This is a genomic window from Gluconobacter sp. ESL1110 (assembly GCF_058107395.1).
The window spans coordinates 587,501-645,171 of record NZ_JBYLUK010000008.1; the positions used below are offsets into that span (position 1 = coordinate 587,501).

Genomic DNA, 57,671 nt, shown 5'->3' on the forward strand with positions numbered 1-57,671 from the left:
CGCGTGATACACATCACCTCCAGCCAGATCAGCAACCCAATATGTCGTTTCGTCTGCTGTAATGGTTGAAGACAATTGATTGGCCTCTGCGCGGGCTTTGGTAAAATCAATCGTGTAATGTGGCCCTACAACCAGCGAAGCCTGACGATCCAGCACGCCCTCATCCCAAAGAGCATGAAGATTCATATGCCCGTTCTCTGTTTCTCCATAATAGGAAAGACGAATGGCATTTCCGCCTTTGTCATGATCGCGTTCAGCCGCGTGCAAGGGTTGATGCAAATCACCTACAAGATGCACAACCCATTTGAGAGCATCCAGCCTCTGCTGCGGTGTGGCTGAACGATCTGCCAGTTGCTTTTCAAACTCTGGAAGTTTTTCAACAACGCAATTGCCGTCCGCACAATCACGCTCACGTTCGTAGGCCGGATGGGCAACATCTGTGTCGACATAATGCCACACCAATGTTTGCGGGAGACCGCCCTTCTTTTTGGGAACATGTCCGATCGTATCGGGCCAGGATGCAACCTGATCTAATGTTTGATGCCCCTCCAAAGCAAGAAGAGCTTGCACGACCTTTGCAGCTTCCGGTGTCAGACGGTCCTGAGCAATGTCAGCAACAATCGCATGGCCATATGGTCCCCATGCGTGAGCCTGCGGAGTACTGAGAATTACGGAAACGCAAGCTAAAGCAGCAGGGAATATCCATGAGCGCATAGAGAAAATCTCAAATTAAAGATGAAAGCTGATTTCGTTCTCTCATTCTTGTGGAATGCTCACAAGAAAAACCGGCAGGGTTGCCGGTGCTAACAGGGCTGTTTTTTATTCACCCTAAAATGACCGAACGGTTCAGTAATGCCTTTTCAGTAAGCGCGTCTGCCCTTACACAGGAACAAGAACAAGCTGACCCAAACATCGAGGTACACTTGCAACAGTCGGACCCACAAACAAAAGGTGCCTCTGCTCCAAGCTGGAAGCTGTCAAGCGGAGAGAACGGTCCGGTTCTGTCTCTGCAAGGTTCCTGGACAGCCCGCAGCGGCAGCATTCCCTCTTTTCCGAAGAATGGTCTCGACGATGCTCCGGCCGGAAGTGTGCTTGCATTTGATACACGTGAAACAGCGCGCTGGGACACAGGGCTTATTGCTTTCCTGTGGGATGTCAAACGCATAGGTCATGACAGGCACATCACTCTGGAGACACAGAGTCTTCCGGCACCGATGCGGCAATTACTTGATCTTCTGCCAGATGTTCCGGCGGCCAAACCTGCTCCCAGTCCGAAACGTCTTCCCTTTCTGGAAGCCATCGGCGGGCGCACGCTGAGTGGCCTGACGGAAATCGGAACCGTTGCCAGCCTTGGCGCCATGACGGTGAAGGGCGGCTTTCTGGCGTTAAGCGGTCGCAGCCGAATGCGGTTTATCGATCTTCTGACCGATACGACGAATGCCGGCCCCTACGCTTTGCTAATTGTAGGCATCGTCAATTTTCTCGTTGGGGCCATTCTCGCTTTCGTTGGTGCTGTGGAACTCCAGAAATTTGCAGCCGGGATCTATGTTGCGAGCCTGGTTGGGATTGCAATGGTGCGTGAAATGGCGGCTGTCATGACGGCCATCATTATGGCTGGCAGAACAGGCGGATCTTACGCTGCCCGCATCTCGACCATGCAGGGTAATGAAGAAATCGACGCGCTGAATGTTTTCGGTATCCCGACATCTACTTATCTGATTTTGCCTGCCGTTCTGTCGCTCGTCATCACCATGCCGTTTCTGTATCTCTATGGTTGCCTGGTCGGGATGCTCGGCGGCTTCGTCGTGGCTATTTCAATGCTCGATATTACGGCTGCCGGATATTTCCATCAGACCGTAACGTCCTTCGGGATTGGCCAGTTCATCTTCGCATTCGTGAAAAGCATTGTCTTTGGGGCATTCATCGGCCTCACCAGTTGCCGCATCGGACTAAAGGCCGGACGATCAGCCGCAGACGTCGGCATTGCCGCAACACGCGCCGTGGTTGTTGGAATTGTTGGCGTCATCGCCATCGACGCCATCTTTGCCGTTATCGCCGATGTGGTGGGGATCTGATCCATGAGCGACACCAGACCAACCGTTCTTTCCATGAAAGACGTCACACTCGCTTTCGGCCCCAAGGTCATTCAGAAGAACATTACTCTGGACGTCAAAAAGGGCAGTATTTTTGCGGTCATGGGTGGATCAGGGTGCGGTAAAAGCACGCTTCTGAAAAGCATGATTGGGCTGCTTCGCCCGACCACCGGGGAATATTTTGTCGATGATGTTCCATATTGGGATGGGTCTGAAGCAGAGAGAACCGAGCTTAATCATCGGTTCGGTGTTCTGTTTCAGAGTGGTGCGCTCTGGAGCTCCATGACAATCGGGGAAAATGTCGCTCTTCCCCTTCAGATGTTTACGGATCTGAAGCCCGATGTCATCCGAAGACTAGTTGAACTGAAGCTTGGTTTTGTTGGGATGTTACAAGCCATCGACCTTCAGCCTTCCGAAATCAGTGGCGGTATGCGCAAACGTGCAGGTCTGGCGCGCGCCATCGCGCTTGATCCGGACGTTCTGTTTTTCGACGAGCCGTCTGCCGGTCTGGACCCTATTACATCAGCCCGTCTGGATGATCTGATCCTTAATCTCCGGGATGGGCTGGGGGCGACGATTGTGATCGTCAGCCATGAACTCTCCAGCCTTTTCCATATCGCTGACGATGGCATCTTCCTGGATGCCAAAACCAAAATACCCATCGCTCATGGCTCTCCACGAGACCTGCGCGATCACTGTGATGAACCTCAGGTCCATGCTTTCATGCATCGGGAACGTGACGAAGAAGGACGCAATTGATGAACAGGCAAGCTCTTGTCGGTGCCTTTGTCGTAGGCGGTATCGGGCTGGCCGTTGGGGCGTTTGTGCTTTTCGGTAACTTTCATCCCTTCACCCGCATGGAAAAGGCTGTCCTGATTTTCCACGGTGCGTCCTCCGGGCTTTCCGTCGGCGCTCCCGTCACGTTTCGTGGCGTACAGGTTGGCGCGGTGGACAAGGTTGTCATCGAATACAACCCGGAGACAAAAGACGCTTACATTCCCGTGTATGTGACCATGCGTCCCGATAATATCGCCCTGACAGGCAATTCAGCGCATCACCTTCCAACGATCAGGGATCTGGTCTCCCAAGGTCTACGGGGGGAAATGAACCTTAAAAGCTTCGTTACAGGTTCGTCCGAGATTGATCTGGATTTCGCTCCGGAAGTTCCAGCTGTTCTGCATCCCGCAATTGCAACGATGACGGAAATTCCTACCAAACAGTCTTCCATTCAGGCCATGTCCCAAACCCTGCAGAATCTTCCCCTCAAAGAGCTGGGGGATAATGCCAATGCGTCCCTTGCGGCAGTGCGGGAACTTTCTGACAGGCTGGACCGCGATCTTCCTATATTGATCGAAAGTATTCGTTCCACGTCCGATCATAGTCGGGACATGGTTGATGCCAGTCGAGATCTGATCACTCATCTTCAGCCGCAACTTGAACAGACACTTAAAAGCCTGAACAGGCTGGCCGATGCCGGATCAGAGCAACTCAACGCGCGCGGCAAGGATCTCCATCAACTTCTGGAAAACAGCAATGCCATGATCCAGAGAGCGGATCAAAGCCTGAGCAATGTTCAGAGCATGACCTCCCCCCGCTCTTCTGAGAGAGCCAATCTGGAGGCAAGTCTGCGGGACCTGGCCTCTGCTGCTTCTGCACTTCGCGGCTTTGCCAATGATGTCGAACGCAATCCGCAACTTCTGCTGACGGGACGCCGCCCATGAAACTCTCTTTTGCTTCTTTAGCCGTTACAGGATTGCTACTGAGCGGATGCGCCTCCGCACCTATCCAGTTCTACACTCTGGGCGCCCCCGCCATTGCAAGCACAACTACCGCGCTTGGCCCCACCACGCCGGTTGTTACTGTCGATCCGGTGCAAGTACCTGATTACCTGGATAGTCAGGATATGCTTGTCAGACACGGAGACGTTCTGGACCGTAGCCCGCATGGCCGATGGGCAAGCCGCCTGTCACGCGGGGTGACGGATCTCGTCACCGCCAGACTCTCGCAGATTTGGCCATCCGTTTTCGTAACGTCGCAGAGTTCAGCATCAACGCCTGGGACGCGACTGAACATCACGGTCACACGACTGGATATTGCCGCAGACGGTCAGGGCACACTGGAAGCGGACTGGTCTTTCATTCCCTCAAACGAGAAGAAACCTGTCATGCATCATCGGGCAAGTTTCACAGCCCGCGGCTCGATTGTCACGGATGCAGGGAACGTTGCTTTGACACGCGATTTGGTTGAGCAACTTTCCGCGGCAATCGGAGCCTCAACTCCACAGCTCTAAAAATATATCGCAGGGATAACGAACTGCCCTGCGATATGCCCCTGCTCACTCCGCGGGTTGAGTGGCCATCAAAGTCACGACATCGCTCCATTCTGGCGCTGCGTCCGCCGCGCCATGCCGCGTTGTCGCAAGAGCTCCACATGCTGACGCGATACGTACCGCGTGTTCGAGGGTATGTCCCTGCGCCAAGGCAAACGCCAACCCGGCATTGAAGCAGTCTCCTGCCGCAACCGTATCGACAGATTGAATCCGAAACGGCGCGCTATATCCGCTCTGCGTACCATCATGCCAGAACACGCCGCGACTCCCCATTTTCACAAGAGCTGCTTTTACTCCTTTGGTAAGCAGAGCCTCCGCTGCGCGTGCCGCATCCTCAACAGTGTCAGGGCGGATACCCGTCAATTGAAATGTTTCGCTCTCATTGGGCGTCAGAATATCGATTTCCTGCCAAAGACCTTCCAGAAGTCCGTGTTCCGGTGCGGGAGCTGGATCAAGTACTACAATAGCCCCAGCGCTACGCGCACGCCGTGCCGCAGCAAGAACCGCAGGCTGCGGAATTTCCAATTGCAGCAGAAGAACTTTGGCGCGCCTTAACCACGCGTCGGCGGACGAGACATCCGTTTCATCAACAGCCATATTTGCGCCACCAACAACAGTGATGCAGTTTTCGCTGCTTCCATCAATTCCAATCAAGGCAATACCGGTTGGATTGGCCGTATCTTTACGCAGAGGAGAAAGGTCCACACCAAAGCGCTCCAGTTCCTGACGCGCCTGTATACCAAAGCCGTCCTGACCAATCCGACCTGCGAGAGCAACTTGCACTCCGGATCCGGCCGCAAGCCGTCCTGCCGCCGCAGCCTGATTGCTGCCTTTGCCACCCAGCATGACGGCGTAGCTTTCCCCATGAACTGTCTCTCCTGGCCGCGGCAGACGGGCAGCCCGAGCCGTAACGTCAATATTAATGCTTCCAAAAGACAGGATCAGAGGGGTGTTGTCGGACATGGCTTCATCTCAATAAAAAGAAGCCCCTCTTTAACACTTCACATGACTTTCCGTCAGCATCACGTGCATCATTCGGGGGTAATGTGATCAGGAAACGCCTGCATGACACCTTTGATCTGCAGACGGCCATTATAAAAAACATCCGAAAACAGCGCTTCTCATGCCATTTCCACGAGTGACACATTTCACCTCATCCGCCCCTCAAAAACTTCTGAATTTTTCCATTTCTCTTCCAATATTATTTTCTATCAGAAGAGTATTATTTTGATTTTAATGCCCTCATTGTTAAGCTATCCTTCACACATTCACTTGTTTTGCACTGAGGTCTGGACGGACCTGCCGTGCGTCCTGCTCGAAACAGATATAGCTCAAAAGGTTCTGTCCGTTATGTCTTCTAACAGCCGCCAGACCACCTCCCGTTCCACGACAAAAAAACCCGCAACCTCCGCCCGTACAAAAAAAGCCGAGCCAGTTGTTGAAGCTGCGCAGGAGCCGAAAGCAAAAGTTGAAGTAATAGAGACGGAAGTCGTTTCAGTACCCGTCGTAAACCCTTTCCTTACCGACATGGTCTGTGCTTTTGACAGCGCTTGGTATGTCCGCGAATACCCTGATGTTGCAGCCGCTGGATTTGATGCCGCAACACATTATAGAGAATCTGGATATCGCGAGGGTCGGCAGCCAAACCGTTTTTTCAGCCCGCACGATTATCGCGCAGCCAATCCCGATCTTGCAGAATATGAAGGGGATCTTTTCCTGCACTTCATTTTCTATGGCATCAAGGAAGGCAGACGTCTGCGCTAGTTCTGGAGCAAAGCCTTGGCCTGACAGCCTTTTGTCCTGCAAACAGAGCAAAGCCACATTGATCTGAGACCCTGAACGGGAGAAACTTCTTTTATGAAGCCCGTTCAGGAGTCTGGAACCATGGGAAACCGCCGCTTACGTATTGCCATCGACATGGACGAAGTGATCGCGGATGCTTTTGCTGCGCAACGTCTCTGGTATCAGGTTACCCATGGATACACTTGGACTGATGACGAATTAAAAGGTCGACATCTGGGAGATCTGGCCGCGCCGGAACATGCTGAGGACATGCAGAAACTCCTCCATGCCGGAGAGTTCTTTGCTGATCTGACGGTCATGCCCGGTGCCAAAGAAGCACTGAAACATCTTAGTCAGAATTTTGATATTTTCATTACGACTGCTGCGATGGAATATCCTGCATCCTGTGCGCCCAAATTTCGGTGGCTTCAGAAGAATTTTCCTTTTATTTCCCCACTCAATATCGTTTTTTGCGGCCATAAAAACATTCTCGCTGCAGACTATCTGATCGACGACAATGTGCGGCATTTCCGTAATTTTCAGGGTCAGGGCGTTCTTTTCTCCGCCCTTCATAACCAGAACGTAGCGTGGTCTCCCCGCGTCAATAACTGGCACGAGGCTGTTTCTTATCTGAGTGGCCAACTGCACTCTCAAAAAGAGTGAGTTCTCAGGCTGACCATGCGGCGAAACGCGGATAATAATATTACAATATTGTAAGCTGCTTTGGTTTTTTTGCTTTTGGCTTTGTGCCTCAGTTTACGATACAGCTTTGCTCCCGTTTTCAGCTTCTGGTCTGTGAGCACGCTTCTTTTATGTCCACCCCGTTCCGCTCTGGCGCATTCCGCCTTTCCCCTTCCGATTACAGTGCTCTTACAGACGCAGCACAGCAGAACCCGGAAGCTTACTGGCAGAACCAGAGCACACGACTGGACTGGATCAGATCTCCCTCCTCCGCGCAGGATACCGGAAACGGCTGGTTTGCAGACGGAACGCTGAATGCCAGCGTGAATTGTCTGGACCGTCATCTTGAGAGCAGAGGAGAACAGATTGGCCTGATCTGGCAGGCGGAAGAAGCCGATCATGTTGTTCGCCTGACTTACCGTGATCTGCATGCGCGTGTTTGCCAGATGGCCAATGTCCTGCGCGACCACGGGATCTCTCGTGGCGACAGGGTTGCGATTCACCTTCCGACTGTTATCGAAGGTGTGGTTGGCATGTTGGCCTGTGCCCGACTGGGGGCCATTCATGTTGTGCTTTTTGGCGGTTTTTCGCCGGAAGCCATTGCGGATCGACTGGCCGATAGCGGTGCAACACTGGTTATCACGGCAAATGTTGGACGCCGTGGGGCAAAACGCATTCCTTTCAAAACCACCATGGACTCTGCCCTGAGCCTGCGGCCTGAGACACTGTCCGTTCGGAGTGTTCTGGTGGTCAGTGTGACGGATGAGCCGGTTCCGATGCAGGCCGGTCGCGATGAACTGCTGACCCCGCTTCTAGAAAAAGCCGAGACCTCCTGCCTTGCCGAAACGATGGCCTCTACGGACCCGCTGTTTCTGCTTTATACGTCAGGCAGCACCGGAAAGCCCAAAGGTATTGTTCACGGAACTGGTGGTTACCTGACATGGGCCTCCTACACGCATGAACTGGTCTTTGATCATCAGAAGGGCGATGTTTTCTGGTGCACGGCAGATATTGGCTGGATTACAGGCCACAGCTACGTCGTTTACGGCCCACTTTCGAACGGTGGAACCATCCTTCTGTTTGAAGGTATGCCATCTCATCCGACCCCCGGTCGCTGGTGGGAGGTTATTCAGTCCCACAAGGTTACAACATTCTACACCTCCCCAACGGCCATTCGTGCCCTGATGCGGGAAGGCAACGATCTGCCACGTCAATATGACCTGACGTCTTTGCGCGTTCTGGGAACTGTTGGAGAGCCGATCAGTCAGGAAGCATGGTCCTGGTTTGATGACGTGATCGGTGGTGGTCGATGCGCATTCGTCGATACATGGTGGCAGACAGAGAGTGGCGGCATCATGATTTCGCCTGTGCCCGGTGCGGTCAAAGAAAAGCCTGCTTCTGCCACTCTCCCTCTTCCGGGCGTTCATCCTGTGCTGTTGGATGACAAAGGGCAGGTTCTGGACGGGGCGACCGAAGGGGTTTTGTGTCTGGATGGGTCCTGGCCGGGTCGCGCTTTGACCATCTGGAACGACGACGCACTTTTTCAGACGACTTACCTGCGCCCTTATCCCGGTCATTACTTCACGGGTGATGGTGCGCGCCGTGATGAAGACGGATATTACTGGATCACGGGGCGGGTTGATGACGTCATCAATGTCTCCGGTCATCGGATCGGGTCCGCCGAGATTGAAGACGCACTGGCTGCCGAGCATGCTATTGTCGAAAGCGCTGCCATTGGCATTCCGCATGACCTGAAGGGTCAAGGGATCATCGTCTATGCTGTTGCACGCGATCCGTCTCATCCGGAACTGGAAATGCTTGCGGTTCGCGCCATTACGGCCAAGGTCGGGCGCTATGCGGTGCCGGAGAAAGTCTACATCGTCCCGGATCTACCGAAAACGCGTTCTGGAAAGAACGTACGACGCCTGATGCGTAAGATCGCCTGTGGGGAAACAGACGGGTTGGGCGATCTTTCGACACTCGCCGATCCGGAAATCGTGGACGTTCTGATCCGTATTGTGCAGGGCTGACTGATGCCTCTGGTCGGATCCTTGATAAGGGTCCAGCCAAGCCATCCGAAAGGCAGAATATTATGGGGCTATTCCGGCGCATCGTAATCCCCGCTACGTGGCGGAGCGACATTCTCGCCGGAATGTCTCTTGCTTTCACCAATATTCCGCAAGTTCTGGGGTATGCCCGGATAGCGGCCATGCCTGCCGTTACAGGGCTTTATACCGTCCTGCTTCCTTTGGCAGGGTTTGCGCTCTTCGGGTCTTCCCGGCACCTTGTCGTGGCTGCAGATTCCGCTACAGCGGCTATTCTTTCCGGCTCTCTGAGCGCTTTAGCGCCGATCGGAAGTGCCCACTACATCACACTTGTGAATGCGACAGCCCTTACTGCAGCGGGACTGCTTCTTATCGCACGCCTGTTTCGGCTTGGTTTTCTGGCTGATTTTCTTTCCCGCACCGTCCTAGTGGGCTTCATGACAGGCGTGGGAGCTCAAATCATGATCTCCATGCTGCATGAACTGATGGGTGTTCAGAGCGATGCGCACACGCCCCTTCGTCAACTTGTCCAAACCTTTGACAATCTGCATCAGGCCAATGGCCTTTCAATGTGTCTGGCTGCTGCGACAATTGGTGTCATTCTCCTTCTCAACCGTTTTTCACCGCGCTTTCCGGCCGCATTATGTGTGGTCATCGGAAGCATAGCGCTGAGCAAATATGCCAGGCTTTCATATCTTGGCGTTTCGACGCTCGGGTCCGTCAGTGGCGGCCTTCCTCATTTTGGGGTGCCGCTTATTGCCTGGAGCGAGTTTGTATCGCTTCTTCCGATCGCAGCGTCCTGCGTCTTCGTGATCATCACACAGAGCGCCGCAACCTCCCGGTCTTTTGCGACCTTGTTTAACGAACCCCTTGATGAGAACAAGGATCTGGAAGGGTTATGGATTGCCAATACGGCCGCAGCATTATCCGGGACATTCACCGTTAATGGCAGTCCAACACAAACGGCTATGGCGGTACGGTCCGGTGCACATAGCCAGATAGCCCAACTCACCTTTTCAATTCTTACCCTGCTTGTTCTCCTGTTCTTTACGGGTCCCTTGCAGTATCTCCCCCAATGCGTTCTGGCCGCTATTGTGTTCACGGTAGCAATCGGGATGATCGAAATCCACTCGCTACTCGCCATCCGCCGTGAAAGCCCCGGTGAATTCTGGCTCGCTTTGACAACTGCAATCGTTGTTCTGGTTTCAGGCGTTGAGCAGGGTATTCTTCTGGCGATCGCCCTGTCACTTTTTCGGCACGTCCGGCACAGCTATGCGCCTCATACGGCCGTGCTTCAGCCCTTTGGAACGAACGGTGCGCTTGAGTCCGTTCCTGCCAAAGGCGGCCTTGAAACTCAGCCTGGCCTGATCGTCTTCCGCTTCTGTGCAGACCTGTTCTATGCGAACTCGGCCCGGTTCAGCCGAGACATTCTAACCCTTGTGAATGATGCCCCTCATCCTGTGCGATGTATTGTGGTAGAGTGTAGCCCGGTTACGGATATTGATTATTCGGCTGCGGAGGATTTGCGATCTCTCCTTCAAAATCTGAACCTGCGGGGAGTGAGGATGTTTTTCGGACGCGTCAGTCCTGACTTAAAAGCAGACATGAACCGTCATCGCCTCATTGGTGTGATTGGCATTGAGAACCTGTTTGAGGAACTCCACACCGCTCTGGCCTCTGCCCGGCAGTGGCTCTCCCAATCAGAGCAAAGTGCTGCAGCGCCATGATGGACGGTCAGCAGGACGATAAAAAAGACCTTACGCGCCGACAAAGTAAAAAAGATCGGACGGCCACAGCCTTGGCATGGGAAGCTCTGCGACTGTTCTCGAAGCAGGGCTACGAGGAGACATCGGTAGAGCAGATTGCAGAAGCGGCCAATGTCTCGCGTCGAACCCTGTTCCGTTATTTCTCGGGCAAAGGGGACATCATCCTCGCCTGGACCAGCGAAATGACTGAGGCGCTGAAGAATGCAATTGCATCCGCCAGCCCGGATGCTTCTTTGCAGGATATGGTTCTGTTGGCACTTCTGCCTGTTGTCCATCGCATTACGGCAAACAGGGAATATGCTTATGCTCTGGTTCAGCTTCTGGAGCATGAACCAGCGTTGCGTAGCGTCAGTTTGCAGAAATACGAAGAGTGGGAAGAAGCACTGGCTAAAGCGCTGATGGCACGCCTTCCTCCCACCGATATGCCCTCTCTTGCCGCACGATTGATTGCTCGCACAGCTATTGCGACATATCGAACTGCTGTTGATGAATGGATGAAGACGGAAGGCGAAGCCGATCTTGAAGATCTGCTTCGCCGCGCTTTTACTTTTCATCCACTTCTGTGGATGGAGGACAGTCCTCTCAGTTTAGGCTGAGAGGACTTTTATCTCTTAAAGATCCAGTTCGATGGAGAAGTGGTAAGTTCTTGGTAGGCCTGCAACGGCAGAATTAGTCGCCGTTCCACCCCCATTGATGCTGGAAGGATAAACGGACGCCCAGTAAGCCTGGTTCGTCACGTTATTTACCCCGAAGCGGAAAACCAGCGGTTGCTGATAAACATGTGTTGCGTAGCGGGCGCCAAGATCAAGCGTCACGTAAGACGGTGCAAAGGTTGTATTGTAAACATTTGCCGCACGACGGCCCATGTAATGAACATTTGCATTCACCGCCCCGCCCTTCAGGAACGGCAGGCGATAATCCAGCAGAACATTCGCCATAAGAGGCGGCACACCAACGACCTGCTTGTAAGACGTCTTGGCAACGCCCGTATTGAGAAGCTGTGCATCAAGCCACGTCATGCCGCCGAGAACGCTCAGGTTTTCCGTAATATTTCCGGATGCCTGAAACTCGACACCATAATTCCGCTGAATACCGTAATTGGAATACACATACGTCACAGGGTCTGTGTAGCCAAACGGCCGTGACATCCGGAACCCTGCAACATTCAACTGAAGCCGTTTGGCGACAAGGATTTTGTATCCGACCTCATATTCCTCAGAACGCAGAGGGGCCGTCACTTCATTGACGTTCACCGCACCGACCGGAGCCGTCGTCCCTGCCTGTAGGGAACGACCCCATGTGAAATAAACGGTTTGATTGGATGCCGGCTTGTAAATCAGGCTTGTCATAGGACTGAAAGCCGCAGACTTGCTGTAGGTTGAAGTCTTTACAGCCGCTTTCGAATAGTTATTCGTGCTCAGCCAGCTCCAGGCAAGCGTCCCCATGATAGACCAGTGCTTACCAAGGGAAATTGTATCCCCTGCCAGCAAAGACTGCGTCATGGTATCGGCAGACTTGTAACGACCGGAATAATAAGGCTGCACACTGGAGATGGTCCGCGGATTGCCAATGGTCGCCTGCCCCAGCGTAATATTTCCTGTGGATGACGTCGGGTTATAATTCCCCATGACGTAGCCGTTTGTTCCGACTTCGATCTGGTGCTTTAACGGCCCCGTGTGGAACAGGCCGTTCAGGTAGGCCATGTTGCTGCCTGCGACGAAATCATTGGCTGTTGTTGCTGCGGAAATCGTCTGGTTGTAGCGACCGGATGAATTGAGCAGCTGATTGCCAACGCTGAAGACGTTTCGACCAGCGTTTTCCCACATACCGCCCAGTTTCAGGCTCCAGTTATCATTGAAGTGATGAATAATCTTCATCAGGGCGGTGTCGGTTTCCATATTATAACCCGCCTGCTTCTGGCCGTAGCCCTTCTGGCTCAGGTCAGGTGCAGTGGGAAGCTGAATGGCTGTGCTATAGGAAAAGCCACCCGGATAGCCACGTTGCGCATAAGTGTACTGGCTGGCGTCAATCTGAATAACGGTTTGAGGGGAGATATGAATATCAAAGTCCCCACTCACCAGATTTCGGCGCATATGGGAATCCGCGACGTATCCTTCCCCGTTCTGATTCAGCAGGTTAAGGCGATATCCAAACCACTTGTTATGTCCCACACGTCCTGAGAGATCGACGCTCTCCATCGGAGCGCCGTTTGAATCCACCCCGACAACGAAACGCTCGGTTTTCCGGTCAGTTGGCCGTTTCAGGGTAAAGTCAAAAGTCCCGGCAGGGTTTTGTGGACCATAGACGGCCCCGGCAAGGCCATTCAGAACCTGCAAGCTTTCAAACTGTTCAGCCGCATAAGGTGTCGTGATGACCATATTGAGGCCATCCATCCGGGAGTTGGAAATTACATCTCCCTCAAACCCGCGGGACTGCGGACGGCTGGTGTTCGGATCGCCACGCATCTCAAGCTGCGCGGAAGGTACGAACGCGATGAGATCATTGATATTTCTGGACTGCTGATTCACAAGAACATCATGTGGAACCACCATCACAGACAGTGGAGTATCCAGGATAGACCGGGTGCCCAGCGGCCCAAGCGACGCTTCCTTGGTACGATAATCTGCGACCGTTCCGGTACCGCTCCGACGATGGACGGTAATCTGTTCAGATTTGGATGAGTCCACGGCTTTTTTAGCAGACGAGTTTTCCGGTACGTTCGTCTGGGTCTCCGCAGCGCGAGCCGAAACGCTGCTCATGACCGAACCTGCGAGAAGACACATCGCAAATCGCGAGATTTTCATGCCATTATCCTGTACGCTGTCTCTTAGAGTCTCTGGACCTTCTACATTTTGGCACTGAGTGCCACAATTTATATAAATCCCAATTTTTACGAGATGGCCGTTTTTTTGTGCAGGGTGTTTCAAATCTGGTACAGTCTGACACGAGCCTTGGTTACAATCGGAAATCATTGATAAAGGCATACGCCATATTACTGCCACGCTACCCACGCGATATCTTCTTCATAGGCATGTTCGGAAAACGGCTCTGTCGCCCCGAACCATGTTGAGAAAGGCAGTTCTATGCGTAAAAAGATTATCGCTGGCGTTCTCGTGAGCGGGATGCTGGCCATTTCGGTCAATGTAGCGTCGGCTGATCCGTACCGTGGTGGCGGAGATCCAGGCAGATCGGGTGGCTTTCGCAATGATGGCGGCCGTTACGACAGGCAGGATTCATTTGATCGAAACCACGTATGGCGCAAAGGAGAACGCTATACAGGTCCGAGAAATAATGGAGGGATCATTAACGACTGGCGCGGTCGCCAAGGCTTATGGCAGCCTCCACGTGGTTATTACTGGATGCAGTACGGAAACCAGTACCTTTTGACCGCCATTGCAACTGGCCTGATTGCCGGTGTGGTGGGAGGTGCAGTCGCTAATCCGCCACCGCCACCTCCAGGATATCAACCACCGCCCCCACCTCCTGGACCTTACTGACAGACAGAAAGGCTTGGGGAAAATCTCCCGGGCCTTTGCACGCATCGAACCATTGCCCTGATAAAAGAATATTTTAGATGCACCTGAAGAGTGATCTGGATATGTGCATCTGATATTTTCAGGAAGGTTCTTCTATGCCTCTTTCCCCTAACGCCAAGGACTGGCTAGGCCTCTGCTCGGCCCTCACCCTTGTCGTGGCTTTAAGCGTATTTGGTTTTCTAGGTTGGGGAAAAGTCTCAGGTGATGATTCGATCACGCATGTCGCTATTGCAAAAGTCATCAGCGTAGAAAAAATCACCGGGGACAGTGATGATCCAGTCTCTTACAAAGTGACCTATGACCTCCACGGCCACCCCTTAAGCAATTATTTTTCCCAAGAATGGTATGAGAGCCATAAGACCAGAAAGCACTTTCTGATTACTTATCGTATGGCCAACGGCTATCACGTCGATAGCGTTCGATAGAAAAAGGTTGCTTCGTCTAGAAAGCCAGGGATTTTGCGCCCCAGCTTTCTGTGACCTGACTTATAGCGTTTTCGCTCAGGCCAGGACTTCTTCCTGAAACGCACGTTTGGCGGATGGACGTGCCATCACTTTCTCTCTCAGGGCCCAGGCTTTACGATGATGGGAAATATCAAGTTTCTTGAAAACCGCCCATGTCATGATCACAGCCGCATAGGCATCAGCCTGTGTGAAATCATCACCCAGCCAATACGCTTTCCCATCTGACAGCATGTCTTCAAACTGTGTCATCCGGCGATGAATCTGTTCGTGGACTGATTTTTCAGCATCCTGTGTCAGGCCCGGCGCAAACAACCCACCAAAAGCGGTGTGCAGGTCTCCACAGAAGCCCAATGCTTCCTGAAGTCTGGCGCGCTCCAGAGACCCGGACGCAGGCTTGAATGCCGTGATATCGGAGTGGTCTCCAATATACTGAAGAATGGCTGAATTCTGTGTCAGCACAACGCCAGGCTCGATTTCGATTGCGGGAACTGCACCACGAGGATTGATCAGCAGGTAATCAGCACCGGTTTCCGTCTTTTTGGTGGCTGTATCCACTTTTTCAAGACTGTAAGGCTTTCCGATTTCATTCAGAATGATATGGGCAGCCAGTGAACAGGCTCCTGGCTTGTAATAAAGCTTCATGGTGTTCTCCTCATACACGAGCCATGCGATGGATCGTGCCCATTAAAAAAAGCCAAAGACGGGAGGCCGTAGCCTCACGCCATTTCTTCCTCCAACGCTTACGGTTGCTTTTCGAATGCACCGGCGATTGTCAGGTTCACGTCATCGCTGACATAGGGGACGTACTTCTTCACCCCAAAATCACTCCGGTGGATTGTGCCTGTCGCCTGGAAGCCAACTGTATAGGCCTTATCCATCGGGTTCACGCCAGAACCGACAAAATGAACATGCAGCACGACAGGCTTGGTGATGCCGTGAAGTGTAAGGTTTCCGCTGACAACAGCGTCTTCGGCGCCTACTGGCGAGACCTGCGTCGAAACAAACGTCGCATCAGGATACTTCGTGGCATCGAACCATTCCGGATTTTTCAGTTCATCCGTCAGAACGCTGCTCGATGTTGCAACGCTGGCAACAGGAATAGTCACGGAGAGTTTGGAGGATGAAGGATGAGCGGCGTCAAGTTTCAGGGTGCCGCTCACGTTCGAAAACTGCCCCGAATAATAGGTAAAGCCAAAGTGCAGGACAGAGAAATTGACCTGTGTATGGCCAGATTCAACCTTGTATGTGCCGGATTTGATATCCGCCGGCGGAGCCGCAAGAGCGCTGCCGGCAGCAAGAGTGATCGAAAGTGCGGCGATTACGCCGGAGAGTTCTGCCTTCATGACAGGATCCTTTCTGAAAGTATGAAGAAGAAAAATGTCAGCCGAAACGGAAGCCGGACAATGCCTTTCCCATAACGGTATCATTGTAATCGCGATGACCGCACTCCGTTCCGGCGGCACCTGCGACAAACATTAACGGCAAGAGATGCTCTGCCTCAGGGTGACAGTCTTTCGCAAAAGGGGCATCTTCCCACGAAGCCAGCGCAGAAGCCCTCTGTGGTGGGAAAGAAGTCACAGCCTGATGCAGCCAGGTGTTAAACTGTCTGGAGTGTTCATCCGCTTCCTTATCGGGACGGAGAAAACGACGCAGATTGTGATACGACATGCCCGTTCCAACCAGCAGGATATTCTCATTCCGCAGTGGTCCAAGCGCCTCCCCGATTGCCATGACATCAACGGCTGATGCGTGACGCGGGAGAGACAGTTCCACAACTGGAATTTCGGCTTCCGGAAAGGCAAGCAGAAAGGGGATGAATACCCCGTGGTCAAAGCCACGTTGATCGTCCTCATCGCTCGCAATTCCGGCGTCTTCCAGAAGACGCCTCACATGATGCGCCACTTCTGGTGATCCAGGAGCAGGATATTGCAGGGCGTAAGTATGCTCCGGGAAGCCGTAGTAGTCGTAGATCAATGGTGGCGCTTTGCCTGTTGTGACGGTCGGACGGTCAGTCTCCCAATGTCCGGACACGACAACGATTGCTGAGGGGCGTCGCGGGAGTGTCTTACCGATGTCGCGAAGGTGCACGCCCATGCGGTCCCAGACGTGAGGCCAATCCATAAAAAAGCATGGTCCGCCGCCATGAGGTATGAAAAGCACAGGTTGGCGCTTCACCTCGACTGTCTGCTCTGAAATGTCGACCATGAAACGCTCCTCCTTCTCGTAAGTTGATGAGGAGGTTGTCATCAAACTTATAGGACGATAATCCTGACTTCAGGAAAGTTATCTAATACCCGGAGTATGAGATGCTGGATCGACTTACCAGTATGCAGGTTTTCGTTCGGGTGGTCGGACAAGGCAGTTTTGCAGCAGCGGCCCGTTCTCTGAATCTGTCACAGACGATGGTCACCAAACATGTCTCTGCTCTGGAAAACCATCTTGGCATTGCGCTGTTTCATCGCAGTACGCGGCGTCTGTCCCTGACGGAACCGGGACGCCTCTATCTGGATCGATGCCAGATACTGCTCTCAAACCTCGAAGACATGGAGCAGGAAGTATCAGCCGAAGCGCTGGAGCCTCGAGGTCTACTACGGCTGAATACACCGGTTTCCTTTGCAATCCGTCATGTGGCGCCACTTTTGCCGGAGTTCAGCCGGAGATACCCGCTCGTAACGGTTGAACTTGGTGTAGATGACCGTCGGGTTGATCCCATTACGGAAGGCTGGGATCTGACCTTGCGCATTGGCCATCTCCCTCCCAGCAGCCTCAAGGCCCGGCGCCTGGCCCACATCAGTTTCACACTCTGCGCGGCCCCATCTTATCTGGAGCAGCATGGCACCCCGAAAACCGTCCGTGACCTGCAGCAGCACAATTGTCTGGGCTATACATTAAGTGATGCCGTAGGCTCGGCGCGATGGAGTTTCGGCCGGAATGGCGAGCGCACCATCCCCATTCACAGTACTCTGCGCGCTAATAACGGGGACGTTCTGAGAACGGCGGCACTTGCAGGTCAAGGTATACTGTATCAGCCCACATTTATCGTGGCGGATGAGCTCCGTTCCGGCCGTCTACGCCCCCTTACCCTTGATATGCCTGTTCTGGATGGACCGGACCTGCATGCCGTCTATGTCCCCTCGACCCATGTTCCCCCGAAAGTCAGAGCCATGATCGACTTTCTGGCAGAACACTATGCGCCAGTTCCCCCTTGGGAGCAGACTTTTACTCAGTCCTGAAGGCGATAACGGGCGCGCACGAGGACGTCCTGCTCCAGCATCGAAAGAACCTCTGAACGCTCGTCAGTCTTTACGAGAACAACAACCTGACTGAACGACTGACCAATACCCAGAACATGGTCCTGAAACAGTTGAGCCATGATGACGGAAAGCTCGTCACGGGAACAGCAGGAACACCCTGCCCCATGAGTTTTGCGAAACGGGGATGGAGGGGGGAGCGAAATTTGCCTTGCCCAGCCCTCTTCTTCCTGATCTGAAATCAGCACAGCGTCAGACCTTCGGGCCACCGGCCAATCCACGAGATCTGTCACAACACAAACAGAAAGCTGCATTTGTTATCCCGCAGTGCGTCCGGCTTTGGCAATGACAGGGCGCCTGCCCCATGTGTTGGTCAGAACTACGCCCGCCATGACGATGGCCCCTCCCAGAAGGGTTCGGGCCGTCGGAATTTCATTGGTCAGAATATAAGCCAGAAGCATTGTCACGGGGGGCAGGAGATAAAGCAGGGCAGCACCGCGTGTTGCCCCCAGATGACCGATGACGAAGGCCCATGCCGCGTATCCGATGGCCGCAGGAAAGATGCCAAGCTCAAGAACAGAAACCTGACTGGCAAAAGATCCATGGACGAAGCTGCTGATACCAGCAGGCAGCCACGGGCTAAGAAACAGAGCGCCACTGATCAGAACATAAGCAATGGTTGTCAGGGCTCCATAACGATGAATGAGGCCCTTTTGCAAATTGGTGTAAAGCGCCCCGCAAACGGCCGCCCCAAAAACGAGGGTTGCCCCTGAACCAAAGGACAGGCCACCGGATTGCCCTTCGGCAATCAGAACAACGCCTGTGAAACTCAGGATGGACCCTGCCCAGCCCCAAAGAGACATCCGCTCTCCAAGAAAGGCCATGGCCATCAGACCCGCCATCAGGGGAGCCGCACTGATGAGAAGGCTTGCGGCCCCGGCAGAAACCGTCATTTCTCCACAGTTGAAGAAAATATTGTACAGCGTGATACCAACCACCCCACAGGCCAGAACCTGAGGAACGTCAGAGAGGCGCAGAAGAGCGGGTCGTTTCCAGAGAAGCCATCCTGCCGCCATGACAGCCGCAATCGCGTAGCGCAACGCAGCCAGAGGGATAGGGGCAAAATCATGCAGCGCGATCCGCACAACCGGGTAGGCACTGGCCCACGACAGAATGGCGACAGCTACAAACAGGAAAAGGAAGCGACCAACTGAATTTGTCATTGCCATGCCGTAGCAAATATGAACCCCATCGGGGAAGTCATCCTCATTATGACAGGACGCCCGAAAGAAGGACAAGAGAGATCCGGTTTGCCAGCTGCTTCCGGGAACCGTTATACAGGCGAACCTCCGACGCAGACTATGCCCGCGTCATGGTCTGTCCTGTTCCGTTTCCTTCCTGAAGAGCGCCTCAATGTCCTCACGTCCCCATCTTCTTGATGCCCTGTCAGACCAGGTTCTGCTCTGTGATGGTGGTATGGGATCGCGTGTGCAGATGCTCGATCTGGAAGTTGAAAAAGACTACTGGGGACAGGAAAACTGTACGGAAATCCTGAACCTTTCCCGCCCGGAACTGGTCCGTGAAATTCATCGCGGCTATTTCGAAGCTGGCGCGGATATGGTGGAGACCAACACCTTCGGCGGGTCCATCGTCACTCTGGCCGAGTTCGGTCTTCAGGATCGTGCGCGTGAGATCAATCGCGTCGCCGCCACTTTGGCGAGGGAAGCCGCAGACACATTTTCGGACGATCGCCACCGTTACGTCATGGGGTCTATCGGACCGGGCACGAAGCTCCCAACGCTTGGCAACATCGACTACGACACGCTTGAAGCAGGTCTGCTTGAACAGTGCCGCGGCCTGATTGACGGCGGGGTAGATGGCTTCCTGATCGAAACCTGTCAGGACACGCTCCAGATCAAGGCTGCGGTTAACGCCGCAAAAATCGCCCGGATCGAGCTTGGGTCAGACGCACCAATCTTTGTGCAGGTGACGGTTGAGACAACTGGCACACTTCTCGTGGGTCCGGATATTGCTGCCGCTGCAACGACCGTAAACGCGCTTGATGTTCCCTCCCTCGGTCTGAACTGTGCAACCGGTCCGCAGGAGATGGCCGAGCACGTCCGCTGGCTGTCCGAGAACTGGCCAGGCCTGATCTCCATGCAGCCCAATGCCGGTCTGCCGGAACTAGTTGATGGCAAGACGGTCTATCCGCTCAGCCCGGCGGAAATGGCTGTCTGGATGGAGCGTTTTGTCCGTGAAGACGGGCTGAACCTGATCGGCGGCTGCTGTGGCACATCCACACCACATATTCAGGCCCTCGATGGCATGCTCCGTCGTGTGGATGGTGAGAAATATCGTCCCGCCCCGGTCAAGCGCAGCACGATCTGGATGCCGTCCGTTTCCAGCCTCTACACCCAGACCCCTCTGCGGCAGGAAAACAGCTATTTCTCGATTGGCGAGCGCTGCAATGCCAATGGTTCGAAGAAGTGGCGCGAACTTCAGGAAAGCGGTGACTGGGATGGCTGCGTTGCGGTGGGCCGTGAACAGGCCGCCGAAGGTTCCAACGCGCTCGATATCTGCACGGCCTTCGTAGGCCGTAACGAAACTGCCGAAATGAGCGAAATCATCACGCGCTTCACGTCCTCCGTGAATGCACCGCTGGTGATCGATTCAACGGAAACGCCTGTTATCGAAGCAGCCTTGAAGCTGCATGGTGGCAAGCCGATCATCAACTCCATCAACTTCGAAGATGGTGAAGAACACGCGCATGACCGCATGAAGCTGGCCCGCAAGTTTGGCGCCGCCATGATCGGTCTGACCATTGATGAAGTTGGCATGGCGAAGGAGCCGCAGGACAAGCTGCGCATCGCCGAACGCCTCGTCGATTTCGCCTGCAATCAGTATGGGCTGCCGCAGTCTGACCTGATGATCGACCCCCTCACCTTCACGATTGCCACCGGCGTGGAAGACGATCGGAAGCTGGGTCAGTGGACGCTTGAGGGTATCCGCATGATCCGGGACAAATTCCCGGACATTCAGATCATCCTTGGTCTTTCCAACATTTCCTTCGGTCTGAACCCGGCCGCGCGTGCTGTCCTGAACTCTGTCTTTCTTGACCACGCCGTCAAGGCAGGCATGACAGGCGCTATTGTCCATGTTTCCAAGATCCGTCCGCTGCATCTCATTGCACCGGAAGAGGTCAAGGTTGCAGAAGACCTGATCTTTGATCGTCGAACCGAGGATTATGATCCGCTCCAGAAGCTCCTTGAACTGTTCGCAGGGCGCAAGGCTGCCGATGCCGTCAAAAAGCGTCGTGCCGAAACGCCTGCCGAGCGCCTCAAGGACCGGATCGTCGACGGTGACCGCAAGGGCATTGAGGAAGACCTCGAAGCCGCCATGCAGGAAATGCCTGCGCTGGATATCATCAACAACGTGCTTCTGGACGGCATGAAGGTTGTTGGTGAGTTGTTCGGTTCGGGCAAGATGCAGCTTCCGTTCGTACTGCAATCCGCCGAGACCATGAAGACCGCTGTTGCATGGCTTGAGCCGCATATGGAGCGTGTCGAGGGCCAGCATCGTGGCACGATGGTTCTGGCGACCGTGAAGGGCGACGTCCACGACATCGGCAAGAACCTCGTGGATATTATCCTGACCAATAACGGATATCAGGTCATTAATCTCGGCATCAAGGTTCCGCTGGCAGACATGATCACAGCGGCTAAAGAGCATAAAGCGGATGCCATTGGCATGTCCGGTCTGCTGGTCAAATCCACGGTTATCATGCGCGAAAACCTGGAAGAGATGAGACGTCAGGGCTTTGATGTTCCCGTCATTCTGGGTGGTGCGGCCCTGACACGCAACTACGTCGAGGAAGAATGCGCGCTGTCATATGGCGGTGAAGAGCCTGGCCGCGTAGCCTACGCCCGTGATGCGTTCGACGGCCTTTCTCTCATGGACAAGATTTCCCAGAGGGAATTTGACGGCTATCTGAGTGCCATCCAGACGCGCCGTGCAGGCAAAGCCAGCCGCAAGAACGTCCGAGCACCGGAAGCCGCAGAAACACGTGGCTTCACGGCCGTAGACCCTGCTGCAGCCCGCGAGCGCCGAAACCGCGTTGCTGGCGAGCTTCCCCCGCTTGAGCCGCCGTTCTGGGGAGCCCGTCTGGTGGAAGCCACCCCCAATGCCGTCCTGCCGTTCCTGAATGAGCGCTCGCTCTATCAGTTCCAGTGGGGCTTCCGGAAACAGGGCCGTACCCTTGAAGAATTCATGGACTACGCAAAGACGGAACTGCGCCCGGTCCTGAAGCGGATGCTGGCTCTGAATGCGGAACAAAACATTCTCCGCCCACAGGCCATTTATGGCTACTGGAAAGCTGCCGGTGACGGGAACGACCTGATCCTGTTCGAAGAAGACGGCAAGACAGAAGCCGCCCGCTTCACACTGCCTCGCCAGCCCAAGGACGATGGCGAGTGCATTGCGGACTTCGTGCGGGATATCAATGATGAACAGCGCGATGTCGTTGGTCTTCAGGTCGTGACAGTTGGGCAGAAAGCATCCGATCTGGCGCGTGAATGGTTCGAGGCCAACCGTTATCAGGACTATCTGTACCTGCATGGCCTGTCGGTCGAAATGGCGGAAGCCATGGCCGAGTACACGCACAAGCGCATCCGTGCCGAACTTGGCTTTGCTGCAGAAGATGACCGCGACATGGAGAAAATGCTCTCCCAGTCCTATCGTGGATCACGATATTCCTTCGGTTATCCCGCCTGCCCGCGCCTTGAAGATCAGGAACCAATTCTGCGCCTTCTGGATGCAGAACGGATCGGCATTTCCCTGTCTGACGGCTTCCAGCTTCACCCGGAGCAGTCAACGTCCGCTCTGGTCATTCTAAACCCGCGCGCCAAATACTTCACAGTCTGATCCAACGGAGACCCACTCTCATGGCATCCCAACAAATCGACGGGCTTTTGACCCAGCTTCGGCAAGTCAATGGTGAGCGTGGTTTCTTCGCAAACTTCTTCGGGCTTTTCTGCGTGACGTGCCTTCTCGGGCTCGCCAACATGTTCAGCCGCTCCGTTCTTCACGCCGATATGGGGTGGCTTCTCAAGCCATTGATGGTCGTGATGGCGCTTTATTTCTTTCTGCCCTATCTGTTGCTTCTGTTTCTGGACCGTCGCAAAAACGGGTAGTTCCAGATTTCCTAAAAACGCCCCACAATGGGGCGTTTTTTTTGATCTGGCACAGCGCGGACAAGGAGAGATTGTCTTTCCAAGCTTTGAATTTATAATAATTTTACAAAATTACTCATTTTTCATTCTGGATATTCCATGACGGTTCTCTCCCCTTCTGCTGAAGAACGCCTCCAGACTGTTCTGTGCCGCCTTCGCCCCCAGCTGGAAAACCAGATCAGCACGGCAGCTTCCGTTCTGGAGGAACACAGTCACGGCGAGGCCATGGATGCCGCTCGCCTGCCAGCCGCAGTCATCTTTGCCGAGAGCACCGAGGACGTTTCGGCAGTCCTGAAGGAATGTCATATCGCCCGCGTTCCCGTTGTTGCATTTGGCGCAGGAACCTCTGTTGAAGGGCATGTTACACCGCCGGAGCACGCCATCAGCCTCGACCTGTCCCGCATGACGGCCATTGTGAAATTGAATGCCGAGGATCTGGACTGCCGCGTTCAGGCTGGCCTGACGCGCCAGTCTCTCAATACCCAGATCCGGGATACCGGCCTTTTCTTCCCGGTTGATCCCGGCGGAGAAGCCACGCTTGGCGGCATGTGCGCCACACGGGCCTCGGGCACAGCGGCTGTCCGCTACGGAACGATGAAGGAGAATGTGCTGGGACTGACAGTCGTACTGGCAACGGGCGAGATCATTCGTACAGGAGGTCGCGTCCGCAAATCCTCAACCGGCTATGACCTGACATCCCTTTTCATCGGCTCTGAAGGCACGCTGGGCATCATTACGGAAGTTCAGCTTCGCCTGCATGGCCGCCCCGATACCCTGTCTGCCGCGGTCTGCCAGTTTGAAAATCTGCATGACGCCATCCAGACGGCTATGGAAATCATTCAGTGCGGTATCCCCATCAATCGCGTTGAACTGATGGACAGTGTGCAGATGGATGCTTCCATCCGTTTTTCAAAGCTCGAAGGGCTCCGCCCTCTTACAACTTTGTTCTTTGAGTTTGCAGGGGCACCTGCTGCCGTACAGGAACAGGTCACCGCTACGGAAGAGCTGGCCCTCGCCAACAATGGGCTGGGATTTGCCTGGGCCGAAAGTGCTGAAGACCGCGCGCGGCTCTGGAAAGCACGCCATGATGCTTTCTGGGCTGCTAAAGCGATTGAGCCAACTGCCCGCGTTATTTCAACGGACTGCATTGTTCCAATTTCGCGCCTTGGTGAACTGATCGAAGGCGTATCGCAGGATATTGCGGCGTCCGGCCTGAAGGCTCCGCTTCTTGGCCATGTCGGAGACGGGAATTTTCATACGCTCATCATTACGGAACACTCTCCGGAAGGCTATGAAAGAGCGCTCGAGTTGGACCGGAAAATCGTTGGACGTGCTCTTGCTCTTAATGGCTCATGCAGCGGTGAACATGGTGTCGGCATGGGAAAACTGGAGTTTCTGGCGACTGAACACGGAGAAGGTGCCCTCAGCGTGATGCGGGCCCTCAAGAGCACAATGGACCCTCATCACATTCTCAATCCAGGCAAATTGCTTCCCAACGGGCCCGTTTATAGAGGATAAGACCCCCTCTTCTGTTCTGCTTTTACGGACCCTGCCTGCAATGCCTTCAGCCTCCGCTACGTTTCCTGATGTCGTCCTGATCGGGGGCGGTGTCATGAGTGCGACGTTTGCCGCACTGCTGAAAGACCTGTCTCCAGAACTGTCCATCACAATGTTCGAAACACTGGAACATTGTGGGCAGGAAAGCTCCAGAGCCTGGAACAATGCCGGGACAGGCCATGCAGGCAACTGTGAATTGAATTACACGCCCCAGCGTCCGGATGGCAGTGTAGATATTTCCAAGGCTCTGGCGGTCAATACGGAATTCGATATTTCCCGGCAGCTCTGGTCACACTGGGTCCGCAACGGGCGTCTCGCAGACGCTGGCTCCTTTATCCATGCCTGTCCGCATATCAGTCTGGTGTGGGGTAAGAAAGATGTCGCGTTCCTGAAGGCTCGATATGACGCGATGGCCAGTCATCATTGCTTTGACGGAATGGAATACAGCGAAGATCCTGCTGTGATCGCGGACTGGGCTCCTTTGGCGATGGAAGGGCGCGATCCATCCGTTCCGGTCGCTGCCACGCGCATCCGAAGTGGAACGGATGTTGATTTTGGCGCACTGACACGCAATCTGTTTTCCAGCCTTGAAAAAGAAACAGGCTTCCACAGTTTTTATCGCCACCGTGTCACAGATCTCGTCAAAACGACGGATGGTCGCTGGCGTGTGACAGCGGTCAACCTGCAAACGGGTGCAAGACGCTCCGTTTTGACCCGCTTTGTTTTTGTTGGTGCGGGCGGGGCGGCTCTGCCCCTGCTTCAAAAATCCGGTATCCCGGAAGCGCGCCGATACGCGGGCTTCCCGGTCAGTGGACTATGGCTCCAGTGCACCGACCCGGCCATCACCCAACGTCATCATGCCAAGGTTTACGGGAGAGCGCCGGTTGGGTCTCCACCCATGTCCGTCCCTCACCTGGATACAAGGGTGATTGATGGAAAATCCTGCCTGCTCTTTGGGCCTTATGCCGGATTTTCCACAAAATTCCTTAAGAGCGGTTCATGGATGGATTATTTCCGATCCCTGAATGGTGGGAACATTATTCCCGCCGTTACGGCTGCCAAAGATAATCTGTCTCTGATGAACTACCTTGTCCGGGAAGTAACGCAGAGTGATCACAAACGCTTCCGCTCCCTTCTCAACTTCTATCCTCGCGCCAACGAGAATCAATGGACAAAAGTGGTGGCAGGACAGCGCGTTCAGATCATCAAGCCCGATAACGGAGGGCTACACGGTGTCCTGCGCTTTGGAACAGAGCTGGTCCGCAGTTCCGATCAATCTCTTGCTGCCGTTCTTGGCGCCTCGCCGGGCGCGTCCATCGCTGCGTCAGTCGCGTTGCAGGTCGTTGAGAAATGCTTCCCGCAGAACGTGACCGCTTCGGGGTGGCTACCGCGCCTTCGAGAAATCTTCCCGGGGTATGGCGTGGATCTGAAGACCAGCCCGGAACTCTGCCGTGAGCTTCGCCGAGAGACGGCTCAGACCTTGCAGATCGAAAACTGATTTCTTCGAGACAGCTTTAACAAAAAAAAGGCCGGTTATCGTCCCCCGACGAACTAACCGGCCATATCAGACAGAACCTGGAGAGCGATCAGGCTGCCTGAACTGTATTAACCTTCGGTGCTGATGAACGTGCGGCTACAGCTCTTGCTGCATGTGGTGTCAGCGTGCGCTGAACCGCATTGTGCCAACCGTCGATCATGACGCGACGCTGTGCCGGGTCCATCTTCGGAGAGAACAGACGCTCCTGCGCCCAGGTTGCAGCGACTTCATCAAGATCTTTCCACAGTCCCACATGCAGTCCCGCCAGGAAGGCCGCACCAATCGCTGTCGTTTCGACATTGACCGGGCGCTCGACATCAGCCTTGAGCATGCTGGCCAGGAACTGGGCGAACCAGTCATTGGCAGCCATACCGCCGTCGATCCGCAGCGTCTTGGCCCGCATGGCCCCATCCTGACGCATGGCATGAACAAGGTCATATGTCTGGTAAGCCACGGATTCTAGCATCGCACGGGCAATATGAGCCTGCGTTGAGCCCAGAGTCAGGCCGCAGATCATGCCTCGCGCTTCCGGGTCCCAGTGAGGCGCCCCAAGGCCGACGAAGGCCGGAACCATGTACACGCCGTGGCTGTCAGGAATACGCGTTGCCATGTCATCGGTCTGGGAGGCATGGGTGATGAGTTGCAGACCATCGCGCAGCCATTTGATGCCGGCGCCAGCCACGAAAATGGAGCCTTCAAGGGCATAAGTCGTCTTATCGCCAATCCGATAACCAATCGTCGTCAGAAGACGGTTGTTGGACTGGATCGGCTTTTCTCCGGTGTTGAGCAGCATAAAGCAGCCCGTTCCGTAGGTTGCCTTGGCCATACCCTCCTCAAAACAGGCCTGTCCGATCAGTGCTGCATGCTGGTCGCCAGCCATACCGCCGATGACAACGGACTCACCGAACAGTTCCGGATCGGTCCGACCAAATTCGCCACTGTTGTCCTGCACTTCTGGAAGAAGGGACCGTGGCACGTTGAACAGATCCAGCAGTTCATCGTCCCACTGGAGTGTATGAATATTGAACAGGGACGTGCGGCAGGCATTCGTAATGTCAGTGGCATGCTTCTTGCCACCCGTCAGGCGCCACAGAAGGAAGCTGTCTATTGTGCCAGCAGCAAGTTCACCAGCTTCGGCACGCTGACGCGCTTCCGGAACATGATCTAGCGTCCAGGCAATCTTGCTGGCAGAGAAATACGGGTCCAGCAGAAGACCGGTCTTCTCCCGCACCAGGTCTTCAGAGCCCTGGTCTCGCAGGCGGTTACATTCACTGGCCGTGCGGCGATCCTGCCAGACAAGCGCGTTATGAATGGGCTTGCCCGTCTTGCGGTCCCAGATCACCACCGTCTCGCGTTGGTTCGTAATCCCAATTGCTGCAATCCGCCCAACGCCGCCTGCTGTGGAAATGGCTTCCCGCGCCGTTTCAAGAACATCTTCCCAGATGTCTTCTACATCGTGTTCCACCCAGCCCAGTTCAGGGTAGTGCTGAGGAAACTCGCTGCGGGAGATCGACAGGGCCTTGGCATTGCGATCAAAAACAATGCTGCGGGTTGAGGTTGTGCCCTGATCGATTGCCAGGATGCAGTCTTTCTGTGTCATGGTACTTACTCCGGAAACGGACAGATCAGGAGACCTTGTCGATGACGGGGCCTGTCGAAGCAGGCGCGGAAGGGTTCGAGACAACAAGAACAGGCTCGGACGTGTTTAGCGCTTCAGATACGGACGCAGTTGTTACGAGAGACACCCGTGGCATGAAGGGACGCAGACCGTACTGATAGATCGCAGCACCGATCGGACCACCCACCATAGGTGCAGCAATCGGAACCCACCAGTAGTTGGACGGAGCCGGGATAGCGGCCTGCCCCCAGCCTGCGAAGAAGCAGAACAGACGCGGACCAAAGTCACGAGCCGGGTTGATGGCCCATGCCTCCAGATAACCGGCAGAAGCACCGATAATAGCGACCAGAAGACCAATAATCAGCGCACCGGAATTCGCTTGTGGAGCCTGCGTATTATACTGACATGTTACGGCAAAGATACCGAATACAAGAATACCTGTCAGAACGGCTTCATCCCAGAATGCATGCGATACACTGATGAAGTCACCTGGATGGGTGAAGAACACACCAGCAGAGCCACCATCAAGCGCACGCGTCAGGCCATGAGCAGCATTGTAGTGATCAATGACGGGTACATACATTGAATACACCAGCGCTGCGCCAGCCAGTCCACCCAGCACCTGCGCGCCGATATAGGGCGCGACCTTCTTCCAGGAGAACCCCCGGAAGAGCGCGAGTGACAACGTCACGGCCGGATTGGCGTGCGTCCCGCTGACCGCACCGGTCGCGTAGATCGCAACCGTAACAGCCAGCCCCCAGACGATACAGACGCCCCAGTATGCCGTCTTGTATGGGCTGGGGTCGTAAAGCGAGTACATGGCAGCAACGCCATCTCCGAAGAGGATGATGATGGCGACGGCAAAGAACTCAGCGAGGAGTTCACCAAGGTAGCGTTTATTCTCTGACATGACCGGATATCCGACATGAAAAGTGAAGAGAAGAAGATCAGGCGACGTCCTGCCGCCATGTCTGGGATGCTTCGGAACCTGCCGGACGACCCGCCCCGACACGTTCTTCCATATAAGTCTGAAGCGCAGCTTTCTCAGCATCGGTTATAAACAGACCAAGCTTGGACCGACGCCACAGAATGTCCTCAGCCGAGCGCGCCCATTCGTTGTCGATCAGATAATCGACTTCACGAGCACTCAGCGTCGCACCGAACCACTGCCCCATTTCGGTTTCGGCAGCCGTTGCGATATCGAACGCCCGCAGACCGTAGTTGCGCATCAGACGCCATGCCGTTTTCGGTGTCAGATGAAGTGCGTAAGCCTGAAGCTTTGCGACCTGACGATCAAACTCCGCAGAAGCGAAATCACCACCCGGAAGCGGAGTGTCTGCTGTCCAGGACGGACCACCCAGTATGGGAAGATACGTTACCAGTTTTTCAAGCGCATGCTCTGCCAGCTTACGGAACGTTGTGATCTTTCCACCAAAGACGGACAGGATAGGTGCACCAGATGCGTCGACATCCAGCACATAGTCGCGGGTCACGGCAGACGCATTGCCGGAATTGTCGTCATACAAAGGACGAACGCCAGCATAGGTCCAGACCACATCATCCGGGCTAACGGATTTCTGAAAATAGCGGTTCACGCTCTCGCAGAGATACTGGATCTCGTCCTTCGAAATCTCGACCTTGCCCGGATCCTGCTCCCAGGGAACATCCGTCGTGCCGATCAGCGTAAAGTCCTGCTCATACGGGATCGCAAACACGATGCGCTTGTCTGGATTCTGAAGGATGTAAGCCTGCTTGCTTTCGAACAGGCGCGGCACAACGATGTGGCTGCCTTTGACCAGGCGCACCTTGTTCTTGCTGGCAACGCCAACGCGATCCTGAAGCAGCTCCGCAACCCATGGGCCAGCAGCATTGATGATTGTCTTCGCCTGAACTATCCGCGTCTCGCCGCTTACACGATCAAGAAGAGTAGCTGTCCAGAGTTGCGATCCACGTTCTGCGTTGATCAACTGCGTGCGTGTATTGATCGAAGCACCAAGACGCGCTGCGTCCATCGCATTCAGTACAACCAGACGGCTATCCTGCACCCAGCCATCGGAATACTCGAAGCCACGGACATAGTCGCTCTTGAGCGGACGACCCGTCACATCAGTCCGCAGATCGACCGCGCGTGTCTTGGGAAGCGTCATGGTCGTGCAGAGATGATCGTACAGGAACAGGCCCGTACGCAGCAGCCATGCTGGCCGCAACATTTTGGAGTGCGGCAGAACAAAGCGCATGGGCCAGATGATGTGCGGTGCGATCTTCAGCAATCGCTCACGCTCGATCAGAGCCTCACGAACAAGCCGGAACTCATAATATTCCAGATACCGAAGCCCACCATGGATCAGCTTCGTGCTGGCAGAAGAGGTATGACTCGCCAGATCGTCCTGCTCCACAAGCAGAACACTAGCGCCACGGCCTGCGGCATCACGCGCGATGCCGCAGCCGTTGATGCCTCCACCGACGACAAGCACGTCATAAGGCGCGCTCTCACGATTCGAAGGCGAAACTTCACGAATCGATGACATAACACTCTCCTGTCACCACGCTCCAAAACGAGCATCTGATGTTCGTTTTCGCGCATATTGAACGATAAAGTAAAGAGCCTTATTCGTTTTATAACAGATTAGTGTTCTTTTTTTCGCGCTCTACTGTGATGTTTGGGCAATATGAAGTGTGACGTTCGCCGCATCCAGAAGGGCTTTGAATTCATCAGAAACCGGACGATCCGTAATCAGATCATCAATATCCGCAAGACCACCCACACGCCCCATGGGCAGGCGACTGAACTTTGTATGATCGGCCAGCAGCAGAACGCGCTGGGAATTTCGGAGGATCGTGCGGGCGCACTGGATTTCAGACAGATCGAAATCCAGGAGTGTTCCGTCTTCCGCAATGCCGCTGATCCCAATCACGCCATATTCCGTTCGAAAGGAATCCAGCGTTTCGATGGCCGCAGCTCCAAGGATTGCTCCATCCTTCGGACGCAGCTCCCCTGCACAGATCACAGTCCGGAAGTCGGGCCGCCCAGAGATCAGAGAGGCGACATGCAAGTTATTGGTTACAATCCGGAGATCACGATGCTCCCCAAGCGACCGAGCGAAAGCCTCCGTTGTTGTGCCAATATTGATGAAGAGAGACGAACGATCCGGGATAAGGGCAGCCGCACATCGCCCAATGGCGTCCTTGGCTTTGAGATTCAGGATCTGCCGCTCGTTATAGGCAATATTCTCAATTGTGGAGTTCGGCGTGGCACCCCCGTGATGTCGGGTCAGAAGCCCCTGTTCGGCCAAAAAGCCAATATCGCGCCGAATGGTCTGAACAGCGACATCAAACTGCTGCGCCAGATCTTCATTGGAGACATACCCCTGGCTCCGGACAAGGCGAATGATCTGGTCCTGGCGAGGATTGATCCGAACGGGAAGAGTGTTCATAGGAACTGACCTGACATGATTTTTAAGTCAGTGTGACAATCCGAACAAAAACGCGCAATCACGAACTTTCCTTCCCGTCTTCCGTCGTCACCTCCTCACTGCTCCAAGGTACTTTCTTCCTCTCTCCATCCGATGCCATGGCACATTTTTGACCCTGATTGCTCATGGCCACTCAGAAAAAACCCAGCGTTTCACAACCTGACCCGGCTTTAACTGTCCTAATAGATTTTCGAGTCAGAAGACTGATCTCGGTCAGAGTGCCATCTTCTTCATTCGCAACAATGACTGTTGTTCCATCGGGTCGAAAGGCTGCATCCATAGGCTTTTTACCTACCGTAACAGGGTACTGGTCCCATTGCGGCAGACTGATCAAAGTGACCACGGGCTCGAGACCGCCCACAACAAGAAGCCATTGCCCCCCAGGACTGAGACGCACGACCTGAGCCGGCTTCCGATGATGCTTGAGCGAAATTTCCTGCCGTAATTCTCCGGCTTCGACGTCCATCAGAAACAGAGACGGTCTGAGGGCATTTGTCACGACAACAAACTTCTCATTCGGCAAATGTTCAATTCCCGCAACGGGCGCAGGAAGATTGATCATCCGGCAAGCCGCATCCTCTCCGATACGGATCACGGAAAGCGTCGCATCCTCCTCATTCTCGGTCAGGATCAACTGACGTTGGGGAAGAATAGTCAAACGGTGGGAATTGCTGGAATTCGTAGAGAGAATTGCTGTTACGACTTTGGCTTGCGGGTCAATAACAGCCACCGCCGAGCTGTTTTCACAGCAGACATACAACAACCCGTCAGGTCCGAAGCGCAGGGTATGAGGGGCTTGCAGGGGAGTCAGATCAATATCCGCAACACGCGTCCGACTCTCAAGATCAATAATTGAAACAAAATGATTGGGGTTAGGATTATCCCCATGCACGCCATCCCCGAACGCTGGAATAAACGCCAGCCCGCGCTCATGATCAATTGCCAGTTCATGAGGAAGAACCGGCATATTGCCAATATAAGAAAGCGTTTCCAACGTATCGGGATCAAGGAAAAGAACCTGAGCAGCTTTCTTATCAACGGCAATAAGTCCGTTACTGCGACAGATACTGATCATGGTCGCTATCCTTAAACTCGTTTTCAAAGGGTTTTCTCATTGAAAAACGAGCTATGGAACAGTCAGTTTTTCCGCTTTCCGCAGATCTGAAATCACGAAAAAGCCAAGAGAATTATGCCATGGCCAATTCTGGTGATGCAGTACCGCGTATATCCGCCACGCGAAGGTTGATCCCAGCCCTGATCATACGATCAGTCATATCCTCAGACAGCCCGGAGTCAGTTATTACGGTATCAAAATCTGACAGATTGGCGAGATGGTTTAGTGCACTGATGCCGAATTTACGACTATCAACCATCAAGACACGCCGATCAGCCATATTCATCAATGCACTCTTGGCCTTAATCAGGTCTTCATCCTGATGATACGCTGAAAGGCCATGAATGGCGGAAGTCGACATGAAGAGCGTGTTAATCCGCAAGGACGTAACACTTCTCTCGCACAACACACCAAGAAAAGCATCAAACGTCGGGTTATAATGCCCGCCCAAGGCTATGAGACTGATATCTTTCGCCTGACCTATTCTAGTGCTGATCCCAAGACTATTCGTCACAACGGTCAGTTGCCCGATCGCACTCAGGCGTTCAGACAAAAAACGGGACGTGGTGGAATCATCAAGCGCGATTGTATCGCCTTCTTCAATCAAATCTGCCGCGATGGCCGTAATGCCGAGCTTTTCATGAACGGCCTGTCGCGCCCTGTGCATGATGCTACTGACGGCAACTGCGTTAGACAGCGTCGTAACACTCTCACCAACCTTACGGATCAGCCCCTGCACTGCGAGTGCGTGCAGATCACGATTCATGGCAGCGCGCGTCATGGTGAAATGCGCAAGCATGTCCTGAATGAGGACACACCCCTGCGCCGTCACATAGTCCAGTACAGCCTGCCTGCGCGCTGAAAGACCACGACTTCCGGGAAGACAATCAGGGATCATGCCGGTGCTCTTTCTTCGATAACCCGGTCAATCAACTTTTCAAAATCAGGGACATTCCACCCTGCGCGTCCGACAAACACGCCATCGACATTTGGCTGTTCGACGTAACTGCGTGCATTGTCCTGAGTAACGCTGCCACCGTAAAGCAACGGTACGCGTTCCCCGATCTCCACACCCACAATCTCATTCAGCACCTGTCGCAAACCGGTATGAACACGCGCCACACAGTCCGTATCGGCGGCACGCCCCCCCGCCCCAATGGCCCAGACAGGCTCATAAGCAATGAGGATATTCGGGAGATCCTCAACCGCAACATTATGCAAAGCGATCTTGAGTTGCCGGGCCAGCGTCTCATCCGTGACGCCATAATCATATTCATCAAGGCTTTCGCCAATACAAAGAAGCGGCTTCAGACCGTGGCGCAGAGCCGCAGCCATTTTGCGACTCACCGTCCAATCCGTTTCAGCAAAATGCTGACGGCGCTCGGAATGACCAACGAGCACAATCTCGGCTCCACATTCCTTGACCATACCAGGTGAGATTTCCCCGGTCCATGAACCGCTTTCTTCCCAATGCATGTTCTGTGCACCTACCAGAACGTCTGAAGTCTTCAGTGTTTCTGCAACTACCTGAAGAGACGTAAAAGGTGTGATGATGAAAGGCTTTACACCCTCTGGAGGTTGATAACCCTTCAGAGCCTCTGCGGCCGCAAGCGCCTCTGACGGCCCTTTGTTCATTTTCCAGTTCGTGCCGATCCAGACCGTCTTGCGAGTCACCATTCATCTCCACAGAAAAAGAGCGATCACCGATTCTTTATCGCTCAACATAAGCTAACTTTAGCGATAAACTATAACACTCCAAACACAGGAATGTGCAAAATGAATGATATTTTCCATTCAATTCTCCGCGCCTGACGTTCACAGCCAGACGCGGAAAGCATGAAATAAAGAGCCTGCTTAAAATCAGGCAGCCTGCTCCAGCAGAACACTTTCCGTGACCAAACTATCGGTTTCCACCGGACGAAGCATGGAGATTCCTTTTCTGCTCAGCCCGTCATGATAGAAATGGGTTGCTTCGTTCGGAGACAGATCTCCATCAGTGACACGACGCATTGCTTCGATGAGAAGCAGCGGGTCGTCAGCATCCACAATCTTGCGTCCGAAGAGTGCAGCGCGGGCCCCGCTACTCTGTGCTTGATGCACCAATTCAAGACAATCGCGGGTCGTGCCACTTCCGCCCCCCATGATGCCAACAATAACAGCCGGATCATAATGGCAGAGTTCGCTCAGAGCTTCGCCACCATTAAACGGAACCTTAAGAAAAACAGGTTTTTCTTCCTTGCGCAGCCCGGCAAGCGAACGGGTAATCATGTCGTTGAGGAAAACCCCGTAATCCTTGGATGCAATCCGGCTTTCGTTAGGATTGAACACCTCCAGGAAATACGAGAACCGGTGAACTTGGGCTTCTTCACGAAAGCGCGCAAACTCTTCCAGAGCCAGCGTATCCTGTTCGACGTCTCCATTGAACGTCATGGAATACAGTCCAAGCCCCGTCTGGGCGCGCTCAAGAGATGCGGAACGAAAAGGGACGGATTTCTGGGAGCGATAATCGCTTCCTCGTCCCCGCCACAGATCAGTCGTATCGTTTGCACGAATGGCTGTCTGCACTTTCGTGCCATTGAACGCGTCTTTTTCCAGAAGGTCTTCCAGAATGGAGGCAGACGTCAGCATGATATCCACAATATCCTGACGGATAATGGACTGGATTTCAGACAGATATTCTGGCCGGCTCCGAAAAACAGACTGCCCCGGACGCGGATTGCGACGACGTCCCATGGCACTGATACCCGCCGCCATATCTGAGTCCTTGGCGTCTGCCAGGATGAAATCGTAGCGCGTGTCCTTACCGGCCACCATGCGTGCAATTTTTTCTTCGTAACGGTTCATGGCTTAAGCCTTCAGAATTTTCTGGGGTTCAGACGAAACAGGGAAGTCACCCTGAAGGTTGTGGCGCTCACACCCTTCCTTCCAGGCAGTCTGGGCTTCCCGGGCAATATCCCGCTCGCTCCAGCCCAGCTCTTCTCCAACGACGCGGGCCACCTCCTGCACCACATCGGGTGTCATTCGGCCACTCAAGGCGATGGGTGTGCGACGGTACAAGACATCTGACACCCGCCGCACAAGTTCATTTCTGGCAATAAACGCCAACTCACGACGCGTGTATGACGGGAGTGTCCGCAACGGCGCATCTGCGTCTTCCTGGCAAAAGACCGCAATTTTGCGAGCAAGCGTTCCGTATCGGCCCAGAAGGTCTGCTGCCCTCGGACGAGGAATCCCGCAGGAAATCGCCAGTCTGTCGAGATAAGCCGTATGCTGCTCAACGGAAGGGAAACTGCGACCACCACCAATCGCCAGTTCCTTCGTGGACGTGCTTCTGGGATGACCAAGTAATGCCAGAATATGGTCAGCCACTTCTTCGCCCAAGCCACGGAATGTCGTCCACTTTCCTCCCACGAGAGACAGAAGAGGTATCCCTGCAACATTGTCCTTATGGGTAATATGGTCTCGACTGATGGCGCCTGGATCCGCCGCATTTGTGGCAGGTAATGGCCGCACGCCGCTATAACGGTAGATGACCTGCTCCTTGACGATATGGAAGCCGGGGAACAGATCCGCCAACATGCGAAGCATGTAATCCTGCTCTTCATCGGTGCAGACGGCCTTGTCCGGATCATCAATCCGCAGATCGGTAGACCCGACAAGCACATGACCAAAAAACGGATAAGCCAGACAGATCCGTCCATCCGGCGTCCCGAAATAGACCATCCGCCCTTTCAGTTCCCGAAGCAGATCATCATGCTTCAAAAGCAGATGAGACCCCTTGGTGCCGCCGATATACTTTGTGGATAGGCCAAGAATTGCATTGATCTGATCAATCCATGCTCCACCCGCATTGACGATAACGCGCGCCTTTACGGTCCGTATTTCATCGGTCTGCACATCACGCAGAACAAGTTGCCCGTACTGAAAGGAAACAGGCACAGTGTATGTCAGAGCTTCACAACTCGGTGCCGTTTCGAGCCCGTCTTGCACACATTCATAACCAAGCCGCTCAGGCTGGGTAATGGCAGCGTCATAGTATTGAGCCGTCGCGACAACATCCTTGGCCATATGCGGCCATTCCCGACGCGTCCGTCCTCCCAGAAACAGGGAATGCCTCGGCATGACGCGAGCACGCCGTCCCAGAAAATCATAGATCTGAAGTCCGGCTTCCAGAACCAGAGCTCCTCGATCCGTCATCTTACCGCCCAAATTCAGAAAGCGACGGAAAGATGGGACGATTCCCCCAAACCATGTGCGGATTGGTAGAACAGTCGGCAATGGGCGCACCACATGCGGGGCATTTCTAAGAAGAAGGTTCCGCTCAAGGGTGGATTGTGCCACCAACTTGAACTCTCCTGTCTCCAGATACTTGATGCCGCCATGGATCAGACGAGAGGGAGCGCATGATGCTCCCGTACAAATATCGCTCCGATCAAGAATGAGCGTCTTTACGCCCTGCAGCGCCAGTTCGCGGAACAGACCTGCTCCGTTAATTCCCGCTCCAATAATGACCACGTCAAATTCAGTGTTATCCGACACAACGGAAACGGATTTCATGGCCTGATCTCCTGCGTCATTTCAGCGGCAACAAGAAAAGTCGATACAGATGCCGGTCCAGCCTCCTCCTGGAGCGGTGAATCGGCCGTTCCTGCATACAAACCCGACCAGAACGGCTTCATGGCCTGTGTCAGCGCCACGTAACGCTGGTAAATGCTTTCATAAACCCAAACCCGGCCTGGTTCAGGCTGATAAACGGTCATCGGAATATCCTGAGCGGCGACAGCATTTTCGAGACTACTGTGCAACCCTACAGCCACGCTGGCCGTCAGTGCCGCCCCAAGCGCGCCAGCTTCCCGGACAGTCGAGATTTCCACCGGAACATTCAGGATATCTGCAAACATCTGAGCAATAGACGCCTGGCCACTTCCACCTCCCGAAACACCGAGACGACGGACAGCACCAGTCAACCGCAGAGTTTCAACATGCTCGCGATGATTGAAGATCGTACCTTCGATCATGGCCTGGAACAGATCCGCCCGGTCATGCCAGGACTGCACCCCGAACAGAGACGCACTCGCAGGAGCTTCATAAGGGGAACCGAACAGGAAAGGATGATAGAGAGGAACTGGCCGCTCTGCCCGGGAGCGACCAAGCCTGGCTTCGACTTCACCTGTCAAAATCTGGGCTGCTTCCTTTTCTTCAGGCAGCAGCATGCGTGCCAGCCATTCGAGATTGCTCGATGATGCTGGCGAAATCGCCATGCAGTTCCACAATCCCTTTCGGTAACCCGCACGACAGGACCACCCATCCCCGATGACCGGACGACTCCGGAAAATTTCGTTGATGGAAAATGTCCCTGCTGTGATGGAAAGGTCACCCGGTTGAGTGTAACCCAGCCCGACAGCCGCAGCAGTGACGTCGTGCAAACCGGCCGAAACAGGCGTTCCTTCCAGAAGCCCCGTTGCCTTAGCGGCCTCGCGGGTAATCACCCCTCCCTGGTCACAGGACAGCAGCATCTGCGGAAGCGCCTGACGAATCTCCCGGATATCCAGAACGTCCAGGATACTGTCGCTGTAATCCTGCGTATACAGATCCGTGAAGGACGTACTGGCTTCCGTCAGATCCGTCGCGATCTCGCCGGTCAAACATAGTCGGATCCAGTCTTTGGCAAAAAACACAGTGCCAATTTCAGCATACCGGCCCGGCTGATGACGCTTCATCCAGGCAAGAAGCGTGCTGGCAGAGTACGGATAAGGCCGCTGCCCGGCAATCGGAACAACCTTCTCAAGCCGCCCTTCCCGTTTCCACTCCTCATGCAGTTCAGTCGCACGACTGTCGAGCGACATGATCCCACGCCCCAAAGGATTGCTTGAGCGGTCAAGAACAAAAAGTCCATCCCCGTGAGCTGTTACACCCACACCCGCTATGGCTTGCGGAGGAACGCGGGAACTCTCAAGCGCATCCCTGACAGCTTCGACCACAGCACGCCATGCTTCATACATGTCGCGCTCGACGTGTCTCGGTTCGTTCATATGCTGCGGAACACGTCGACGACCCAATCCTACGATCTCACCCGCCCCCGAAAAGACAACGGCCTTTGTCGTCGTGGAACCGCAGTCGATCCCGATTGTGAAATCCTGGCGCATCACTGGCCCTCCGGACGCCTTCTTGTTATCGGCCCGCGCGAAAAATACGGTCGATAACACAGAAAATGTTATTAACAGGTGATATACGTGTTAATATATCGGCGTCAATGTGATAAATATCACTTTCGATATCAAAGGGTGGCCTGTGTGATATTTCCTGCCAAAACCTCATCAAACGGCACATCCGAACATTACAAATCTCGTCAGCGCTGGTATGTAGAAGCCTGCTTTGCCGTAAAACGGCCTTCCCGAGAGACAAGGATCTTTTTGACAGATGACTGATGGTTCGGGCGTGACAACTGCCTCTCCTGGCGTCCTTCTCAGCAAGCGTCGGGACAACAGTGCCAGACAACAGCAGATCCTTGACGTGCTTCTGGAAACCGGAAGCGCTACGATCGAGACCCTTTCAGAGCGTTTTGGCGTGAGTCGCATGACCATTCACCGCGACGCACACGCTCTCGCAGCTCAAGGTCTGATTGATAAGCTTCACGGCAGTATTGTTCTCAAAAATCGGGTCGTAACGCAGAAAACAGTCAATTTCCGCAGATCCCGCGCACCAGACCTTAAAGAATCCATCATTCATCGCGCAATCTCGATGATTACACCGGAGCAAATTCTGGTCCTGGATGACTCGACAACAGTCGCAGCCATGCTGCCGCTTCTTCCCGCTCTCGCGCCACTGACAATCATTACAAATGCTGTTGGCGTGATTCAGGCACTCTCTCCTTACCCTAACCTCAAGATCATCTGCCTGGGGGGAGACTACAATCAACCCCGCAATGCATTTTTTGGCCTTGTATGCGAACAGGCTGCGAAGTCGCTGCGTGCCAATACGATGTTCCTCTCGACGTCCATCATTCACAATGAAACGGCGTTTCAGAACGATCAGGACGTCGTGAAGGTCAAGCAAGCATTGATGCAGATCTCGGATCAAACCGTTCTGCTCGTAGACAGCACAAAATTTCGCAAAGGCGGCCTACATCGACTGGCATCATTAAACGAGTTTGACCTCGTCCTGACGGACTCTCAACTCAAACCATCACTCCGGAAAGCTTTAGTTCAGGACGGCATTAATATAGAAATTTGCGGATAATTCTCGCTCAGGGAAATTCCAATGAAAGAATTTCCCGAAACACTGCTGTTCACACCGCAAAAAAACCGAACTTCAGCAAAGCCCACACCGCCCTCTCATCTGGAGCAATCCTCCTGATTGCCGAGAATCGCGATTCAAGAGAAAATTTCAGAATTTATCTTTCTCAACAGAGCCTTCTGTGTCCGTTTCAGCATGGCACACAAAAAATTTATTAATAAACTATTATATTGAGTTAAATAAGATTTTTCCATCTCCTTCACTACATCTTTGATCAGTTTTCCTTGAAAAACTCACATACTGATAGGGGTGGCGGGTATATGCGTAGAATAACCCGTTTTTGTTGAAATATGGCCAAATTTTGCACCAAAGTTTCAATTAGTATCATTTGTGTCCACAATGGAATTAACGATATATTGACGGTTGTTCAGCAAAAAGCTTAACCCTTTATTTCCGCTTCCCTGAGACACTGGAGATGCTGAAATGTCCGGCATAACGTTAAACGATTTCCTGAGTGTCACACGCTGGACACCCGCTGAACTTGCAGCCCAGATTGACCGTGATCAGGATGATATCGAATGGTGGCTCCGCCATCAGGAGCATGTCCCTGAACGATTGACCGCGTGGATGAGCCAGATTGTCGATGCCTTTCGAAACAATCCGGCCCCCAAAGGCTATGCCATGGAGCGTTCAGAGGACTGCATTTTCAATGATGACCCATCCATCACGGTTGTCTGCTCTGTCTGCCGCTTCGCTGCAACATGCAGAGCATCCCGAACGCTCAAGAACTAAAAATCTGACTTCCTGGTTTCTTGTTCTGTCTCTGACGAGACCTTCATAAAGCCTGCCAGCCCATAGCCCAGCGCTTTTTCAAAAACTGCAAGCGTTTCCATTCCGACGTAATGCTCGATCCCCTCGGCGTCGATGCGAGCGTTTTCCTCACTAATTCCCAACGCAAGAAGAAACGCTTCGACAATCCCATGCCGATGGCGTGCTTTGTTCGCCATCGCCTGCCCGTCATCCGTCAGAAACACGCCTCTATAAGGCTTCTGCGTGACAAGCCCTTCGGCTGAAAGTCTGGCCAGCATCTTCGCAACCGTCGGCTGAGACACGCCCAACCTTCCAGCAATATCGACCTGACGCGCCTCCTGACCTTCAGACAGGAGATCAGAGATCAATTCGACGTAATCCTCAACCAGCACCTTTTGCCGCGCAGCACGATTGGCACGAAACCCTTCCGAATGGGTCGCCATATCCAGAAGGGCTTTCTGCCTGCTCTTTTTTCGTTCCACGCCTCGAAACCCGTTCCATCCTCAAATATTCAGAGGGGAATAAAATATTCCACAAATTATTTCCAGCTTTTGAGAATAGAGATTCATCTTATGAATATAGCATATTGCATAATTCTGAGATTCACGTTTGAATGGCATTCTGATGCCAGAAAATCCTTCCACGCCTGAAACTGCCCTCACTGATCTTCCTCGCAAGACTTCAGCCTGGCGCTTTTCGCGCGATGAGGACAGAACGCGGCCTTCTCTTCCGGAAGTGTTTTCTACCGTCCATGTCCCCGATGGACAGACTTCGTGGCTCAAGCGGTTTCTGGCATTCGTGGGACCAGGCTACATGGTCTCCGTAGGGTATATGGACCCCGGAAACTGGGCCACAGACCTTCAGGGAGGCGCTCAGTACGGATACACCCTGTTATGCGTCATCATGCTCTCCAATCTGATGGCTATTCTGCTTCAGGCGCTCTCAGCTCGATTAGGCATTGCAACAGGCAGGGATCTGGCTCAAGCATGCCGTGACCAATATCACCCAGCTATCAATATTATCCTTTGGCTTGCCTGCGAACTGGCCATCATTGCCTGCGATCTTGCTGAAGTGATTGGCACTGCTGTTGCATTGCAGTTGCTATTCGGCCTCCCTCTTCTCGGAGGAGCGCTCCTCTCAATCTTTGATGCGTTCATCGTCCTGCTGCTGATGGGGAGGGGATTTCGATATCTGGAAGCCTTTGTCATTGGGCTTCTCACTATTATCGCTCTCTGTTTTGCCGTTCAGCTTGTGGCTGCGGCCCCTCCCGTTGCGAGCATCCTAAAAGGCCTGATTCCTACCTCACAGGTTATTACGACGCCCGGAATGCTTTACATTGCTATTGGCATCATTGGCGCAACCGTAATGCCTCATAACCTGTATCTGCACTCGTCCATTGTACAGACCCGCGCCTATGAACGCACACCTGCCGGACGACGCGAGGCCATCCGCTGGTCAACCTGGGACAGTACAATCGCCCTGATGCTGGCACTGTTCATCAATGCTGCCATCCTGATTGTGGCGGCCGCGGCATTCCATGACACCGGCCATCAAAACGTCGCCGAAATCGAAGACGCCTATCGGCTTCTTTCCCCCATCCTTGGCTTGGGAATTGCCTCCACACTCTTCGCCCTTGCCTTACTTGCTGCAGGAACAAATTCAACTGTCACAGGTACCCTTGCCGGACAGATCATCATGGAAGGCTTCCTGCGCCTGCGTATTCCACACTGGGCCCGACGCCTCCTGACGCGAGGCCTGGCCATTATTCCCGTTGCCGTGGTGACGGTTCTTTATGGCGGGCACGGTGTGGGTACACTTTTGCTGGCCAGCCAGGTCATCCTTTCGCTGCAACTGCCCTTTGCCGTCATTCCTCTGGTGATGTTTGTCTCCAATCGACGCAAAATGGGAGAGTTCACAATTTCTCCCTTTATGACCGTCTTGTCCTGGAGCGTCGCCGGGCTGATCCTCATTCTCAATTTCAAGCTTCTCTACGACACACTGGCTGGATAAATCCCGCCACATCGCACGGATTTCTTACATTCATGACCAATAGATCTCTGTCCTCAAGACGCGCTTTTTTATATAGCAATTGCTATATTTATCAGCATATACATTCTGAAAATTCTCCCCTCAGATCATTCAAGAAGTTTACACTCTGCACAGCCCTCCTTGCAGGTTTCTTGTCCACCGCACAGGCGTCAGAAACGATATCCACTACGGATCGCGATGACACAGCCTCAAAGAAAAAACAGGCACACGCAGAGAAAGCCTCCAAGCAAGAGCAGATTACCGTTACAGGCCACCTGGATCAGGCGCGTGGTCGCATTTTTCCACGACTGGGGGCGGTATCCTACGGCATTGATCAGCGCCAGATCCAAGCCACGCCTCAGGGCCAAAATGCGTCCTTCAGTCAGATTATGCTGCGAATGCCTGGTGTGGTGCAGGACAGTTATGGCGAGGTGCATGTGCGAGGCGAACATGGTGGCCTGACCTACCGCGTCAATGGCGTCCTTCTCCCAGAAGGCTTGAATGGCTTCGGTCAGGAACTCGATACGCGGATTATCCAATCTGTTGACCTTCTTACCGGCACCCTTCCGGCGCAGTTCGGTTTTCGAACGGCTGGCATTGTGGATGTCCACACAAAAACTGGGTCAACGCTCAAGAGCAATCAATTGTCCCTTTATGGAGGGAGTTACAATACATTCGCTCCCTCTCTGCAACTTGGTGGATCAAAAGGACGATTTGAATATTTCACCACGTTCTCCTTCAATAGAAACACCATTGGAATTGAGAACCCAACAGCATCCTTCCGAGCCACACACGACCTGACACAACAAGGTAAAGGCTTTGGTTATTTTTCATGGCGACTGGACGACAACAATCGAATTTCGCTTCTGACCAGCGCTTCCTATGCTGATTTTGAACTGCCAAACACCACGGGTTTACAGCCGACTTATCAACTGGAAGGCACAAGCTGGAACGATCCATCCGTTCAATCCCGCTTTTTGAACGATAGTCAAACAGAACAGAATTATTACGCCGTCGTGTCCTACCAGCACAGCGCCGAAAAACTGAACCTCCAGCTTTCTCCTTATTTCCGTTACGGTCGGATTGACTATACGCCTGATCCTGTGCGCGACCTTGTGTTTCAGGGGGTGGCAGAACATGAGGTCAACGACTTCACGACAGGAGGGGCACAGTTTGACCTATCCTACGATGTAGCCCCAGATCACACGATCCGTGCTGGCTTGCTCGGGCAATACACATCGGAACGTCTGGATACGAATTCCCTCGTGTTTCCAGTAGATTCAGAAGGAAATCAGACAGCCACTACTCCGCTACGCCTGATTGACAACACAGGAAACTGGTCTGCGGAAGCAGGCGCCTATATTCATGACGAGTACCGCATCAACCGAAAACTAACGTTCAATTACGGTCTGCGTTATGATCGCTTTGCATCCTCGTTTGGCAATGAAGGACAACTGAGTCCGCGCGCAAACATGGTGTGGAAGCCGTTCCGAAGCACCACTCTGCATATCGGATATTCACGATACTTCGCACCGCCTTCCCCGCAATATGTCTATCCGTCCACGCTCGCTCATTTTGCGGGAACCACAAATGCCGCAGCCAACCTGACCGATACGGCAACAAAAGTCGAAACTTCGAATTATGTGGATGCAGGTATTCTGCAACACATTACCCCTGACCTCCAGATCACAATCGATGCCTACAGCAAATGGGCTCATAATCTGACGGATCTGGGACAGTTCGGACGCGCCGTTATTCTAGCGCCTTTCAGCTACAGAAGAGGCCATGTTTACGGCGCAGAGTTCGGCAGTGCGTGGCGTCATGGTCCATGGTCTGTTTTTGGAAATTTCTCGTATGTGAAAACCGCAGCGCGGGACATCAATTCCGCCGAATACCAGTTTGCCCCCGAAGAACTGGCCTATATCCGCTCACATGCCATCCAGTTGGACCATCAAGGGGAATATACGGCTAGCGCCGGAACATCCTACAGCAGCAAGCATCATCTTGCTTATGTCGATTTCCTATACGGTTACGGTCTTCGTAGTGGTTTTGCCAATCTGGACAAGCAGCCCCAGTACGCAATTTTCAATATTGGTTACCAGTACACCCTCACCCACGTTCCGCTTGGACGGGATCTAAAAATCCGTGCTGACGTCGTGAACCTTTTCGACAAACGTTATCAGCTTCGTGATGGCAGCGGCGTCGGGATTTACCAGGCGCAGTACGGCCAACGCCGGGGAACATATTTTTCACTCGTCTCGGATTTCTGAAACCTTCAGGCTCGATTCAAGCCTGAAACACTCTCCTTTCGAAAGAGCGGCTGTCCCACTTGAGGCCGGACAGCCCAGATCATCAGAAAAGCGCCATAAAGCAGGGCAATCCCGTCAACAATGAGACTTGATGCCGTCGCATGAGAGAGAGGCGTTACAAAAGCGGCCGAGACCGGCATCAGAAATGTCAGGACTGCCGACGCGACCAGCAGCAGTCGAATTGCCAGCCGTTCCCGAAAGCAGAAACAGACAACCACACAGGAAAGAAAAGTTGCAAAGTAAACAATTTGAATTGGCAACATTTTTCCTACAACAGAGTGTAATGGCGCCACAACCAGAACAGCAGAGACACCCGCGACACATCCGAGAGAGCAACCGATTGTCAGCGAACAAAGAACACGGGTTGCACGCGTATCTTCCACCCGTCCACTCCCCCGCTCCCTTCGTCTACGAGAGACAATCCAGAGCTGGTTTCCGGCATAAAACATGAATGCCCCAGCCAGTCCCAGAACAGCATATCCCCAACGCACGCCTTCCCCTCCGAAGCTGCCAAAATGCAGAACGAAGAAAGACGTCAGAACAGCCATAGGAAAGGTTTGATGCCCCGGCAGATAATCCGTTGACAGCAATTTACCACTATAGGGATCGACCCCCGCAAAACCTCCACTCGCTCCTCGGGCACCATATCGCGGATCAGATCCCGTAACACGCAACGCAAGATGCCCGCCATGAGAACGGTCGTAGATCAAGGTTTCCGGCGAAAAACCGGGAGCCTGCTTGGCAATAGCGACTACAATTTGAGCAGGCTCCAGCGGAATACGAAGATCACCAGAAATTCGTTGCTGTTGACGCCCTTCAGTTTGATCACTCGGTGAATGCCCATGCATTTGCTGGTGCACGACCGATCGGCCCAGAAGAGCGTGTTCAGCAACATAAATTTCATCATGAAATGCAAATACAACGGACGTCAGAGCCATGATGATATGAAATGGCAACGAGAACAGCCCTAACATGCTATGCAAATCAAGCCACATGCGTTTGGCATTCTGCCCAAGTCGAATTGCAAAGAGATTTTTAATCAGGCCCGGCAAAACAACAAGCGTGCCTGAAATCAGTGCGACCGCATATAAAAGCGCCACTATCCCCATAAATAACCGCCCAGCTTCATGAGGCATCCACAAGCCCACCTGCTGATGCAGCATATTGATGAAGTGCGCGGCTTCGGAAGGAGATTGCTTTACGGTTACCAGAGATCCGCCTTCTGCCAGGGCGGAATAATTTGCTGCTGAAGGCCCGTGCATTCTCTGTGGCACGCCCCATACAAGAGTAGCCGGCTGAGACGGCGTTGGATGAAGAACAACTGTATAGGAATTTCTGGCTTCAGGATGCTCTGCAAAGGTTTTTCCCAACAGTTCTGGCACACGCTCCAATGCAACAGGAGGCGGCAAAGAGACTGGTGGAGAGGCCCAATCCTGCAAGGGGCGTTCAAACATCGTTATGGCACCTGCATAAAATGCCACAAACAGGAACAGACCACAGACAATCCCGACCCAGCTATGGATTTCACGATACATCCGGACGACGTCAGCACGGATTTTCATGATATTACACTCCGAAGGCCCATATAAACGCCCCAGAGCAGAATGTTGATGGCCCCCAACACCCCCCAGGCCCTCCACCCTGTTCGGAACATGAAACATCCCCCTAAAACAGCCGTCCAGACTGGAGCCACCAGCCACATCAGATACTGAGATGACGGGGAACGTGGGTCCCCATTCGTGTGGCAGAGCAATCCGAGGATACCCACGAGTGCGAGCGACAGCGTCAGCCCAAGTAACAAACCGGCACTGGCTTTAGGAAACCAGTTCCTGCTGGAAAGCGGTGTGGACGTCATTGCGCTTTAGGCCTCTGCTTCAAAAGAGCCACCCCAATTGGCAACAGGCTCCAGACACTCATTAAGAGTGTCAGCAGAACGAAAAATGCCGTTCCGGTCCCGTAAATCATGAGATGAAAAAGGAAGGACAGGCAGAGTAGCCCGCTCCCTGCAAGGATACATATCCGCTTCGGGACAGGGCATTTCCATAACTGCTGCGCTGGCGCGGCGAGATACAGAAAAATTGCCCCTGCCAAACCGATCAGTACTGCAAGCAGCGTCATCATCATGCTGGTGCCGATCATATTACCAGCGATACTCTAAACGCGCCGTCAGGTTGCGACCCTGCCCATAATAGCAGGCGGAAACAGCCGTACAGGTCGCTACGAACCTCTTGTTGGCAATGTTTCGTGCGTTAAACGAAAATGACAGCCCTTTGTATCGAGGGTGAGCAAGAGCAAAATCATACCGCAGAAACAGATCGAACAACGTGTAATCCGGGATACGAAGCTTATTGGCCGTATCACCAAAGCTCGTACCTGTATAACGAACGCCGCCACCCAATCCGAGACCTGCCAGAGTTCCATGCTGGATACGCTGATCCAGAAACAGGGATGACATCCATTTCGGGGCCTGACCAAGATAATTACCAACCTGAGAAGCCGTATTGGATCGGGTAATTTTGGCGTCACTTCGGGTGCCGGTAAAGATGACCGACATATCCCAGGGCAGATTGGCCTTCCCCTCCAGTTCCAGTCCACGAACGCGCCCCTGTCCTGTCTGTACAAGGCATGTGGCTGTGCCACACAGGCGACCAGCGGGATCGGAAGTGGTCATGTTGTTCTGGGTAATCTGGTAGCCCCCAAATGTGACGTAGATGCTTTTCCCGTACTGATAGCGAATACCGCCTTCGTACTGATCGCCAGTCGTTGGCTTGAATGGTTTACCATCTACAGATGTCGACGGATCAGAAACCTGAGGCTGGAAAGACTGCGCATAGCTGAAATAAGGAGCAAGGCCATTATCAAACAGATAAACTGCCCCCGCACGCCATGTGAACGCGTTTGAATTGGTGATGTAGCGAGACTTTGTCAGAACATTCAATGTGTCATCACGCGCCCAATCCTGGCGACCACCGATCGTTACGCGCAAACGATCAAACTTGAGCTGGTCCTGAAAATAAATGCCGTTCTGCTCACTTACTGTCGCTGAATAAACCTGAGGATTCAGCCCGGAAGAATACCCCGCACTGCCTCTGGCCTGCGGATTGAAAATATTCAGTACAGGCAAAACAAGCGAAGAACTTACAAGGTCGCGACTATGCCGCCAATTCGTATAAAAATAATCTGTTCCAACCAACAGAAGGTGACGCACAGGACCAGTCTGAAGATGCCCTTCAAGCTGCGTATCAGTTGTTACGCCCTGAGACTGACCGCGCCCTTCTACAGCACGCCGGCTAACCGTTTCACCCGCAACACATCCGGCAATCGCCGCCGTACATTTCGATATCGTATCGCCCGACAGAACCGTGGCGCGATAAAGTGTGTTGAGATAGGTATAACGCGTATTGTTTCGTACCGTCAGATAACGGTTGAACTTGTGTTCAAAGAACGATCCGGCAAGAGCCTGATTACGATCAAACGTATCCCAGCTTGGCTCGCCGATATTGGCGTCATTCGCAATATATCGCCCTTTGGATGAGTAAAGTGTGCCCGTTGCCGGAAGAAACTGGAACGTCGACCCTCCCTGATCTCTCTGATACTGGGCGAGCAGGGTCCAGGTTGTACGCGGTGTAATTTTCCAGGTCAGGCTGGGAGAAATATAATAACGACCTGTCCGAACCTCATTGACCTGCGTATTTCCATAGCGAGCCAGTCCAACAATACGTCCTATAACTGTGCCGCTTTTGTTGAGGCGGCCAGAAACGTCACCGGAAGCCTGCCCCTGCCAGTTCGACAGGTTGGTAAAGCCACTGCTTTGAAGAAAAAATTCACCCTCACTTTTTTCAGTCGGGCGTTTGGTTACGAGATTGACCACGCCTCCTGGTGCCGTCTGCCCATAAAGGGCGCCGGACGGCCCCTTCAAAACTTCAATCTGCTGAAGCGCAAAGGGGTCAAATGATGTTCGTGTCCACTGGCCACCAGAGGGCAGACGGAGACCATCCACGAAGTTATTGTTTGATGAGAACCCGCCCGCACCAAACCCACGGACTGACACTTCATCCACACGGCTATCAATCCCTGATGGCTCAGCCTGAACACCTGCTGTGTACGCCAGTGCATCGGCAATCGTCGGCGAGGCTCGCAGCTCAATTTCCTCGCGACTGACGATCGAAATTGACTGGGGGGACTCAATAATGGGCGTTCGTGTCTTTGTCGCAGAGGATGCGTGTGACATGCCTGTCGCAGTCACAACGATGATCTCTTCTTTGGATTTCGATACTGCTCCGGAGGCGGTTTGTGATTGAGTTTTCTGGGACGTTTTCTGCTTCTTCCCGTCAACGTCACCTGAAATGGCAGGTCTCTCCGCACCTGCGGAAACCGAGGTCAACCCAGCAAAAACGAGAACAGGAATCAAAGTACGTCTGGCGAATGGAAAAGACATGTGCGGCCCACCGAGATGCAATCGGAAATGCCGCCTCATATTTGCAATTGATAATCAGTGTCAATTGAAAGGCGCATTTTGAATTGCATCAAAAAGCGTCTGAGCGCTTTCAGATGCCTTCACACAATGAGATCCCCCTTGGAAATCAATATATTACGTATCCGCAATCAGATACATTCAGGGACTGGCCCGAAAAACATTCCATCCAGTATGTTGAACAAGCCGCTCCAACGCACGCGTCCCAAGCAGGGAATTACCTTGCATGTTCAAGCCCGGCGACCAGACTGCGACGGACGCCACCCCCGGAGTAATTGCAAGAATGCCGCCGCCCACACCCGATTTTCCAGGAAGACCGACACGAATGGCGAAAGAACCAGATCCATCATAATGGCCGCACATCATCATGAGGGCCAAAACAGTCTGGGCATTACGGGTTGAGATGACGCGCTCTCCCGTACGGGGATTAACCCCGCCGGTCATTAGATAAGTTCCTATTTCAGCAAGCTGACGGCAACTCATGGTGAGGGCACACTGATGAAAGTAAAATGCCAGAGTTTCATCAACCGGATTGTGAATATTTCCGAATGTTCGCATGTAATTGGCGAGAGCTTTGTTACGAAACCCGGTTTCTTCTTCCTGACTGGCCACATCACGATCGATAAAAATGGTATCAGGATCTGCACTCAACGGACGAAGAAGGTTCAGAAGCTCACTCTGGGCACCTTCCAGCCCATAATGTGAAACAAGGATATCCGAAACAACAATCGCTCCGGCATTGATGAATGGATTTCTTGGAATGCCGTTTTCGTTTTCCAACTGAACAATCGAGTTAAATGCACTCCCGGAGGGTTCCTGACGCACGCGGCTCCACAAGCCTGCGTCTACCGCATTCAAAGCCAGCGTCAGACCGAAAACCTTGGACACACTCTGGATGGAAAAAGCCTCTTCGGCATCGCCCACAGTATGACTGGCACCTTCTGCATCAACAATGGCCATACCAAACCGCCCCAGATCGACCGACGCCAAAGGAGGAATATAGTTCGCCACCTGCCCCCGATCTGTCTCAGCACGCATTTCGTCTGCGATTTCTGCAATCGTAGCGGTCAGTGACGTCATGGAATATTTCTCCAGAGCAGATTGGGCGCTGTCGTCACGCCTCAGGAACACTTATTTCTTACGGTGAAATCACACGATGCCGGACGACCTCACCAACAATCACCAATGCTGGAGAAGATACCGACGCAGTCGCTGCCTGATCGGCAATCGTCGAAAGCGTCCCCGTCAGAACCCGCTGGGAAGGCTGAGTGCCCCGTTCGACAATGGCGACTGGCCAGTCTGAGGGAAGACCATTTTGGATCAGACCCGTCATCAGGGCTGGCAACGTGGATATTCCCATGTAGATCACCACAGTCTGACGCCGATCTGCCATGTCGTCCCATGGCAGATCCAGAACGCCATCAGCCCGCGCATGCCCCGTGACAAAAAGACAGGCCTGCGCGCAATCCCGGTGGGTTAATGGAATACCGGCATAGGAGGCGCACCCGCTGGCGGCAGTAATACCCGGCACGACCCGGAATGAAACACCAGCCTCTATAAGAGACTCAATTTCCTCTCCCCCTCGCCCGAAAATAAACGGGTCACCCCCTTTAAGACGCAGCACGCGTTGCCCTGCCTTCGCATAACGAACCATCTCTGCATTGATCGCCGATTGGGGCATGGCATGACGGTCACGCTGTTTGCCCACAAAAATCAGTTCAGCATCCCGACGCACACGCTCCAGAAGGACTTTTGGAAGAAGGTTATCATAAAGGACGACATCAGCATTCTGCATGAGATGCAGCGCTTTAAGCGTAAGAAGATCCGGGTCGCCCGGGCCACCACCGACGAGCCAGACCTCTCCGGCCTTTTTCTGCTCTGTCAGAAGCTGATCCAGCACACGATCAGCGCGAGCATCCTCAGCGGAAAGTGCAGCTTCAGCGCCCGGGCCATCCAGAAAGTCTTCCCAGATCCGTTTGCGATCCTGAACAGCCGGATAATGAGCAGAAACACGGCTTCTGCGAGACTGCATGTAAGCGGCAAGCTGGCCAATCCCTTCCGGCATCCAGCTTTCAATCTGCTCCCTCAACCGACGAGCCAGAACCGGTGCGCCACCTGCCGTAGAAATAGCAACCCGCACTGCCCCTCTACGGACCTGTGCGGGCGTAATGAACGTCGAAGGCTCCGGATCATCCACTGCGCAGACAGGAATATTCAGGCTCTCGGCAAGCGCTGCCACACTCCGATTAACCGCCCTGTCATCCGTTGCGGCATAAACAAGACGGCATCCTGCCATAACCTGTCTGAGCATCTCATCGTCAACTCGTCCCCCCACATGACGGGCCAAGCCTTCGTCTACCCAGTTCTGAACAATCGGGTTCAATGCCTCTGCAACGATCTCGATCCCTGCTCCATGATCGAGCAGGAGCCTCCCTTTGTTGACGGCGACTTCGCCTCCCCCAACAAGCAGAACACGTGCGCCCTCAAGGCGAAGGGAAATGGGAAACCAGCCTGTCTCAACCCCGGATGCGGGCATCTCTGTATCCATACGCTTTCAGAAAACGGTTCCAGGAAAGGAACACCTTTCTCTTCACTACACGCCCGCTCCTGAGAGGCAAAGCTAGTCAGAGCACTGATGGATACAAAGGCAACACCCCTTAACATGGGCAGAAAGTGTTTTTTAGCGGTAACCATATCCACCTCCGCCACCCATGTATGGACCACCATGATGATGGTGGTGGTGATGCCAGTCATGATCGCGGGATCCATAACAGGCCATCAGGGGGAGCATCAAACCAAAGCCCAAAAACAATGTCGCAAGACGTTTCATCAACCATGTCCTCCTTCAGAACTGACGGAAAACTATTTCGGCAATATGGCCTGATTCAGGCGAAATCTGGAGGATGGATAACCGGGACAGAAAGTCTTTTCTGAAAGGAGCGTTATCTTTTCCAATGATTTGGCTTATAGTTCCAATACGTGCCGGAAGATCTCTTTCGTGCGCCGCCCAGCCCGGAGTGCGCCATGGCCCAGTTCCTCGTCAAAGCCTTTAAGTCTCTTCAGGACGGAGTTGGTTTTCCGGTTCTTTTGGGTATTCTGGCGGCCCTGGTGCTCATCGGATACCTCGTCCTGTCTCTACTGCTCACATGAGCTCGCAACGACAGTCTGAATTTTATTGATCGCCTGCTCTTCAGGGGCGCACGATACCCACTGACCGGAACTGACTGAATGACCACAACCGAGATCGAAAGACGTCTCGAGTTCCTGCGTGAAGCTTCAAAACTGAAAGACGTCCTCCGTCGTTCCTTTACACAGGATGGCCAGCCAGAGAGCACAGCAGAGCATACATGGGGCCTGTGCCTTCTGGTCATGACCTTCGCAGATTATCTTGAAGGCCTCGATCTGCTGAAGCTGTTAAAAATCTGTATTTTGCACGATCTTGGGGAGGCCATTCATGGAGATGTTCCGGCAATCTCCATCGAAGCCTCTCTTAACAAATCCAAACAGGAGCGCGAAGATCTCCTGACCATCATGGCGCCGCTACCTGACACACTCCAGGCCGAGTTTCTTCAACTCTGGGATGAGTATGAAAACGCGTCCAGCCCTGAAGCTCGCATGGCCAAAGCGTTCGACAAGATCGAGACCATCTGGCAGCACAATAACGGTGTTAATCCCCCAGATTTCGATCATGGCTTCAATCTGACTTATGGTCGACGTTACACAGATCATTCCTCTCTGACCCGGGCGATAAGAGACGTTCTTGATCGGGAAACGCGACGGAAGTCAGAAAAAGCATTCCTCTGATACCCCGTCACTATCGTTCTGTTGCTCGACAAAACGGACTGTATCCGTCACAACAAAGCTCTCCTCCCGTTGGTACGGCAAAGGCTCCCGCCCGATGACCGTACCAGAAGATTTAAGGTCCTATTCCACGGAGATCAGCAGAGCGACAATGACTAGCCGCTTTCATGGCCGACCTGCCGCCGCTGCATCTCGTTTCCCTTTACGGAAGCTTTCCTGTTATGGCCTTGGAGCCGCTCTGTCCTGCGGAACCACCCTGGCACAGACAGACACGTCTCTTTCACAGAGTGCGCCTACACGATCCACGCAAACAGAAACTCCGTCCACCACAGAGCGAATTGTCGTCACAGGGCACAAGCCTGAGGGAGCAGTCATTGGCGCTCCTAAACCACTTATGCAGATCAGCGCGGATGAGATCCGCTCCTATGGCGTCGACACTGTTACTGATCTGCTCACGACCATTTCTCCAGAAACACGGTCTGGCCGTGGCGCTACCGGAAATGCGCCCGTTATCCTGTTGAATGGTAAACGGATCTCGGGCCTTCAGGAAGTCAACGATCTCCCGTTCGAGGCCATATCGCGCGTCGAAATCTTTACGGAAGAAGAAGCCCTGCGTTACGGCTATGCCGCAGATCAGCGCGTCGTGAATATCATCACCGTCAAGCAGTTCCGTGCCGTGAGAGCCCGCGCCTACGGAGAGACCTCAACTGATGGTGGGGGCGAAAACGGAGCCCTCTCACTCAGTTTCACCAGACTGCATGATGATCGACGCATCAACCTCAGCGCCCGTTACACTGCCAGCGCATGGCTGCGGGACAGCCAGCGTGGCGTGGTGCCACCGGCAGCCAATTCCCTGTACTCCACACAGGGAAACCTGACTTCACCCGATGGTCAAAGCCTGGACCCGGCACTCGACAACCTTGCCGGGGAAAGCGTTACAACAGCAGGCAGTCCTTCCCTGCCTTACGGACAGGCCGCGACACTGAATGACATTCTACAGTCCGCAAATTCACTGACCAGCAGCACGAATGCGTCTGCCTATACCCTGCAACCGCGCAAGCATGAGCTTTCCCTGAATGGTGTTTATGCTGATCACCTGACGAAAGACATCACCACATCCCTCAATCTGAGCTTTGACCATCAGGATCAGATTAGTCTTCAAGGCCCGGCGCGGGGTATCGTCACAATACCATCAGGGAACGCCTATTCGCCCTTTTCACAAGATATTCTGCTGTATCGGAGTTTCAGCAGTGTCCCGCCTCTTCAGCAAACCGGGCACACCGAGACAGGTCATGCAGGCCTGAATTTCAACGGTGATCTCGGGGACTGGAAATGGAATGGGAAAGGAAGCTACGACTACGCCCGAACAGTCACAGAAAGCCAGACCGGCCTCTCCCTCATGGCAGCGCAGACGGCTCTGAACAGTGGTGACCTGTCTTTCGACCCGTGGTCCACCATTGCTCCCTCTTGGCTGAACAGTCGGGTTGTCAATCATGGCCAGACAACCAGCAATCAGGGGCAGATCAGCGGCCTGCTATCAGGACCGGTTTTTTCCCTCCCCGCAGGGGACGCTTCAACAAGCATTGCTGCGACCGGAACCCTCAGCCAACAGAACGCAACATCCTCTGCAAATGGAATAACGTCTCGTTCATCAATCAGCCGGGATGTCGGTACTCTGAGACTTAACGGTGATCTGCCAATCGCCAATAAAAAGCAGCATGTTCTGTCATTTCTTGGCAAGCTTGATGCCAATGTGAATGGAGCAGTGAGTCAGGTGTCCCATTTCGGAACACTCGGCACACTTGGCGGCGGTGTCACATGGTCTCCCACAGGATGGATCCAGCTTCCTTTCTCGGTCCTGCAACAGACAGAAGCTCCAGCCGCCTCTTCTCTCGTTGCACCAACGATCGAGACCCCCAACGTCACAACCTATGACTATGTCCGCGGTGAGTCCGTACAGGTCACAACCATTTCCGGCGGCAACCGAAACCTGCGCTCTGCAGACCGCCATGAACTCAGTCTGGGCGCCATTATTTCTCCGCCGTTTCTGGAAGGATCACGTCTGCATCTCAATTATGTGCATGACAACACACACCATCCCGTTCTTTCGCTCCCAAGCCCGACAGCAGCCATTCAGGATGCCTTCCCCGGGAATTACCAGCGCGACGCTAACGGCGTTCTGGAAACAGTCGATCTGCGTCCTGTGAATGTCGAAAGTGAGAAGCGTACCGAATGGAATGCCACCTTCTCCTTGTCACGTCCTTTTGGAGACGATCATGAAGCATCCGGCCATAAAAGACATAATGATGGTGGCACTAAAGGACGGTACTATATCGTCCTGACACAGGTCTGGCGCCTGAATGATACCGTCAGACTAAGGGCTGGACTGCCCGCTATTGACCTGCTGAATGGTGGCACGGTTGGCGGACTGGGTGGAAAACCCAAACATGAAGTCGAACTTCAGGCCGGGGCTTACAAAAATGGCCTCGGTGTCAGACTGGATGGGAAATGGCAGTCAGGGAGTTCAACGCTCGGAAGCACGTCGGCAGGAAGCCTGTATTTTGGTAGCCTCGCAACACTCGATCTCTCCGTTTTCGTAACACTGGGAGATCTTCCCCATTGGCAAAACCGGAACTGGGCCAAAAATTTTCGCATCATGCTATCACTGGATAACGTCTCGAACACACGGATCCATGTGCATAACGGCCTGGGCGTTACACCTGCAGGCTATCAACCCGCATTCATGGATCCAATGGGTCGAACGATTGGTCTTTCCCTGCGCAAGACACTCTGACACAGGAAAGAATTCTGAGTCTCAGAGTGTATGTTGCAGGATCGTCTGAGCAGAGTGTTGCCAGGACACAGGTTTGAAGCGACGTTCGATCTCATCAGCCCAGCATTTCAGCTCATCGCGATCTTCTATGGCCTTCCCGATAACGCGTGACGCATCATGCAGATTCAACGGATCGAAATATCGCACCAGTCCTTGATCACTTGTCCTTTCGGCCGGCGGTTTCGAAGCCAGACAGGGCTTGCCATACTGAAGGCTCTCGAGAGCCGGTAGACTGAGATCGCCTGCCTGCGAAGGATCCACAGTAAACAGACAATTCCGATAGAGAGCTGCACGTTGCGCATCGGATGGTGCACTGACAAGCAGTACCTGCCCATTCAGCCAGTCGGAATTTTCAAGCTGCTGCATGAGATCACTTACCAGCCATCCAACCTGCCCGACAAAAACAAGTTTCGGAAGAGAGCCCTCAGCCATTTCCTTTCGGAGATGGCGCCACACCCGCAGCAGAAGCTCGTGATTCCTGCGCGGCTCAAGTGTTCCCACACAGAGAACATAATGCCCTTCGAGGGGTATTTTCCTGACGGCCTGTCGGGACAGATTTCCTCCTGTCGGAGCAGGCCCACTTCCCACGGGAACCGTCACGATCGGCTGCAGAAGCGGGCGCTTGATATGCGCCAGATAGTCCGTCACCTCTTCGGCGACAGCATCACTCCTGACGAATACCTGATCAACCAAAGGCAGAATAGCGCGATGCCAGGCCTCGTAATGAGTGTTCGTCGCCTTCGTAAACCATTCAGGATATCGAACAGGCTGAAGATCATGCACGAAAAGACCGAATTGCACGCGCATGACATCCCGAAGCCAACGTATGGTCTGAGAATAATCCGGTCGATCCCAGCTTGGTCCCAGCGCCAAGAAAAAGTCACCCGGACGTGCCAGATCCTTAAGAGGGGCTCCGTTCAGAAACGCTGAATGACGGCTCTTTCCGGTTGCTCCATCGTTTTTAGACAAGATAGAGCGACGGGCCAGATTTTCCTGCCATTGCTGAGCACCGTATCTTGCGGCTGCTCCAAACCAGCCCGATGCGGCTCTCAGAACCTGAAACTGTGTTCTAAGAACATCTGCAATACCCGCGACGTGTGGGGGGGCAGCCCCGTTCCGATCCTTAGCACGTTTCTTTGCTTCACTCTGCCGTCCGATCACATGCAGAGCCCCTGTCCGATACTGTGTGACGACAGGCAGATCCTTCACATCTGCCCAGTCCACAGAGATCCAGTTCTGCGGACCACCTTTTCGACGCACGAACCCAATACGATCTGGCGCACAGGCTTGTAATGCCTGACAGACCTCAACGAGAAAGCGTCGAACATCCTCCGAACAGGCCTCTAAAGAAGGCGAGGTGAACAGAACATCCACATCAATCCAAACCCTGTTCATCAGCCGGCCCTCATCTCAGGCTGTTGCGACGAACGGTGAGCGACCGCACAGGATTTCAGAATAGCCCTGGCCGTATCAGACCACGGTGTTGGCTGAAAATCCCTTCGGATATGTTCTTCCCAAGCTTTCAAGCCTTCACGATCCTCAATGGTCTGGCGAATGGTGCGATAGACATCCTCGAAATCATACGGATCGAAATATCGTGCAAATTTGCCTCCAGCTTCGGGAATGGATGTCACGTTGGACGCAACGCAGGGCCGCCCAAAAAGCAGACTTTCCGTTACCGGTAGCCCCCATCCCTCGTATAGCGA

At 53.6% G+C, this 57,671-nt stretch carries 50 protein-coding genes (2 of these 50 running past the window's edge); 23 read left to right on the plus strand and 27 right to left on the minus strand.

Going from position 1 to position 57,671, the window contains the following annotated elements; genetic code table 11:
• Nucleotides 1-714, minus strand: the 5' portion of a protein-coding gene (locus tag AC3B6F_RS11210; protein ID WP_489824416.1) for a S1/P1 nuclease. It extends 189 nt beyond the left edge of the window; 714 of the gene's 903 nt are visible here — the first part of the coding sequence; the start codon lies at nt 712-714; its stop codon lies beyond the left edge, outside the window.
• A gap of 209 nt (nt 715-923) precedes the next feature.
• Between AC3B6F_RS11210 and AC3B6F_RS11215 the strand changes: the two genes are divergently transcribed.
• Genes AC3B6F_RS11215 through AC3B6F_RS11230 form a run of 4 tightly spaced genes read left to right on the plus strand, consistent with a single transcriptional unit; the run spans nt 924 to nt 4,383 of the window.
• Complete coding sequence (locus AC3B6F_RS11215) at nt 924-2,075, plus strand: MlaE family ABC transporter permease (RefSeq protein WP_489824417.1); 1,152 nt, start codon at nt 924-926, stop codon at nt 2,073-2,075.
• A 3-nt stretch (nt 2,076-2,078) separates the two neighbouring features.
• On the plus strand, nt 2,079-2,852 hold the full coding sequence (locus AC3B6F_RS11220) for an ABC transporter ATP-binding protein (protein ID WP_489824418.1): 774 nt from the start codon (nt 2,079-2,081) through the stop codon (nt 2,850-2,852).
• Nucleotides 2,852-3,814: an MlaD family protein gene (locus tag AC3B6F_RS11225; protein WP_489824419.1), complete on the plus strand. Its 963-nt coding sequence runs from the start codon at nt 2,852-2,854 to the stop codon at nt 3,812-3,814. The genes AC3B6F_RS11220 and AC3B6F_RS11225 overlap by 1 nt, the downstream gene beginning before the upstream one ends.
• On the plus strand, nt 3,811-4,383 hold the full coding sequence (locus AC3B6F_RS11230; protein WP_282858010.1) for a PqiC family protein: 573 nt from the start codon (nt 3,811-3,813) through the stop codon (nt 4,381-4,383). The genes AC3B6F_RS11225 and AC3B6F_RS11230 overlap by 4 nt, the downstream gene beginning before the upstream one ends.
• A 45-nt stretch (nt 4,384-4,428) precedes the next feature.
• Here the strand turns inward: AC3B6F_RS11230 and AC3B6F_RS11235 are convergent, their stop codons facing one another.
• Complete coding sequence (locus AC3B6F_RS11235) at nt 4,429-5,385, minus strand: ribokinase (protein ID WP_489824420.1); 957 nt, start codon at nt 5,383-5,385, stop codon at nt 4,429-4,431.
• A 273-nt stretch (nt 5,386-5,658) separates the two neighbouring features.
• On the opposite strand from AC3B6F_RS11235, the gene AC3B6F_RS11240 reads away from it, so the two are divergent.
• From AC3B6F_RS11240 to AC3B6F_RS11260, 5 genes are all read left to right on the plus strand, one after another.
• Nucleotides 5,659-6,186, plus strand: coding sequence for a hypothetical protein (locus AC3B6F_RS11240; protein WP_489824518.1), 528 nt, complete (start codon nt 5,659-5,661; stop codon nt 6,184-6,186).
• A 120-nt stretch (nt 6,187-6,306) separates the two neighbouring features.
• On the plus strand, nt 6,307-6,867 hold the full coding sequence (locus AC3B6F_RS11245) for a 5' nucleotidase, NT5C type (RefSeq protein WP_489824421.1): 561 nt from the start codon (nt 6,307-6,309) through the stop codon (nt 6,865-6,867).
• A gap of 149 nt (nt 6,868-7,016) precedes the next feature.
• Nucleotides 7,017-8,915 carry an acetate--CoA ligase gene (gene acs / locus AC3B6F_RS11250; protein WP_489824422.1) on the plus strand — a complete coding sequence of 633 codons (1,899 nt, stop codon included), beginning with the start codon at nt 7,017-7,019 and terminating at the stop codon, nt 8,913-8,915.
• 62 nt (nt 8,916-8,977) lie between these two features.
• Nucleotides 8,978-10,657, plus strand: a complete 1,680-nt coding sequence (locus tag AC3B6F_RS11255) for a SulP family inorganic anion transporter (RefSeq protein ID WP_489824423.1) — start codon at nt 8,978-8,980, stop codon at nt 10,655-10,657.
• The gene (locus AC3B6F_RS11260; protein ID WP_034881279.1) at nt 10,654-11,292 is read left to right on the plus strand and encodes a TetR family transcriptional regulator; all 639 of its coding nucleotides are present in this window, start codon (nt 10,654-10,656) and stop codon (nt 11,290-11,292) included. Before AC3B6F_RS11255 ends, AC3B6F_RS11260 begins: the two co-directional genes overlap by 4 nt.
• Before the next feature lie 15 nt (nt 11,293-11,307).
• On the opposite strand, the gene AC3B6F_RS11265 is transcribed toward AC3B6F_RS11260, so the two are convergent.
• Complete coding sequence (locus tag AC3B6F_RS11265) at nt 11,308-13,500, minus strand: TonB-dependent receptor (protein ID WP_489824424.1); 2,193 nt, start codon at nt 13,498-13,500, stop codon at nt 11,308-11,310.
• Nucleotides 13,501-13,779: 279 nt separating this feature from the next.
• Here AC3B6F_RS11265 and AC3B6F_RS11270 point away from each other — a divergent pair, with 279 nt between their 5' ends.
• Both AC3B6F_RS11270 and AC3B6F_RS11275 read left to right on the plus strand, forming a co-directional pair.
• Nucleotides 13,780-14,193, plus strand: a complete 414-nt coding sequence (locus AC3B6F_RS11270) for an RcnB family protein (RefSeq protein WP_489824425.1) — start codon at nt 13,780-13,782, stop codon at nt 14,191-14,193.
• 134 nt (nt 14,194-14,327) lie between these two features.
• Nucleotides 14,328-14,657: a hypothetical protein gene (locus AC3B6F_RS11275; protein ID WP_023945580.1), complete on the plus strand. Its 330-nt coding sequence runs from the start codon at nt 14,328-14,330 to the stop codon at nt 14,655-14,657.
• Between the two features lie 75 nt (nt 14,658-14,732).
• On the opposite strand, the gene AC3B6F_RS11280 is transcribed toward AC3B6F_RS11275, so the two are convergent.
• The 3 genes from AC3B6F_RS11280 to AC3B6F_RS11290 form a co-directional block, all read right to left on the minus strand.
• Nucleotides 14,733-15,338, minus strand: coding sequence for a glutathione binding-like protein (locus tag AC3B6F_RS11280; RefSeq protein ID WP_489824426.1), 606 nt, complete (start codon nt 15,336-15,338; stop codon nt 14,733-14,735).
• Nucleotides 15,339-15,436: 98 nt separating this feature from the next.
• Nucleotides 15,437-16,039: a YceI family protein gene (locus AC3B6F_RS11285; protein WP_489824427.1), complete on the minus strand. Its 603-nt coding sequence runs from the start codon at nt 16,037-16,039 to the stop codon at nt 15,437-15,439.
• Nucleotides 16,040-16,076: 37 nt separating this feature from the next.
• Nucleotides 16,077-16,901, minus strand: coding sequence for a DODA-type extradiol aromatic ring-opening family dioxygenase (locus tag AC3B6F_RS11290; RefSeq protein WP_489824428.1), 825 nt, complete (start codon nt 16,899-16,901; stop codon nt 16,077-16,079).
• A 101-nt stretch (nt 16,902-17,002) separates the two neighbouring features.
• On the opposite strand from AC3B6F_RS11290, the gene AC3B6F_RS11295 reads away from it, so the two are divergent.
• Entirely contained in the window at nt 17,003-17,929 is a 927-nt protein-coding gene (locus tag AC3B6F_RS11295) for a LysR family transcriptional regulator (RefSeq protein ID WP_489824429.1), read from the plus strand.
• On the opposite strand, the gene AC3B6F_RS11300 is transcribed toward AC3B6F_RS11295, so the two are convergent.
• Both AC3B6F_RS11300 and AC3B6F_RS11305 read right to left on the minus strand, forming a co-directional pair.
• Nucleotides 17,920-18,261 (minus strand): hypothetical protein, encoded by a 342-nt coding sequence (locus AC3B6F_RS11300; RefSeq protein WP_489824430.1) that lies wholly within the window; start codon nt 18,259-18,261, stop codon nt 17,920-17,922. The genes AC3B6F_RS11295 and AC3B6F_RS11300 overlap by 10 nt on opposite strands.
• Before the next feature lie 3 nt (nt 18,262-18,264).
• Complete coding sequence (locus AC3B6F_RS11305; protein ID WP_061929364.1) at nt 18,265-19,170, minus strand: DMT family transporter; 906 nt, start codon at nt 19,168-19,170, stop codon at nt 18,265-18,267.
• A gap of 190 nt (nt 19,171-19,360) precedes the next feature.
• Between AC3B6F_RS11305 and metH the strand changes: the two genes are divergently transcribed.
• The 4 genes from metH to mqo all read left to right on the plus strand — a co-directional run bounded on the left by metH (nt 19,361) and on the right by mqo (nt 26,230).
• Nucleotides 19,361-22,867, plus strand: coding sequence for a methionine synthase (gene metH / locus AC3B6F_RS11310; protein ID WP_489824431.1), 3,507 nt, complete (start codon nt 19,361-19,363; stop codon nt 22,865-22,867).
• A gap of 20 nt (nt 22,868-22,887) precedes the next feature.
• The gene (locus AC3B6F_RS11315) at nt 22,888-23,136 is read left to right on the plus strand and encodes a hypothetical protein (protein ID WP_489824432.1); all 249 of its coding nucleotides are present in this window, start codon (nt 22,888-22,890) and stop codon (nt 23,134-23,136) included.
• 138 nt (nt 23,137-23,274) lie between these two features.
• On the plus strand, nt 23,275-24,693 hold the full coding sequence (locus AC3B6F_RS11320; RefSeq protein WP_489824433.1) for an FAD-binding oxidoreductase: 1,419 nt from the start codon (nt 23,275-23,277) through the stop codon (nt 24,691-24,693).
• Between the two features lie 40 nt (nt 24,694-24,733).
• Complete coding sequence (mqo, locus tag AC3B6F_RS11325) at nt 24,734-26,230, plus strand: malate dehydrogenase (quinone) (RefSeq protein ID WP_489824434.1); 1,497 nt, start codon at nt 24,734-24,736, stop codon at nt 26,228-26,230.
• Between the two features lie 88 nt (nt 26,231-26,318).
• Here the strand turns inward: mqo and glpK are convergent, their stop codons facing one another.
• The 10 genes from glpK to AC3B6F_RS11375 all read right to left on the minus strand — a co-directional run bounded on the left by glpK (nt 26,319) and on the right by AC3B6F_RS11375 (nt 38,620).
• Nucleotides 26,319-27,869 (minus strand): glycerol kinase GlpK, encoded by a 1,551-nt coding sequence (gene glpK, locus AC3B6F_RS11330; RefSeq protein WP_489824435.1) that lies wholly within the window; start codon nt 27,867-27,869, stop codon nt 26,319-26,321.
• A gap of 25 nt (nt 27,870-27,894) precedes the next feature.
• Nucleotides 27,895-28,797 (minus strand): MIP/aquaporin family protein, encoded by a 903-nt coding sequence (locus AC3B6F_RS11335; RefSeq protein WP_211567268.1) that lies wholly within the window; start codon nt 28,795-28,797, stop codon nt 27,895-27,897.
• 37 nt (nt 28,798-28,834) lie between these two features.
• Nucleotides 28,835-30,415 (minus strand): glycerol-3-phosphate dehydrogenase, encoded by a 1,581-nt coding sequence (glpD, locus tag AC3B6F_RS11340; protein WP_489824436.1) that lies wholly within the window; start codon nt 30,413-30,415, stop codon nt 28,835-28,837.
• 120 nt (nt 30,416-30,535) lie between these two features.
• Nucleotides 30,536-31,321 carry a DeoR/GlpR family DNA-binding transcription regulator gene (locus AC3B6F_RS11345; RefSeq protein ID WP_426066100.1) on the minus strand — a complete coding sequence of 262 codons (786 nt, stop codon included), beginning with the start codon at nt 31,319-31,321 and terminating at the stop codon, nt 30,536-30,538.
• A gap of 172 nt (nt 31,322-31,493) precedes the next feature.
• A complete protein-coding gene (locus tag AC3B6F_RS11350) occupies nt 31,494-32,435 on the minus strand; it encodes a YncE family protein (protein WP_489824437.1) in 942 nt (313 codons plus the stop codon).
• Nucleotides 32,436-32,547: 112 nt separating this feature from the next.
• A complete protein-coding gene (locus tag AC3B6F_RS11355; RefSeq protein WP_489824438.1) occupies nt 32,548-33,372 on the minus strand; it encodes a DeoR/GlpR family DNA-binding transcription regulator in 825 nt (274 codons plus the stop codon).
• Complete coding sequence (locus tag AC3B6F_RS11360; RefSeq protein ID WP_489824439.1) at nt 33,369-34,151, minus strand: triose-phosphate isomerase; 783 nt, start codon at nt 34,149-34,151, stop codon at nt 33,369-33,371. Before AC3B6F_RS11360 ends, AC3B6F_RS11355 begins: the two co-directional genes overlap by 4 nt.
• 183 nt (nt 34,152-34,334) lie before the next feature.
• Nucleotides 34,335-35,318: a beta/alpha barrel domain-containing protein gene (locus AC3B6F_RS11365; RefSeq protein WP_211567274.1), complete on the minus strand. Its 984-nt coding sequence runs from the start codon at nt 35,316-35,318 to the stop codon at nt 34,335-34,337.
• Nucleotides 35,319-35,321: 3 nt separating this feature from the next.
• Nucleotides 35,322-37,031: a glycerol-3-phosphate dehydrogenase/oxidase gene (locus AC3B6F_RS11370; RefSeq protein WP_489824440.1), complete on the minus strand. Its 1,710-nt coding sequence runs from the start codon at nt 37,029-37,031 to the stop codon at nt 35,322-35,324.
• Complete coding sequence (locus tag AC3B6F_RS11375; RefSeq protein WP_489824441.1) at nt 37,028-38,620, minus strand: FGGY-family carbohydrate kinase; 1,593 nt, start codon at nt 38,618-38,620, stop codon at nt 37,028-37,030. Before AC3B6F_RS11375 ends, AC3B6F_RS11370 begins: the two co-directional genes overlap by 4 nt.
• 274 nt (nt 38,621-38,894) lie before the next feature.
• Here AC3B6F_RS11375 and AC3B6F_RS11380 point away from each other — a divergent pair, with 274 nt between their 5' ends.
• Nucleotides 38,895-39,713 (plus strand): DeoR/GlpR family DNA-binding transcription regulator, encoded by an 819-nt coding sequence (locus AC3B6F_RS11380; RefSeq protein WP_034881268.1) that lies wholly within the window; start codon nt 38,895-38,897, stop codon nt 39,711-39,713.
• Nucleotides 39,714-40,193: 480 nt separating this feature from the next.
• Complete coding sequence (locus AC3B6F_RS11385; RefSeq protein ID WP_023945547.1) at nt 40,194-40,502, plus strand: hypothetical protein; 309 nt, start codon at nt 40,194-40,196, stop codon at nt 40,500-40,502.
• Here the strand turns inward: AC3B6F_RS11385 and mntR are convergent.
• Nucleotides 40,499-41,002, minus strand: a complete 504-nt coding sequence (mntR, locus tag AC3B6F_RS11390; protein ID WP_023945545.1) for a manganese-binding transcriptional regulator MntR — start codon at nt 41,000-41,002, stop codon at nt 40,499-40,501. The two genes, AC3B6F_RS11385 and mntR, sit on opposite strands and share 4 nt — an antisense overlap.
• 142 nt (nt 41,003-41,144) lie before the next feature.
• On the opposite strand from mntR, the gene AC3B6F_RS11395 reads away from it, so the two are divergent.
• Together AC3B6F_RS11395 and AC3B6F_RS11400 are read left to right on the plus strand one after the other, a co-directional pair.
• A complete protein-coding gene (locus AC3B6F_RS11395; RefSeq protein ID WP_489824442.1) occupies nt 41,145-42,530 on the plus strand; it encodes an Nramp family divalent metal transporter in 1,386 nt (461 codons plus the stop codon).
• A 32-nt stretch (nt 42,531-42,562) separates the two neighbouring features.
• Nucleotides 42,563-44,818, plus strand: a complete 2,256-nt coding sequence (locus AC3B6F_RS11400; RefSeq protein ID WP_489824443.1) for a TonB-dependent receptor — start codon at nt 42,563-42,565, stop codon at nt 44,816-44,818.
• A gap of 5 nt (nt 44,819-44,823) precedes the next feature.
• On the opposite strand, the gene AC3B6F_RS11405 is transcribed toward AC3B6F_RS11400, so the two are convergent.
• The 6 genes from AC3B6F_RS11405 to AC3B6F_RS11430 all read right to left on the minus strand — a co-directional run bounded on the left by AC3B6F_RS11405 (nt 44,824) and on the right by AC3B6F_RS11430 (nt 52,161).
• On the minus strand, nt 44,824-46,419 hold the full coding sequence (locus AC3B6F_RS11405; RefSeq protein WP_489824444.1) for a PepSY-associated TM helix domain-containing protein: 1,596 nt from the start codon (nt 46,417-46,419) through the stop codon (nt 44,824-44,826).
• On the minus strand, nt 46,416-46,712 hold the full coding sequence (locus tag AC3B6F_RS11410) for a hypothetical protein (protein ID WP_211567281.1): 297 nt from the start codon (nt 46,710-46,712) through the stop codon (nt 46,416-46,418). The genes AC3B6F_RS11405 and AC3B6F_RS11410 overlap by 4 nt, the downstream gene beginning before the upstream one ends.
• A 285-nt stretch (nt 46,713-46,997) precedes the next feature.
• On the minus strand, nt 46,998-49,088 hold the full coding sequence (locus AC3B6F_RS11415; RefSeq protein WP_489824445.1) for a TonB-dependent siderophore receptor: 2,091 nt from the start codon (nt 49,086-49,088) through the stop codon (nt 46,998-47,000).
• Nucleotides 49,089-49,472: 384 nt separating this feature from the next.
• Entirely contained in the window at nt 49,473-50,411 is a 939-nt protein-coding gene (locus AC3B6F_RS11420) for a glutaminase (RefSeq protein ID WP_426066089.1), read from the minus strand.
• 58 nt (nt 50,412-50,469) lie between these two features.
• Nucleotides 50,470-51,867 (minus strand): siroheme synthase CysG, encoded by a 1,398-nt coding sequence (gene cysG / locus AC3B6F_RS11425; RefSeq protein WP_489824446.1) that lies wholly within the window; start codon nt 51,865-51,867, stop codon nt 50,470-50,472.
• A gap of 144 nt (nt 51,868-52,011) precedes the next feature.
• Nucleotides 52,012-52,161, minus strand: coding sequence for a hypothetical protein (locus AC3B6F_RS11430; protein ID WP_197458638.1), 150 nt, complete (start codon nt 52,159-52,161; stop codon nt 52,012-52,014).
• A 194-nt stretch (nt 52,162-52,355) separates the two neighbouring features.
• On the opposite strand from AC3B6F_RS11430, the gene AC3B6F_RS11435 reads away from it, so the two are divergent.
• From AC3B6F_RS11435 to AC3B6F_RS11445, 3 genes are all read left to right on the plus strand, one after another.
• Nucleotides 52,356-52,481 carry a hypothetical protein gene (locus AC3B6F_RS11435; protein WP_023945527.1) on the plus strand — a complete coding sequence of 42 codons (126 nt, stop codon included), beginning with the start codon at nt 52,356-52,358 and terminating at the stop codon, nt 52,479-52,481.
• Nucleotides 52,482-52,559: 78 nt separating this feature from the next.
• Nucleotides 52,560-53,135, plus strand: a complete 576-nt coding sequence (locus AC3B6F_RS11440) for an HD domain-containing protein (RefSeq protein WP_062502889.1) — start codon at nt 52,560-52,562, stop codon at nt 53,133-53,135.
• Between the two features lie 148 nt (nt 53,136-53,283).
• A complete protein-coding gene (locus tag AC3B6F_RS11445) occupies nt 53,284-55,926 on the plus strand; it encodes a TonB-dependent receptor (protein ID WP_489824447.1) in 2,643 nt (880 codons plus the stop codon).
• A gap of 21 nt (nt 55,927-55,947) precedes the next feature.
• Here the strand turns inward: AC3B6F_RS11445 and AC3B6F_RS11450 are convergent, their stop codons facing one another.
• Nucleotides 55,948-57,360: a glycosyltransferase gene (locus AC3B6F_RS11450; protein ID WP_489824448.1), complete on the minus strand. Its 1,413-nt coding sequence runs from the start codon at nt 57,358-57,360 to the stop codon at nt 55,948-55,950.
• Nucleotides 57,360-57,671 carry the 3' portion of a glycosyltransferase family 4 protein gene (locus AC3B6F_RS11455; RefSeq protein ID WP_489824449.1) on the minus strand. 642 nt of this gene lie beyond the right edge of the window, so only the last 312 of its 954 coding nucleotides appear in the window; the start codon falls outside the window, past its right edge; the stop codon is at nt 57,360-57,362. The genes AC3B6F_RS11450 and AC3B6F_RS11455 overlap by 1 nt, the downstream gene beginning before the upstream one ends.

Coding starts and splice junctions, on each gene's coding strand:
- AC3B6F_RS11220 (WP_489824418.1), top strand. CDS start 2,079: ATGAGCGACACCAGACCAACCGTTCTTTCCATGAAAGACGTCACACTC.
- AC3B6F_RS11225 (WP_489824419.1), top strand. CDS start 2,852: ATGAACAGGCAAGCTCTTGTCGGTGCCTTTGTCGTAGGCGGTATCGGG.
- AC3B6F_RS11230 (WP_282858010.1), top strand. CDS start 3,811: ATGAAACTCTCTTTTGCTTCTTTAGCCGTTACAGGATTGCTACTGAGC.
- AC3B6F_RS11235 (WP_489824420.1), bottom strand. CDS start 5,385: ATGTCCGACAACACCCCTCTGATCCTGTCTTTTGGAAGCATTAATATT.
- AC3B6F_RS11240 (WP_489824518.1), top strand. CDS start 5,659: ATGCCCTCATTGTTAAGCTATCCTTCACACATTCACTTGTTTTGCACT.
- AC3B6F_RS11245 (WP_489824421.1), top strand. CDS start 6,307: ATGGGAAACCGCCGCTTACGTATTGCCATCGACATGGACGAAGTGATC.
- acs (WP_489824422.1), top strand. CDS start 7,017: ATGTCCACCCCGTTCCGCTCTGGCGCATTCCGCCTTTCCCCTTCCGAT.
- AC3B6F_RS11255 (WP_489824423.1), top strand. CDS start 8,978: ATGGGGCTATTCCGGCGCATCGTAATCCCCGCTACGTGGCGGAGCGAC.
- AC3B6F_RS11260 (WP_034881279.1), top strand. CDS start 10,654: ATGATGGACGGTCAGCAGGACGATAAAAAAGACCTTACGCGCCGACAA.
- AC3B6F_RS11265 (WP_489824424.1), bottom strand. CDS start 13,500: ATGAAAATCTCGCGATTTGCGATGTGTCTTCTCGCAGGTTCGGTCATG.
- AC3B6F_RS11270 (WP_489824425.1), top strand. CDS start 13,780: ATGCGTAAAAAGATTATCGCTGGCGTTCTCGTGAGCGGGATGCTGGCC.
- AC3B6F_RS11275 (WP_023945580.1), top strand. CDS start 14,328: ATGCCTCTTTCCCCTAACGCCAAGGACTGGCTAGGCCTCTGCTCGGCC.
- AC3B6F_RS11280 (WP_489824426.1), bottom strand. CDS start 15,338: ATGAAGCTTTATTACAAGCCAGGAGCCTGTTCACTGGCTGCCCATATC.
- AC3B6F_RS11285 (WP_489824427.1), bottom strand. CDS start 16,039: ATGAAGGCAGAACTCTCCGGCGTAATCGCCGCACTTTCGATCACTCTT.
- AC3B6F_RS11290 (WP_489824428.1), bottom strand. CDS start 16,901: ATGGTCGACATTTCAGAGCAGACAGTCGAGGTGAAGCGCCAACCTGTG.
- AC3B6F_RS11295 (WP_489824429.1), top strand. CDS start 17,003: ATGCTGGATCGACTTACCAGTATGCAGGTTTTCGTTCGGGTGGTCGGA.
- AC3B6F_RS11300 (WP_489824430.1), bottom strand. CDS start 18,261: ATGCAGCTTTCTGTTTGTGTTGTGACAGATCTCGTGGATTGGCCGGTG.
- AC3B6F_RS11305 (WP_061929364.1), bottom strand. CDS start 19,170: ATGACAAATTCAGTTGGTCGCTTCCTTTTCCTGTTTGTAGCTGTCGCC.
- metH (WP_489824431.1), top strand. CDS start 19,361: ATGTCCTCACGTCCCCATCTTCTTGATGCCCTGTCAGACCAGGTTCTG.
- AC3B6F_RS11315 (WP_489824432.1), top strand. CDS start 22,888: ATGGCATCCCAACAAATCGACGGGCTTTTGACCCAGCTTCGGCAAGTC.
- AC3B6F_RS11320 (WP_489824433.1), top strand. CDS start 23,275: ATGACGGTTCTCTCCCCTTCTGCTGAAGAACGCCTCCAGACTGTTCTG.
- mqo (WP_489824434.1), top strand. CDS start 24,734: ATGCCTTCAGCCTCCGCTACGTTTCCTGATGTCGTCCTGATCGGGGGC.
- glpK (WP_489824435.1), bottom strand. CDS start 27,869: ATGACACAGAAAGACTGCATCCTGGCAATCGATCAGGGCACAACCTCA.
- AC3B6F_RS11335 (WP_211567268.1), bottom strand. CDS start 28,797: ATGTCAGAGAATAAACGCTACCTTGGTGAACTCCTCGCTGAGTTCTTT.
- glpD (WP_489824436.1), bottom strand. CDS start 30,415: ATGTCATCGATTCGTGAAGTTTCGCCTTCGAATCGTGAGAGCGCGCCT.
- AC3B6F_RS11345 (WP_426066100.1), bottom strand. CDS start 31,321: ATGAACACTCTTCCCGTTCGGATCAATCCTCGCCAGGACCAGATCATT.
- AC3B6F_RS11350 (WP_489824437.1), bottom strand. CDS start 32,435: ATGATCAGTATCTGTCGCAGTAACGGACTTATTGCCGTTGATAAGAAA.
- AC3B6F_RS11355 (WP_489824438.1), bottom strand. CDS start 33,372: ATGATCCCTGATTGTCTTCCCGGAAGTCGTGGTCTTTCAGCGCGCAGG.
- AC3B6F_RS11360 (WP_489824439.1), bottom strand. CDS start 34,151: ATGGTGACTCGCAAGACGGTCTGGATCGGCACGAACTGGAAAATGAAC.
- AC3B6F_RS11365 (WP_211567274.1), bottom strand. CDS start 35,318: ATGAACCGTTACGAAGAAAAAATTGCACGCATGGTGGCCGGTAAGGAC.
- AC3B6F_RS11370 (WP_489824440.1), bottom strand. CDS start 37,031: ATGAAATCCGTTTCCGTTGTGTCGGATAACACTGAATTTGACGTGGTC.
- AC3B6F_RS11375 (WP_489824441.1), bottom strand. CDS start 38,620: ATGCGCCAGGATTTCACAATCGGGATCGACTGCGGTTCCACGACGACA.
- AC3B6F_RS11380 (WP_034881268.1), top strand. CDS start 38,895: ATGACTGATGGTTCGGGCGTGACAACTGCCTCTCCTGGCGTCCTTCTC.
- AC3B6F_RS11385 (WP_023945547.1), top strand. CDS start 40,194: ATGTCCGGCATAACGTTAAACGATTTCCTGAGTGTCACACGCTGGACA.
- AC3B6F_RS11395 (WP_489824442.1), top strand. CDS start 41,145: ATGCCAGAAAATCCTTCCACGCCTGAAACTGCCCTCACTGATCTTCCT.
- AC3B6F_RS11400 (WP_489824443.1), top strand. CDS start 42,563: ATGACCAATAGATCTCTGTCCTCAAGACGCGCTTTTTTATATAGCAAT.
- AC3B6F_RS11405 (WP_489824444.1), bottom strand. CDS start 46,419: ATGAAAATCCGTGCTGACGTCGTCCGGATGTATCGTGAAATCCATAGC.
- AC3B6F_RS11410 (WP_211567281.1), bottom strand. CDS start 46,712: ATGACGTCCACACCGCTTTCCAGCAGGAACTGGTTTCCTAAAGCCAGT.
- AC3B6F_RS11415 (WP_489824445.1), bottom strand. CDS start 49,088: ATGTCACACGCATCCTCTGCGACAAAGACACGAACGCCCATTATTGAG.
- AC3B6F_RS11420 (WP_426066089.1), bottom strand. CDS start 50,411: ATGACGTCACTGACCGCTACGATTGCAGAAATCGCAGACGAAATGCGT.
- cysG (WP_489824446.1), bottom strand. CDS start 51,867: ATGCCCGCATCCGGGGTTGAGACAGGCTGGTTTCCCATTTCCCTTCGC.
- AC3B6F_RS11430 (WP_197458638.1), bottom strand. CDS start 52,161: ATGAAACGTCTTGCGACATTGTTTTTGGGCTTTGGTTTGATGCTCCCC.
- AC3B6F_RS11435 (WP_023945527.1), top strand. CDS start 52,356: ATGGCCCAGTTCCTCGTCAAAGCCTTTAAGTCTCTTCAGGACGGAGTT.
- AC3B6F_RS11440 (WP_062502889.1), top strand. CDS start 52,560: ATGACCACAACCGAGATCGAAAGACGTCTCGAGTTCCTGCGTGAAGCT.
- AC3B6F_RS11445 (WP_489824447.1), top strand. CDS start 53,284: ATGACTAGCCGCTTTCATGGCCGACCTGCCGCCGCTGCATCTCGTTTC.
- AC3B6F_RS11450 (WP_489824448.1), bottom strand. CDS start 57,360: ATGAACAGGGTTTGGATTGATGTGGATGTTCTGTTCACCTCGCCTTCT.